The 57,671-nt window shown below is 67.9% G+C and carries 51 protein-coding genes (1 of these 51 running past the window's edge); 21 read left to right on the top strand and 30 right to left on the bottom strand.

The genetic code is table 11. The features are described from left to right. Both ACL9RL_RS16885 and ACL9RL_RS16880 read right to left on the bottom strand, forming a co-directional pair. Positions 1–987, bottom strand: partial view of a 3-isopropylmalate dehydrogenase gene (locus ACL9RL_RS16885; protein ID WP_422781450.1) — the 5' portion only. The gene continues 69 nt to the left of window position 1, outside the view; the window shows 987 of its 1,056 coding nt (coding positions 1–987); the start codon lies at positions 985–987; its stop codon lies beyond the left edge, outside the window. A gap of 51 nt (positions 988–1,038) precedes the next feature. Further along, complete coding sequence (locus ACL9RL_RS16880; RefSeq protein ID WP_422781549.1) at positions 1,039–2,568, bottom strand: MFS transporter; 1,530 nt, start codon at positions 2,566–2,568, stop codon at positions 1,039–1,041. 91 nt (positions 2,569–2,659) lie between these two features. Between ACL9RL_RS16880 and ACL9RL_RS16875 the strand changes: the two genes are divergently transcribed. After that, on the top strand, positions 2,660–3,211 hold the full coding sequence (locus ACL9RL_RS16875; RefSeq protein WP_422781449.1) for a TetR/AcrR family transcriptional regulator: 552 nt from the start codon (positions 2,660–2,662) through the stop codon (positions 3,209–3,211). Between the two features lie 202 nt (positions 3,212–3,413). On the opposite strand, the gene serA is transcribed toward ACL9RL_RS16875, so the two are convergent. From serA to ACL9RL_RS16860, 3 genes are all read right to left on the bottom strand, one after another. Further along, complete coding sequence (serA, locus tag ACL9RL_RS16870; RefSeq protein WP_422781448.1) at positions 3,414–5,003, bottom strand: phosphoglycerate dehydrogenase; 1,590 nt, start codon at positions 5,001–5,003, stop codon at positions 3,414–3,416. Positions 5,004–5,223: 220 nt separating this feature from the next. Further along, the gene (locus tag ACL9RL_RS16865; RefSeq protein WP_422781447.1) at positions 5,224–5,616 is read right to left on the bottom strand and encodes a hypothetical protein; all 393 of its coding nucleotides are present in this window, start codon (positions 5,614–5,616) and stop codon (positions 5,224–5,226) included. A 2-nt stretch (positions 5,617–5,618) separates the two neighbouring features. Then, positions 5,619–6,176 carry a hypothetical protein gene (locus ACL9RL_RS16860; protein WP_422781446.1) on the bottom strand — a complete coding sequence of 186 codons (558 nt, stop codon included), beginning with the start codon at positions 6,174–6,176 and terminating at the stop codon, positions 5,619–5,621. Positions 6,177–6,248: 72 nt separating this feature from the next. On the opposite strand from ACL9RL_RS16860, the gene ACL9RL_RS16855 reads away from it, so the two are divergent. Next, a complete protein-coding gene (locus ACL9RL_RS16855) occupies positions 6,249–6,635 on the top strand; it encodes a DoxX family protein (protein WP_422781445.1) in 387 nt (128 codons plus the stop codon). A 72-nt stretch (positions 6,636–6,707) separates the two neighbouring features. Here ACL9RL_RS16855 and ACL9RL_RS16850 read toward each other — a convergent pair whose 3' ends face one another. The 11 genes from ACL9RL_RS16850 to ACL9RL_RS16800 form a co-directional block, all read right to left on the bottom strand. Beyond that, the gene (locus tag ACL9RL_RS16850) at positions 6,708–7,079 is read right to left on the bottom strand and encodes an FHA domain-containing protein (protein WP_422781444.1); all 372 of its coding nucleotides are present in this window, start codon (positions 7,077–7,079) and stop codon (positions 6,708–6,710) included. After that, positions 7,076–9,412 (bottom strand): DUF3488 and transglutaminase-like domain-containing protein, encoded by a 2,337-nt coding sequence (locus ACL9RL_RS16845; protein WP_422781443.1) that lies wholly within the window; start codon positions 9,410–9,412, stop codon positions 7,076–7,078. Before ACL9RL_RS16845 ends, ACL9RL_RS16850 begins: the two co-directional genes overlap by 4 nt. Positions 9,413–9,519: 107 nt before the next feature. Then, a complete protein-coding gene (locus tag ACL9RL_RS16840) occupies positions 9,520–10,812 on the bottom strand; it encodes a DUF58 domain-containing protein (RefSeq protein ID WP_422781442.1) in 1,293 nt (430 codons plus the stop codon). Positions 10,813–10,892: 80 nt separating this feature from the next. After that, positions 10,893–11,903 carry an AAA family ATPase gene (locus ACL9RL_RS16835; protein ID WP_422781441.1) on the bottom strand — a complete coding sequence of 337 codons (1,011 nt, stop codon included), beginning with the start codon at positions 11,901–11,903 and terminating at the stop codon, positions 10,893–10,895. Positions 11,904–11,922: 19 nt separating this feature from the next. Then, a complete protein-coding gene (locus ACL9RL_RS16830) occupies positions 11,923–17,661 on the bottom strand; it encodes an Ig-like domain-containing protein (protein WP_422781440.1) in 5,739 nt (1,912 codons plus the stop codon). Positions 17,662–17,786: 125 nt separating this feature from the next. Beyond that, positions 17,787–18,527, bottom strand: a complete 741-nt coding sequence (locus ACL9RL_RS16825; protein WP_422781439.1) for a hypothetical protein — start codon at positions 18,525–18,527, stop codon at positions 17,787–17,789. 18 nt (positions 18,528–18,545) lie between these two features. After that, a complete protein-coding gene (locus tag ACL9RL_RS16820; RefSeq protein WP_422781438.1) occupies positions 18,546–19,193 on the bottom strand; it encodes a serine/threonine-protein kinase in 648 nt (215 codons plus the stop codon). After that, on the bottom strand, positions 19,183–20,010 hold the full coding sequence (locus tag ACL9RL_RS16815; protein WP_422781437.1) for a hypothetical protein: 828 nt from the start codon (positions 20,008–20,010) through the stop codon (positions 19,183–19,185). Before ACL9RL_RS16815 ends, ACL9RL_RS16820 begins: the two co-directional genes overlap by 11 nt. Positions 20,011–20,122: 112 nt before the next feature. Continuing rightward, positions 20,123–20,413: a WXG100 family type VII secretion target gene (locus tag ACL9RL_RS16810; RefSeq protein WP_422781436.1), complete on the bottom strand. Its 291-nt coding sequence runs from the start codon at positions 20,411–20,413 to the stop codon at positions 20,123–20,125. Between the two features lie 109 nt (positions 20,414–20,522). Then, complete coding sequence (locus ACL9RL_RS16805; protein WP_422781435.1) at positions 20,523–21,362, bottom strand: hypothetical protein; 840 nt, start codon at positions 21,360–21,362, stop codon at positions 20,523–20,525. Next, on the bottom strand, positions 21,359–22,201 hold the full coding sequence (locus tag ACL9RL_RS16800) for a hypothetical protein (RefSeq protein WP_422781434.1): 843 nt from the start codon (positions 22,199–22,201) through the stop codon (positions 21,359–21,361). The genes ACL9RL_RS16805 and ACL9RL_RS16800 overlap by 4 nt, the downstream gene beginning before the upstream one ends. 85 nt (positions 22,202–22,286) lie before the next feature. On the opposite strand from ACL9RL_RS16800, the gene ACL9RL_RS16795 reads away from it, so the two are divergent. The 8 genes from ACL9RL_RS16795 (at position 22,287) to ACL9RL_RS16760 (ending at position 31,394) form a co-directional block, all read left to right on the top strand. Continuing rightward, positions 22,287–23,375 carry an Ig-like domain-containing protein gene (locus ACL9RL_RS16795; protein ID WP_422781433.1) on the top strand — a complete coding sequence of 363 codons (1,089 nt, stop codon included), beginning with the start codon at positions 22,287–22,289 and terminating at the stop codon, positions 23,373–23,375. Between the two features lie 73 nt (positions 23,376–23,448). After that, entirely contained in the window at positions 23,449–26,736 is a 3,288-nt protein-coding gene (locus ACL9RL_RS16790; protein WP_422781432.1) for an FtsK/SpoIIIE domain-containing protein, read from the top strand. A gap of 33 nt (positions 26,737–26,769) precedes the next feature. Beyond that, positions 26,770–27,849, top strand: a complete 1,080-nt coding sequence (locus ACL9RL_RS16785; protein ID WP_422781431.1) for a hypothetical protein — start codon at positions 26,770–26,772, stop codon at positions 27,847–27,849. A gap of 82 nt (positions 27,850–27,931) precedes the next feature. Continuing rightward, the gene (locus tag ACL9RL_RS16780; protein ID WP_422781430.1) at positions 27,932–28,225 is read left to right on the top strand and encodes a hypothetical protein; all 294 of its coding nucleotides are present in this window, start codon (positions 27,932–27,934) and stop codon (positions 28,223–28,225) included. A gap of 30 nt (positions 28,226–28,255) precedes the next feature. Next, on the top strand, positions 28,256–29,356 hold the full coding sequence (locus ACL9RL_RS16775; protein WP_422781429.1) for a hypothetical protein: 1,101 nt from the start codon (positions 28,256–28,258) through the stop codon (positions 29,354–29,356). Between the two features lie 124 nt (positions 29,357–29,480). Further along, positions 29,481–30,545, top strand: a complete 1,065-nt coding sequence (locus tag ACL9RL_RS16770; RefSeq protein ID WP_422781428.1) for a hypothetical protein — start codon at positions 29,481–29,483, stop codon at positions 30,543–30,545. After that, positions 30,542–31,240, top strand: coding sequence for a hypothetical protein (locus ACL9RL_RS16765; protein WP_422781427.1), 699 nt, complete (start codon positions 30,542–30,544; stop codon positions 31,238–31,240). The genes ACL9RL_RS16770 and ACL9RL_RS16765 overlap by 4 nt, the downstream gene beginning before the upstream one ends. Beyond that, the gene (locus tag ACL9RL_RS16760; protein WP_422781426.1) at positions 31,230–31,394 is read left to right on the top strand and encodes a hypothetical protein; all 165 of its coding nucleotides are present in this window, start codon (positions 31,230–31,232) and stop codon (positions 31,392–31,394) included. Before ACL9RL_RS16765 ends, ACL9RL_RS16760 begins: the two co-directional genes overlap by 11 nt. Positions 31,395–31,703: 309 nt before the next feature. On the opposite strand, the gene ACL9RL_RS16755 is transcribed toward ACL9RL_RS16760, so the two are convergent. The 6 genes from ACL9RL_RS16755 to ACL9RL_RS16730 form a co-directional block, all read right to left on the bottom strand. Next, positions 31,704–32,468, bottom strand: coding sequence for a copper homeostasis protein CutC (locus tag ACL9RL_RS16755; protein ID WP_422781425.1), 765 nt, complete (start codon positions 32,466–32,468; stop codon positions 31,704–31,706). Positions 32,469–32,622: 154 nt separating this feature from the next. Beyond that, positions 32,623–33,534 (bottom strand): carbohydrate ABC transporter permease, encoded by a 912-nt coding sequence (locus tag ACL9RL_RS16750; protein ID WP_422781424.1) that lies wholly within the window; start codon positions 33,532–33,534, stop codon positions 32,623–32,625. After that, positions 33,531–34,532 carry a carbohydrate ABC transporter permease gene (locus ACL9RL_RS16745; protein WP_422781423.1) on the bottom strand — a complete coding sequence of 334 codons (1,002 nt, stop codon included), beginning with the start codon at positions 34,530–34,532 and terminating at the stop codon, positions 33,531–33,533. Before ACL9RL_RS16745 ends, ACL9RL_RS16750 begins: the two co-directional genes overlap by 4 nt. Continuing rightward, on the bottom strand, positions 34,529–35,935 hold the full coding sequence (gene ngcE / locus ACL9RL_RS16740; protein WP_422781422.1) for an N-acetylglucosamine/diacetylchitobiose ABC transporter substrate-binding protein: 1,407 nt from the start codon (positions 35,933–35,935) through the stop codon (positions 34,529–34,531). Before ngcE ends, ACL9RL_RS16745 begins: the two co-directional genes overlap by 4 nt. Positions 35,936–36,143: 208 nt before the next feature. After that, positions 36,144–36,917 (bottom strand): sugar isomerase domain-containing protein, encoded by a 774-nt coding sequence (locus ACL9RL_RS16735; protein ID WP_422781421.1) that lies wholly within the window; start codon positions 36,915–36,917, stop codon positions 36,144–36,146. 7 nt (positions 36,918–36,924) lie between these two features. Next, positions 36,925–37,887 carry a MurR/RpiR family transcriptional regulator gene (locus ACL9RL_RS16730; protein WP_422781420.1) on the bottom strand — a complete coding sequence of 321 codons (963 nt, stop codon included), beginning with the start codon at positions 37,885–37,887 and terminating at the stop codon, positions 36,925–36,927. A gap of 83 nt (positions 37,888–37,970) precedes the next feature. Between ACL9RL_RS16730 and ACL9RL_RS16725 the strand changes: the two genes are divergently transcribed. From ACL9RL_RS16725 to ACL9RL_RS16715, 3 genes are all read left to right on the top strand, one after another. Beyond that, on the top strand, positions 37,971–39,113 hold the full coding sequence (locus ACL9RL_RS16725; protein ID WP_422781419.1) for an N-acetylglucosamine kinase: 1,143 nt from the start codon (positions 37,971–37,973) through the stop codon (positions 39,111–39,113). Positions 39,114–39,180: 67 nt separating this feature from the next. Continuing rightward, on the top strand, positions 39,181–41,169 hold the full coding sequence (locus ACL9RL_RS16720) for a DUF5107 domain-containing protein (RefSeq protein ID WP_422781418.1): 1,989 nt from the start codon (positions 39,181–39,183) through the stop codon (positions 41,167–41,169). Beyond that, positions 41,166–42,191: a Gfo/Idh/MocA family protein gene (locus ACL9RL_RS16715; protein WP_422781417.1), complete on the top strand. Its 1,026-nt coding sequence runs from the start codon at positions 41,166–41,168 to the stop codon at positions 42,189–42,191. The genes ACL9RL_RS16720 and ACL9RL_RS16715 overlap by 4 nt, the downstream gene beginning before the upstream one ends. Positions 42,192–42,425: 234 nt before the next feature. On the opposite strand, the gene ilvC is transcribed toward ACL9RL_RS16715, so the two are convergent. The 6 genes from ilvC to ACL9RL_RS16685 form a co-directional block, all read right to left on the bottom strand. Further along, entirely contained in the window at positions 42,426–43,454 is a 1,029-nt protein-coding gene (gene ilvC, locus ACL9RL_RS16710; RefSeq protein ID WP_422781416.1) for a ketol-acid reductoisomerase, read from the bottom strand. A 91-nt stretch (positions 43,455–43,545) separates the two neighbouring features. Continuing rightward, positions 43,546–44,055, bottom strand: a complete 510-nt coding sequence (ilvN, locus tag ACL9RL_RS16705) for an acetolactate synthase small subunit (RefSeq protein WP_422781415.1) — start codon at positions 44,053–44,055, stop codon at positions 43,546–43,548. A 2-nt stretch (positions 44,056–44,057) separates the two neighbouring features. Continuing rightward, positions 44,058–45,866, bottom strand: a complete 1,809-nt coding sequence (locus ACL9RL_RS16700) for an acetolactate synthase large subunit (RefSeq protein WP_422781414.1) — start codon at positions 45,864–45,866, stop codon at positions 44,058–44,060. Between the two features lie 45 nt (positions 45,867–45,911). Then, positions 45,912–47,606 (bottom strand): dihydroxy-acid dehydratase, encoded by a 1,695-nt coding sequence (ilvD, locus tag ACL9RL_RS16695; protein ID WP_422781413.1) that lies wholly within the window; start codon positions 47,604–47,606, stop codon positions 45,912–45,914. Between the two features lie 2 nt (positions 47,607–47,608). Then, positions 47,609–48,430 (bottom strand): trehalose-phosphatase, encoded by an 822-nt coding sequence (otsB, locus tag ACL9RL_RS16690; protein WP_422781412.1) that lies wholly within the window; start codon positions 48,428–48,430, stop codon positions 47,609–47,611. After that, positions 48,427–49,968: an alpha,alpha-trehalose-phosphate synthase (UDP-forming) gene (locus tag ACL9RL_RS16685; RefSeq protein ID WP_422781411.1), complete on the bottom strand. Its 1,542-nt coding sequence runs from the start codon at positions 49,966–49,968 to the stop codon at positions 48,427–48,429. The genes otsB and ACL9RL_RS16685 overlap by 4 nt, the downstream gene beginning before the upstream one ends. Before the next feature lie 222 nt (positions 49,969–50,190). Between ACL9RL_RS16685 and ACL9RL_RS16680 the strand changes: the two genes are divergently transcribed. Beyond that, positions 50,191–50,379, top strand: coding sequence for a hypothetical protein (locus ACL9RL_RS16680; protein WP_422781410.1), 189 nt, complete (start codon positions 50,191–50,193; stop codon positions 50,377–50,379). Between the two features lie 86 nt (positions 50,380–50,465). Further along, positions 50,466–51,089: a hypothetical protein gene (locus ACL9RL_RS16675; protein WP_422781409.1), complete on the top strand. Its 624-nt coding sequence runs from the start codon at positions 50,466–50,468 to the stop codon at positions 51,087–51,089. Between the two features lie 289 nt (positions 51,090–51,378). Here the strand turns inward: ACL9RL_RS16675 and ACL9RL_RS16670 are convergent, their stop codons facing one another. Both ACL9RL_RS16670 and ACL9RL_RS16665 read right to left on the bottom strand, forming a co-directional pair. After that, complete coding sequence (locus tag ACL9RL_RS16670) at positions 51,379–51,621, bottom strand: hypothetical protein (protein ID WP_422781408.1); 243 nt, start codon at positions 51,619–51,621, stop codon at positions 51,379–51,381. 179 nt (positions 51,622–51,800) lie between these two features. Beyond that, the gene (locus ACL9RL_RS16665; protein WP_422781407.1) at positions 51,801–52,517 is read right to left on the bottom strand and encodes a TetR/AcrR family transcriptional regulator C-terminal domain-containing protein; all 717 of its coding nucleotides are present in this window, start codon (positions 52,515–52,517) and stop codon (positions 51,801–51,803) included. Between the two features lie 127 nt (positions 52,518–52,644). Here ACL9RL_RS16665 and ACL9RL_RS16660 point away from each other — a divergent pair, with 127 nt between their 5' ends. Genes ACL9RL_RS16660 through ACL9RL_RS16635 form a run of 6 tightly spaced genes read left to right on the top strand, consistent with a single transcriptional unit; the run spans position 52,645 to position 57,552 of the window. After that, on the top strand, positions 52,645–53,283 hold the full coding sequence (locus ACL9RL_RS16660; protein ID WP_422781548.1) for a biotin transporter BioY: 639 nt from the start codon (positions 52,645–52,647) through the stop codon (positions 53,281–53,283). Next, complete coding sequence (locus ACL9RL_RS16655; protein WP_422781406.1) at positions 53,280–54,608, top strand: AMP-binding protein; 1,329 nt, start codon at positions 53,280–53,282, stop codon at positions 54,606–54,608. The genes ACL9RL_RS16660 and ACL9RL_RS16655 overlap by 4 nt, the downstream gene beginning before the upstream one ends. A gap of 4 nt (positions 54,609–54,612) precedes the next feature. Next, positions 54,613–55,833: a thiolase family protein gene (locus tag ACL9RL_RS16650; protein WP_422781405.1), complete on the top strand. Its 1,221-nt coding sequence runs from the start codon at positions 54,613–54,615 to the stop codon at positions 55,831–55,833. Beyond that, positions 55,830–56,558, top strand: coding sequence for an energy-coupling factor ABC transporter ATP-binding protein (locus tag ACL9RL_RS16645; RefSeq protein ID WP_422781404.1), 729 nt, complete (start codon positions 55,830–55,832; stop codon positions 56,556–56,558). The genes ACL9RL_RS16650 and ACL9RL_RS16645 overlap by 4 nt, the downstream gene beginning before the upstream one ends. After that, on the top strand, positions 56,555–57,151 hold the full coding sequence (locus ACL9RL_RS16640; RefSeq protein ID WP_422781403.1) for an energy-coupling factor transporter transmembrane component T family protein: 597 nt from the start codon (positions 56,555–56,557) through the stop codon (positions 57,149–57,151). Before ACL9RL_RS16645 ends, ACL9RL_RS16640 begins: the two co-directional genes overlap by 4 nt. Further along, positions 57,148–57,552: a CHY zinc finger protein gene (locus ACL9RL_RS16635; protein ID WP_422781402.1), complete on the top strand. Its 405-nt coding sequence runs from the start codon at positions 57,148–57,150 to the stop codon at positions 57,550–57,552. The genes ACL9RL_RS16640 and ACL9RL_RS16635 overlap by 4 nt, the downstream gene beginning before the upstream one ends. Positions 57,553–57,671 lie beyond the last annotated feature (119 nt).

Genomic DNA, 57,671 nt, shown 5'->3' with positions numbered 1-57,671 from the left:
AGTCGCGATGTCCGTCGTCACCGCAGTCGCGATCCTGGTCGCCTCGTCCGTGAGTCCCAGGTGCGTCAGCAGGAGGGAGACGGAGAGGATGGCCGCCGTTGGATCGGCGATCTGCTTCCCGGCGATGTCGGGCGCCGATCCGTGGACGGGCTCGAACATGCTCGGGTACGTGCCGTCCGGGTTGATGTTGCCGGAGGCCGCGAGTCCGATGCCGCCGCTGATTGCGCCGGCCAGATCGGTGAGGATGTCGCCGAAGAGGTTGTCCGTGACGATGACGTCAAATCTAGCAGGATCCGTGACGAGGAAGATCGTTGCGGCGTCGACGTGCAGGTAATCCACTGCGACGTCCGGGAACTCGAGTGCGACCGTGTCGACGATGCGCTTCCAGAGCGAGCCGGCGAACACGAGCACGTTCGTCTTGTGCACGAGCGACAGCTTGCCGCGGCGCTCGCGCGCAGCCGCGAAGGCGTACCGGACCACACGCTCGACGCCGTACGCGGTGTTGATGGACACCTCGTTGGCGATCTCATGCGGCGTGCCCTGGCGGATGGAGCCGCCGTTCCCGACGTACGGCCCCTCCGTGCCCTCGCGCACAACGACGAAATCGACGTCGCCCGGGTTCCGGAGCGGGCTCTCGACGCCGTCGTAGACGAGCGTCGGACGCAGGTTGACGTAGTGGTCGAGTGTGAAGCGCAGCTTGAGCAGCAGACCGCGCTCGATGTTCGCATCCTTCAGGCGCGGGTCGCCAGGCACCCCGCCGACCGCACCGAGGAGGATCGCGTCATGCGCCTTGATGGCGTCGAGGTCCTCGTCGGTCAGGACGTCTCCCGTCGCCAGGAAGCGTCCTGCACCGAGCGAGAACTCCGTCTGCTCGATCGTCACCCCGCTTTCGGCCGTGACCGCATCGAGCACCTTGACGGCTTCTGCGATGACTTCCGGTCCGATCCCGTCACCGGGGATGACAGCGAGTTTGACGGTGCGCGACATGGGGCTCCTGATGCTGAACGACAGTGTGTCCTTCAGCTTATCGCCGCCGGATCAGCGCACGCGACGCAGGCCGACCGCAGCGATGACCATGGCACCGAGAATGAAGCCGACACCGATCCACGCAGCGACGCCCACACCGCTGTCGAAGGCGTGACGAGCCGATTCGAGGAGCTGGGTCCCGAGATCCGCCGGCAGCTGGCCTGCGACGTTGACGGCTCCGCCGAGCGTCTCCCCTGCGGCGTGCTGCTGCTCGGCCGTCAGACCGTCCGGCAGGACGACGCTCGACCGGTACGACGCGGTGAGGACCGTGCCGAGGATGGCAGTGCCGAGAACGGCGCCCAGTTCGTACGCGGTCTCGGAGACACCCGATGCCGCGCCGGCCTTCTCGGCTGGAGCGCTCGCGATGATGAGTTCATTGGAGATCGTCTCGGCAGAACCGATGCCGAGCCCGAGCGCGACGAACGCCAACCCGATGCCGAGCGCCGTGACATCGCCTCCCGTGACCGCGATTGCCGCGTAGCCACCCGCCGAGAAGACGAGGGCGATCGGAACGACGATGCCAGGGCGCACCCGCTTGGACACCGGCACGATCAGGAGTCCGGCCGCGATCATCACGATGAGGCCGGGCAGGAGCACCAGACCGGCGTCGAGCGGCTTGAGCCCGAGGACGAGCTGCAGGTGCTGCGACACGAAGAACAGGCCGCCGACGAGCGCGATCACGCTGAACAGGTTGATGAGCACCGCACCGCTGAATGCCGCCTTGCGGAAGAGCGAGAGGTCGAGCATCGGCGTGTCGAGGCGCAGCTGACGACGCACGAACAGCACACCGCTGACCACACCGATGACGAACGACACCACGGTCACCCAGTCGAACCCGAACTCGGCGACGTGCTTGATGCCGTAGACGAGCGGCGCCATCGTGAGCAGGAGCAGGAAGATGCTCCAGACGTCGATACGGCCGGGAGCGGGGTCCTTCGACTCCGGGATCAGGACGGGTGCGAGGACCACGAGCGGCAGGAGCACCGGCACGGCGATGAGGAAGACTGCGCCCCACGCGAAGTGCTCGAGGATGACACCGCCGACGATGGGGCCGAGCGCGCTTCCCGCTGCGAACCCGCTCGCCCAGACGGCGATCGCGAAGCGGCGCTGGTCGCGGTTGAGGAAGATGTTGCGCAGGAGCGACAGGGTGGACGGCATCAGCATCGCACCGAAGAAGCCGAGCGCAGCACGGGCGGCGATGAGCAACTCGGGGGTCGGCGCGAACGCCGCGGCGATGGAGACGAGACCGAAGCCGATCGAGCCGATAAGGAGCAGTCGACGGCGGCCGATGCGGTCGCCGAGGCTGCCCATGGACACCAGGAGGCCGGCGAGGACGAGCGGGTAGGCGTCCACGATCCAGAGCAGTTGTGTGCCCGTCGGGGTGAGCGCCTCGGAGATCGCAGGCAGGGCGAAGTTCAGGACGGTGTTGTCCACCGAGACGAGGAGCACGGGCAGCATAAGCACCGCGAGTGCCCACCAGGCGCGCGCACCTGCGCGGGGTGCCTCAGTGGTGATGGGTGCGGTTGCGGTTGACACAGTGATCCTCTTTCTCGGTGCAGAACTCGACTACTATACCGTCCAGTCGGTATAGTTATCAAGCAGCAGTTCGTCCCCTGCTGGTTACGATGGAGACATGTCCAGACCACCCGCAGCCCGTGAACGCATCCTCGACGCGTTCGCGGAGATGCTCATCGAGCACGGTGAACGCGCGGCGACGCTCGAAGCGGTCGCAGCCGCCGCCGGCGTGTCCAAGGGCGGCCTGCTCTACCACTTCGGATCGAAGGAAGCGCTGGCCGACGGCCTCATCGAACGGCTGACGACACTCGCAGAAGCAGACACGGAAGCGATGGTGAACGCTCCGGAGGGCGCGGTCGAGTACTTCGTGCGCACCTCCGTCGACTGCGGGACCCCGTTCGACCGCGCGATCATCGCCGTGAGCCACATCGCGCAGGGCCCGAACCCACGCGCGAGCGAAGCGATGTCGGCGATCCGGGACGGTTGGCTGCGCACCGTCGAGAACGCGGTCGGCGATGCGGACACCGCACGCGCCGTCGTCCTCATGTGCGACGGCCTCTACGCGAACACCGCCCAGCTGGGCATGGGCATCGCGGACCCCTCTCAGGGGTCGGAGGAGAGCATCGACCGGTTGCTCGCCGTCATCAAGCGGCTGATCCCCAACCGCTGAGAGCGCCCGGTCACCGAGCGACCCCCGGTCACTGAGCTTGTCGAAGTGCCCGGAACCGAGCGAGCCCCGGTCACCGAGCGAGCCCCGGAACCGAGCGACCCCGGTCACTGAGCTTGTCGAACTGGGCCCTTCGACAGGCTCAGGGACCGGGGCTCAACGCTCAGGGACCGGGGCTCAACGCTCAGCGACCGGGGATGCGGTACTACTCCGTGATGTCGATCTCGCGCAGGATCGTCGCGTCGATCGCAACGCGAACGGCCTCGAGGATCTCGTCCGAGACGGGCGAGTCGACCGTGAGCACGCTGAGGGCGGGGCCGCCGGCCTCGTGACGGGCGACCTGCATGCCGGCGATGTTGATCGACGCCTCGCCGAACTTCTGGCCGTACACCGCGACGATGCCGGGGCGGTCCGTGTAGAGCATCACGATGTGGTGCTCCGCGATCGGGACCTCGACGTCGTAACCGTTGATCTCGACGATCTTCTCGATCTGCTTCGTGCCAGTCAGCGTGCCGGAGACGGAGATCTGCGAACCGTCGCTCAGCGCACCGCGCAGGGTGATGATGTTGCGGTACTCCTCGCTCACCTCATCGGTCAGGAGACGGACCTCGACGCCGCGCTGCTCGGCGAGGAGCGGCGCGTTGACGTAGGAGACGGTCTCGCTCACGATGTTCGTGAAGATGCCCTTGAGGGCGGCGAGCTTGAGGACGCTGACGTCGTAGCCGGACAGTTCGCCGTGGACCTCGACGTCGACGCTCGTGAGCGGCGAGGTGGAGAGGGCCGAGAAGACCTGGCCGAGCTTCTCGACGAGCGGGATGCCCGGGCGCACGTACGGGTCGATGACGCCGCCGGCGACGTTGACCGCGTCCGGCACGAGCTCGCCGCCGAGCGCGAGGCGCACGGACTTCGCGACCGAGACGCCGGCCTTCTCCTGCGCCTCATCGGTCGAGGCGCCGAGGTGCGGCGTCACGATGACGTTCTCGAGGCCGAGGAGCTTCTGGTCGGTGGGCGGCTCGCTCACGAACACGTCGAGACCGGCACCGGCGATGACGTTGTTCGTGAGAGCCTCGTACAGGGCGTCCTCATCGATCAGACCGCCACGGGCGACGTTCACGATGTACGCGGTCGGCTTCATAAGCGCGAACTGCGGACCGGCGATCATGCCCGTCGTCTCCGGCGTCTTCGGCATGTGGATCGAGATGAAGTCCGCCTGCGCGAGGAGTTCGTCGAGCGTCACGAGCTGCACACCGAGCTGCTGCGCGCGAGCCGAGGTGACGTAGGGGTCGTACGCGATGACGTTGGTGCCGAACGCCTGCAGGCGAGCGGTGATGAGCGCGCCGATGCGACCGAGGCCGATGATGCCGATCGTCTTCTCGTACAGCTCGGTCCCGGTGTACTTGGAGCGCTTCCACTGGCCCTGGGCGAGCGCAGCGTGCGCCGCGGGGATGTGCCGGGCAAGGCTCAGGATGTGGCCGACCGTGAGCTCGGCGGCGGAGATGATGTTGGAGGTCGGCGCGTTGACGACCATCACGCCGGCGGTCGTGGCCGCCTTGATGTCGACATTGTCGAGACCGACGCCGGCGCGGGCGATGACCTTGAGCTGCGGAGCTGCAGCGATGGCCTCCTCGTCGACCTTCGTGGCAGAGCGGACGAGGATCGCGCTCGCGTCCGCGAGTGCTGCGAGCAGGGCCGGTCGATCGGTTCCATCCACGGAACGGATCTCGAAGTCGGGCCCGAGGGCGTCGACGGTGGCGGGTGAGAGTTCTTCGGCGATCAGCACGACCGGTTTCGACACGGAGCTATTCCTTTGAGCGCAGCGGAGCGGGGAACGGGCGAGACAGCACGTGGGCGCGCCCACCAGCACTCTAGCGGAGCACGCTCGCGTCTGGCCGACGTATGACGCTCAGCGAGCGTGATTTCCCGGGTCGGTCGCCCCGATAGTCGAGACGTCCGACGTTGCGGTTCCCCCGCCTGTCCAGGCCATCGTCATCGCGACATCGACCGCGTCGTCGAGGCTAGGCGGCCGGGATGTCGAAGAACGAATACGGTCCGAACAGTGCGAGGACCGACTGCCAGAGCGCGGCGACGACGCACAGGGCGACGAAGTAGCGGACGGCCTGCTCGCGGATCCGCTTGCCGCGGCCCGTCCAGTACGCGATCGCGAAGGCGGCCAACGGCAACAGGATCGTTGCCGGCAGGATGATCCAGGCGAGGGCGTTCATCGGGCCGAGCTGCGAGGACAGCGTCAGGATCCCGACGAGGTTCCCGATCGCTTCGAAGACGTCGTAGGCGAAGAAGAGCCCGAACACGACGGCGACGGTCCAGCTGAGCCAGGCCGGCCCTGCCTTCGGGCCGGACGTGCGGTCTCCGAGGACCGGTTCGGACGCTGCGGCTGCGGATGCACTCATCGTCAGACTCCCCTCAGGAACGGCCAGGGCAGGAGGACGACGACGCCGATGACGAGAATCGCGATGCGGAACCACGGCTTCGATCGGTCCGTGAGCCACAGGGTGGCAGCCATCCAGGCCGGCGCCGCGAGGATCGCGAGCACCTGGCCGAGCTGGAACATCGATGCGCCGACGATGTCGGCGGGCGGCGGGACGTCCGGTCGGAAGGCGGAGATCGTCCAGCCGACGGCGTAGAGGAGGAACACTCCCCCGAAGATGCCGAGGGTGACGAGCATGGGCGAGCTCATCTGTTCGGAGGACGGTTCGACTGCGGTCACGACGGCGGCCTCGGTTCCGGCCGCCCGTCGCGCTGCCGCGCTCCTCGGCGAGGAGACGACAGGAGCCTGCGCCTCGGCCGGCATCGCATCGACAGGTGGTGCGGTCTCGATCGGCTGTGCCGCATCGGCGGACTTCGCGGTCTGCACACGCTCGGCGACCTCGCGTCGCCCACCCTGCGGGTCGAGCGTCGGATCGTCGTCACCGGCCCAACTCAGCGCCTCGTCGTCACGGCCATCACTCATGTGGTCCAGCCTATCGCCGACCCCGCGGACAGCCGTGCAGCCGAATCGCCGAGGACCGCGCACACTGGACGGATGAGCGTCTTCGGTGTCATCCAGCTCGTCCTCACGATCGCCATCGCCTTCGTCTTCCTCGTGATGGGCGTCTTGCACTTCCTGCCGGCTCCGAAGCGGACGATGGCGGCGATGATCCCACCGACGATGCGTTGGGAACGCATCACCCCGGCTTTCCTCGTCGCATTCACGGGTGTGTGCGAGATCGCGGGAGGCGTCGGGCTCCTCCTGCCGCCGACCAGGGTTGCGGCCGTCGTGTGCCTCATCGTCTTCCTCATCGCGGTGTTCCCCGCGAACGCGTTCGCCGCTCGGCACCGTGATCGTTTCGGGGCGTTGGCGACGCCGCTCCTCCCCCGCTTGATCGGGCAGGTCATGCTCATCGCCACGCTCGTCTTCGTCGCGCTCTGAACCGTTCGAGACGGCGAGGACCCGGTTGGACGGGTCTGTTTGAGCCGGGCGGCCTGGACTGAACGGCCGGGACTAGTGCTCCGACGCGCCCTCGACGTATCTGAAGTTCCGCCCGCCGAACGTCACGAACGACCCGGCATCCACCTCGTATCGCTGGTGCGGATCGAGCCGATAGGAGTTGCCGTCCGGGTAGACGAGCGTCGTACCGTTCCCCGAGCCGGCGTCAGCGACCCAGAACACCTCGTCGAGCACCCCGAACACCAGGTGCGACCTGGACACTGACTTGCCCTCGTCGGTGAGCGAGACGAGGACCGCGTCAGAGGAGCCGTCGATGTCGTCGGCCACCCTCGCGGCGTCCGGGCGGCGTCCTACCACGCCGTAGCCGGCGACGTCGACCACCTGTCCATCGTCGAATTCCAAGCGCCGAGTCTGCTGCTGGGTCATACCGTTCCTCCATCCTGGTCGTCGTCAACTCTGCCAGGTCGCCGTCGGTCGGCGGCCAGCGCGTTCGTGAACCACCACACGAGCGCCCTCGGCACGCTCCGGCTGACGACTCGTTGCCACCGCGAACGATCCTGGTCGATCTCGGTGAACAACCGGGGCAGGGCGGCCCAAGCCGCGTCGACGTCGGCCGTCGTCGGGCCGTCGCCGTCCGCGAAGACGGAACGATCGACGTCAACGGCCAGAACGCGCACGGCTGCGGATCCGCTCGACTGCGCGAGTTCTGACCTGGTACCGGTCCGATGCGCCGAGAACCCGCGCGCGATCAGCCCGTCCCGCGCCTCGTCCCAGAGGCCGACGAGCCGGCCCTGGTCATGGTCTGCCCGTCGTCGACGCCGACGACGGATCGCCGCCGTCGTCATCGTGACGATCACGGGCGACAGGGCGATGCCCACAACGAGGACCACGATCCCGACGACGCGCAGCACGCCCAGGAGCACTGTGAGCCAGGACGACCGATCAGGCTCGTCCTTCGCCTCGTTCTCGTCCTGCTGCTCGTCGATGTGCTCGGCCCGCTCGGGCGGCTCTGGCGGCAGGACGGTTCGCGGGTGGGCGGCAGGATCCTCGACCGAGCGATCGATCTGCGGCACTGGACGAGGCTCCGGATTCGGGTCGAGGACCAGCCAGCGCCCGTCGGCGTCCTGCACCTCGGTCCACGCCGTCGTGTCCGCCCCGACCACCGCGATGCTCCCGGCGTCGCTCCCGGTGCTGCGCGCATCGTGCGGCAGGTAGCCGACGACGACCCTGGACGGGAACCCGATCTCCCTGGCGAGCAGTGCGAGTGCCGCTGCGTACTGCTCCGCGTCTCCGATCATCGGCTTCGCCGTCGCGAGGAGGTTCAACCGGTCGACGCTGTGTCCGGGTCGGCTGGGCGGCTCCCCCGGACCGCCGTGGCTGACGTACCCGGAACGCAACCAGCCGAGAACGGCCGCGAGCTGCTCGCCCGGAGCGGACGAGGGGTCTCGGACGGTCGCGGCAGCCGAGACGAGATCCTCCGGCAGGTTCACCACGTCTGGCTGGTGCGCTCTGCCCGGACTGAGGCGTGCAACGGCACCGAGATCCGGTTCCTGGCCGATCACGGCCTCGACACGATACGACGTCCGTTCCGGGAAGCCGCCGAGGAGCGCACCGACCGAGCGCGCGCGGTCGTAGACGAACCGATCGACGGGCGCTCCAGTGATCGGAGCTTCGAAGGTCAGTCTCGTGAGATCACCGACGCTCGGCAGCCAGATGTCCGCTGTCGGTTCGACGCGCAGGGTGACGTCGACCCGATGTTGATCCGAGCCTCCGGCACGCGCGATCTCGGACGGGACGCGCTGGAAACCACCATTCGAGGACGCGGCCGACGATGCATCCGAGGGCGCAGTCGGCCCTTCGGCGGCCGCCAAGCGGAAGACGAGTCCGGTGTAGTCGTCGAGGACTGCCAGCCTGATGCGTGCTCCATCGGGCAGCCCATCGGCGGAGAGTACCCGTTGCTCCGAATCGGGCAGGGTCACCGCAGCCCGGAAGCCGGTGAGCGGGCTGGTCTGCGCCGACAGGTCGATCGGCGGGATGAACGCCTGCCTGAGCACCTGCCGGTCGAGTGCCGGCGACGCGGCGACGACCGAACCGAGTCCGATGCCGCCGCACACGACGATCACCGCCGTCGCCGCTCCGAGCCTGCCCATGGCACCCCGCCGCACACCGCCCGCCAGCGCGATACGCCCCGTCACCAGCACGATGACGGCGACACCGGCGAGCGCCGCAGGGCCGACGTCGACCGCCGTCGGCCCGAACACGGTCGCGAAGACGAGCACGGCGAACGGCGCAGCGTATCCGCCCATCGGATGCCCGGAGCGGAGCAGGACCGATGCACCGACGAGGGAGCAGCAGAGGAGCACGATGAACGGGGGCAGCAGGAGCGTCTCGTAGTCCCCGAACGGCGGAACGGCCGTCAAGAGTTCCTTCCAGGACGTGATCGTCCCGGTGATGATCGTCCAGAAGGCCCCAGCCGTATCGGCCGTCACCGGGAACAGCTCCGCCCGGGCCGTCGGTGCGGCGAGCGCCATTCCCGCGACCGGATACAGCACGAGCGCCCAGACGCAGACGACCGTCGCGGATGCCCCGGTCCTTGCACCGACCATCCCGAGGACCGTCCCCGTGAGCGCCCCACCGGCGACCGCGACGATGATCGCCGGATGCAGGTATCCCCACCACAGCGGCGCCGCTGCCGCGCAGAGGGTGATCATCAGCCCCAGGACGTCTGCGAGGTTCCGGCGGCGGAGCGTCCGACCCACGCCTCGGCGTCGAGACCGTGACCGCAGCGACCTCCGTCGTTGTTCACTTCGATCCGGCGCCGGCAGCGGATCCGGTCCCGGCAGCGCCTCGCCTGCAGATCGCTCCGTCACGTCGCCCGTCCGTTCACGAGCGCCAGGCGCAGGTCGTCGAGGAACCCGATCGTCAGGACGCTCAACTCCTGCACGCGGAACAGTCGGGGGACGTGGCCCGTGATGCACACGACCGCCACGGTCTCGACACCCAGCGGGAACCGTCTGGACCAGGAGCGCAGCTCCCTCGCCGACGGCGTGGATCCGCAGACCAGATATACGAGCGACACTCCGGTGACGTCCCGAGCGGCGAGCGCCGCGAGCTGACCGAGCGAAACGTCGGAGCCGCCGAACCGGAGTGAGCTGACGTCGTCGAGCAACCGATCCGGGCTCTGCGTCCGGATGGCGCGAGCGCGTGGCGACGTCGTCCGGGACCCTGTGCCGTGGGCATCGTGCTCGCGCGCGGGACTCGTCAGTACGGTGATGCCTCCCCCGTCGCGGATGGCGCGCAGCGCGATCGACGCCGCGGTGGCGATCACGAGTTCGAATTCCTCGGCGTCGGCGCAGTCTTCCGCGGAGCCGCCGAACGCGACGGCCACATGGCTGCGCCGCGACTCCTCGAATTGACGCACCGTGAGCGCTCCGGTGCGCGCCGTGCTCTTCCAATGGATGTGTCGCAGGTCGTCGCCCGGACGGTATTCGCGGAGCGCGTGGAACGCGAGATCGTCCGCCGTCAGGTCACGTGTCGCCCCACCGTCGAGATCGCGGAGGAGTCCTGTGCTCGTGCGGGGAACGGCGACCGTCCGAGGGTGCACGTGCACCTGGACGACCGACGTCCACTCCACGCTTCTGCGGAAGAGCCCGAGGGGATCGCCGCGGACGGTGCGCACCGGCCCCACCGGCACAACGCCCCGCCGTTCGGCCGGGATCGGGAACGCCGCCGAACGTGCATCCGTGCGGAGGCCGCCCATCGTCACGTGGATGATCTCGTCCCCCAACCGGACCTCGATCCTGGGACTCCAGCCGATGCCTCGACGGCCTCCTGCGACGCGCACCTCCGCCTGGAGCGGGCGCCCGACCACCGTTCGCGGCTCGGACACCCGGAGTTCCACGTCCACGACGTTCCGTCCGATCAGGAACAGCGCGCACACGACCACGAGCGCACTCGCCGTCAACCCGAGCGCAGCGACCTCCACCCAGCCGAATCGGAAGCCGAAGACATCGGCGATCACCGCGATCAGCACGACCGCCCAACCGGCGGGGGTCGTCACAGCGCCGATGACGCCTGCCGCTCTCCCAACGCGGTCGCGACCGATGCGCCAGACCCGTCTCCCCCACTGGAGGAACACGTCCGATCGGCTCCGGAGCATCGGACGGGTGGTACCGAACGCCGTCAGGACGGTCCGCGACAGCCGCTCGCTCCTGGTCGAGGTGTGTTCGCCCGCCCTGATCACACGGCCGACCGCTCGGCCGGCGGCACCACGTCGAGCAGGATGCGTCCGACCACCGCCGAGGCAGTCACCCCGTCGAACTCCGCCTCCGCATCGAGGATCAGACGATGGGCGAGGATCGGCTCCGCAAGCGTCTTCACGTCGTCAGGCAGCACGTAGCCCCTCCCCTGCGAGGCGGCCCACGTCATCGATGCGCGCAGCAGCGCGAGCGCACCCCGGATGCTCGCGCCGAGGGTGATCTCCTCCGCGGCACGCGTCGCCTCCACGAGTCGCGCGACATAGTCGAGCACCGACGGATCGGTGTGCACGAGCTTCGCGACGCCGATCATCGACCGCAGGTTCGTGACGGTCAGGACGCTCGGCACGACGCGATCGTGCGCCGTGATGCGGACGCCTTCGAGGATGCGCCTCGTGGACACCTGATCCGGATAGCCGAGACTCGTCTTCACCATAAACCGGTCGAGTTGCGCTTCTGGGAGCCGGTAGGTCCCGGCCTGCTCGACGGGGTTCTGCGTGGCGATCGTCAGGAACGGGGACGGAACGGCGTGGGTCACACCGTCGACCGTCACCCTGGCCTCCTCCATCACCTCCAGCAGCGCCGACTGCGTCTTCGGGCTCGCCCGGTTGATCTCGTCCGCGAGCAGGACGTTGGAGAACACCGGACCGGGGTGGAAGGTGAACGTGCCCTGGCGCTGGTCGTACATGCTCATGCCCGTGACGTCGCCTGGGAGGAGGTCCGGAGTGAACTGGATCCGGTTGCTCGTGCCGTCGACCGTCTGTGCAATGGCCCGCGCGAGCGAGGTCTTCCCGGTCCCCGGAGCGTCTTCCAGCAGCAGATGCCCCTGGCTCAGCAGTGTGGTGAAGGCGAGCCGGACGACGTGCGATTTGCCGAGCAGCACCTCCTCGACGTTGCCCACGAGGCGGTCGAACACACCGGCGAACCACGCCGCCTGCTCGTCGGTCATCGAGGCGGTCGTGTTCGTCGGTGTCATTGCGCGTGTGGCCGTCATCGTCTGTTCCTTCGTGTGTTCACCGGCAGGTGGTCGCCGTGTCGAGCGGTGGCGCGTACCAGATCCCGGCGAGCTGGACCCGGGTCAGGACCGTCGTCGTCCGCCCGCCAGGTGGCGCAGGCGCGGCGGACGGCGGCCCCCATGGAGTTCGGGCCTCGACCGCCCCGGTGGCTGAGAGCGTGAGATAGGAGACCTCGACGACCCCGCTCAGTCCGTTGTTGTCCGGGGCGTTCACGATCGTCTGTCGACCGTCGACCGGGCACGACAGGACGCTCGCGCGCACCCGCAGCGGCACAAGCGCCTGACCGATCCTGACCGGGGCGCCGCACGATTGGGACGACGCGAGTCCGCACGCCCTCGCCCAGACATCGAGCACACGTCCGTAGTCGGCACCGCCACCGATGCTCGCCCCTGAGTTCACCGTCACCCAGCCGGACGGCCCCGCACCGGAGGCGACGACGGCCGCTTCGTAGTGGTGCAGGTCCGACGCCGCGGAGCTCAAGCTCTCGACGACGAGGTCCACCGTCCCGCTCGTCCCATCGCTCAGCGTCGCCCGCCCGCCGCTCAGAACGGGTTGCAGCTGGACCGGTCCGCTCACCACCTGCCGACAGAACAGCCCGTTGCTCGCCGCGACGAGGTAGGCCCCGCCGTCCGCAGGCCGCGTGTCCCGCCAGCTGGTGCCGGACGGGACGTTCGATCGGAACGTCGCCGGATCGCACATCGCACCAGGATCCCCGCCGCTCGCCTGCGAGACAGCGAAGCGGAGGGACGACCCGCCACCGGCTGATGCGCCGTCCCAGTCGACGTCGACCCAGACCGCTCCCGCGGTGCCGCTGACGAGCGACGCCTTGACGTTGCCGACCGTCGGTGGGCCGACCGCGACACCGGACCCGGCGGCGGCCTGACCCTGGTTGGTCCGGTTCTTCGCGACGACCGCCGCCGTGTACTGCTGCCCGGGTGCGATCGAGGGGTTCTGGAAGGTCGTCGAGGTGTTCGGTGTGGGAACGGTTGTGCCCAGTTCGACGCCGCCCGGACCGGTGAGCGCCACTTCGTAGGCCGCAACGGGTGTCCCGGTCTTGGAGGCCACCGCATCCCACTCGACGGTGACGGCGTGTCCGTCCTGGTCCTGGTTCGATCCGGTGACCCTGACCGATGCCGACGCTCCCGGCGTTGTGTCGACGACGACCGGGGCGCTCTGCGGGCTCGGTGCGCCCTCACCGACACCGTTCGTCGCCGTCGCCGAGAAGCTGTAGGGCTGGCCGAAGACGAGTCCGCTGATCGCACATCGGTCCGGATCCGTGCACACCGTCGAGACCGAACCGTCTGCAGACGAGACCCGATACCCGGTGATCTCGGAGGCGTTCGGGAACGCATGCGGCACCGCGAGCACCACACTCGCCGCCTCGTTGTCCTGGGAGACGACCCGCGGAGCACCGCCAGGGGCGTCCGGCACGTCCTGCACCCGGATGACGACGGTGCCGATGGCGTTCCTGGCCGCATCACCCGTGACATCGGCGACCTCGTACGGCACCGTGAAGTCGCCCGTCGGGCCGGTGCGGTCCACCGTGACCGACAGGCGGCTCCGATCCGCACCTGAGGCGACGGATACTCCGACGGGGAGACCTCTCGTATCGATGGCGGCGACGGTCAGCGGGTGGCCGGGGAACGGATTGGTCGCCTCGTCGTTCGCGAGCACGTCGACGGGCACGGTCGATCCCCGCGTCACGACCACCCGATCGGGCTGCGGGGACACGATGGGCCGGGTGGATCGTACGACGTCGATCGAGATCACTCCCGATGTGCTCGTGGTACCGCCGTCCGCGGCCTGGACGACGACCTTGGCCGAGGACCCGACCGCTGCACCGTCGACCGCTCGGATCGTCAGCACCGAGCCGGACACGGTGGCGCCGACGATCGCCTTCGACCCGGACTCGGCGGTGAACGTGAGCTTCGAGCGTCGTTTCGGGTACGGATACTCGGTGAGCGACAGCAGGTCGATCGTCGTCGACGCCCCGGACTCGAGCGAAACAGCGACCCCTCGGACCACGGGTGGCTGCGTTTCACTCGGCGTGACGGTGATCGGCAGGGTGATCGTCGACCGGTTCCCGCGTCCATCGCTCGCGTCGGTCACCCCGACCGTCACGGATGCCGGCCCCCAGAACCCTGCAGCTGATGTGAAGGCCAACGTCGTCTCGTCCGCCACGAGCGGGGATCCGTCCCCGCCGGTCGCCGACGCCGTGTCAGTGATCAGCACCGGACGGCCACCGGCGGCGACCATCTGCTGGCCGATCGGGATCGTGAGGGTGTCGCCGCTCGCGACCGTCAGCCCTGGCGCAGCCTGACGCCGCTCCGGCGCAGCATCGGCTGTTCCCGGCATCCAGATGAAGGCGGTCGATTCGACGTCGGGTGCATCTGCGCGTGCGACGGTGAACGGGATGATCCGCGACCGCTCGACGATCGGCACACGGACCTTGCCGTCAGCGTCCACGTCGACGCCCAGTGCATCGCCGGGGACCGAGACGACGAGGTCGCGCTTGCCGCCCTCGATGCTCCGGGCGGACGCGAGGACGTCGACGTCGATCGACTCGCGGTCGCCGAAGTCCTGGAACGACAGCACGACGTCGTGCGCCGTCGGCCTCGCGGGCGGGGCGTCGGGGTCGACGTCGATGTACAACCAGGCCTGGCTGGTACCGCCCCGTGGATTCTGGATCGTGTAGAGCACGCCGTACCCGCCTCTGGCGTCCGGGGCGTCGAGCGTCACGGCGTCAGCGGTGAACCTGACCTCGATCGTGTCGTCCGTCGGCTCGACGGCCGTGATGGTGAGACGCCCGCCGTCCGGGTCCGAATCGTTCTCGAGCACCGGCACGGTGAGCGTCGCGCCGGGCCTCGTCACAACGAGGTCGTCCACGGCCACCGGCTGTGCAACCTGCTCAGCTGGCGGGCTGACGCCGATCCGCACGGTCCCTGTGCCCACTGCGCCGAGTGCGTCGACGACTGCGTACTGGAAGGTGTCAGTCCCCGTCGAATAGGGTCCGGCCTCGTATTCGAGCATGCTGCGCCCAGTTCCGGTGATCGCGCCGAGGCGTGGCGAGTCGGTCGCGCCGAGCAGCGTCACGGTGTCTCCGTCGTCATCGATCCCACCGAGTGGCACCGGGATCGACACAGTCCCGCCCGACGTCACCCTCGCAGTGATCGTCAGCGGATCCGGGGCGGTGTTGTCAGCGGCTTCGAGGTCTCGGACCGTGATCGTGACCGGGGCGGTCGCCCATTGACCGTCTGCGGTCGAGATCCGATAGACGGCTCGATACGTCCCCGGCTTCGACGGTGCCAGGTACCGCAACCGGTCGGTGGCGCTCACCAGGACACCGCCGCCGTCCGGGACGTCTTCGACGAGGTCTGGGTCGAGCAGGAACGGCTTGCCGTCCGGTTGCGAATCGTTCTCGAGCACCGGCACGTCGACGACGGCGCCCACACGCACGGAGATCGTGTCCGCGAGTGCGACCGGCGGCTGCAACTTGCTGGGATCCGGAACCATCACGATCGTCAGCTGCCCGTCCGCGGTCGTCTGGCCGTTCGTGACGGTGAACGGCACCGTGACGGGTCCATCGTCCAACTGTCGTTTGAGGGTGACACGGACGTCGCGTTGGTCGATCGATTCGAGGAGGACTCCCGAGGCCTCCGGCGCCGCGCCGACACCGACGAGGTCCAACACCCCGCCGGCCGGATCGAAGGCCGTGTCGAGGACACGTGCCGTCACGGTGCCGTGCAGCGGGAGGAACACCGTGACCGGGCGGACCACGGGAGTCGACACACCGCCGGGCGGAGCAGTGGTCTCGAACCGGATCCGAGCGCTCGTCGTCTGCGAGCCGTCGGTCACCGCGTATTCGAGCAGATGTGTACCTGCGGTGTCCGCGCGGATGACGGCCGTGCCGCGCGAGTAGTCCGCATCGATGCGAACCTCGTCGTCCTGCACGGCCGACACGCCACTCACCGTGATCGGGCCGGTGCCGCCGCGCGCGTTCGACGTCGGGGCGACGGAAACCTCCTGCCCGGTGTACCCCGTGATCGCAAAGGACTCGGCGATGAGCGGGACCGCTCCCGGCTCCCCGATCGTCACCTGCACGGTTCCGTCACCCGCCGCCGTCCCGTCGGACACCACGATCGACGCAGTGGCGACACCGCCGGCGCCGCCCGAGCTGCGCAGTTCGAGCGCGCCGTCCGCTGTGAACGTCGTCCGAGCCGGTTCCTGCACCGAAGCGTCCTGCAGGAAGATCGGGTCGCCGTCGGGGTCGACCCAGTCGACGAGCGTCTGGATCGACGCAGAACCGGCCACGGCCACCGATCCGCGCGTCGGACGGACCTGCGCCGGCGGCGAGTTCTCGTTCGGACCGCGGATGGCCAGGGTGACGGTCGCCTGGTCGTGCAGACCGTGCCCGTCGTCGATGGTGTAGCCGAAGACGATGGAGCCGGACGCCTCCGGTCTCGTCGTGACGAGCAGCTGCTGCGCATTGTTGACGATGTCGACGCGACCGAGGGTCGCCGGGATCTCCTCGACGCCGCTGATCACGAGCGGATCACCGTTCGGATCGCTGTCGTTCACGAGCACGGGAAGCACGGTCGGCCGACCCGGACGCGCGCCGAGTTCGTCGTCTGCGGCGACGGGAGGCAGTTGCTCCTGCTCCACGTCTGGCGGGACGTCGCGCTCGTCCTGTTCGACGTCGACGACGTCGGCGTCGACATCGAAATCCCCCCAATTGTCGATGACGGCGCCGTCCGCCCGCAGGTCCCAGGTACGACCGCTGCTCGGATCGTTCGCGACGATGGTCCGCGTGTTCACAACGATGTCGAGGATGCCGCCGGGGACGACACCGTCGAGGGCGTAGCTCCGAGGACGCCCGCCGTCACATGCGACCACCGCCGTCCCGTCGGACCAGGCCGCGTACGTGCACCCGTCGACGGTGACCGGCGCGGCGGCGGTGCCCGTGCCGCCTGCGCTGATGCGTGCTGGACTGCCGCCGTCGACCGGGAGCGCGAAGAGCCCCTCGTCACCCGAGACGAGCACACGTGTCGACTGGGTGTCGGACGCGCCGATGCGGAGGGATTCGGGCTCATCGGCCTGACCGACGAGATCAACGGTGGTGCCGTCGATCCACACTTCGGACGATGCGGGGTTCAACACGACCGGGTGGCCGTTGACGACGGACACCGCCGGATGATCGACATCGCCGCTGAAGGAGACCGATACCGTATGACCGTCCTCCCCGGACAACACGGACCCCGTGGTCACTCGGCCGCTGCGTCGGCTGAAACCGGCGTATCCGCCGTCCTGGTCGAGCGCGAACACGGCATCAGCGCCGACATTGAGCGTTGCGGGCGAGGCTGCATCGAAGGTCGCGATGTCGGCGAGGTCCACGACCCAGACGTCACCGGTCTCCGGCATGGTCACGGCGACACGATTTCCCGCCGACTCGACGACGGGCACCCCGACCGGCAACGGCACGGTATCGGTCACCGTCGCCCCGGCCGGGTCGATGACCTCGATCGTGTTGGCCGCCCGGTCATGGGCGAGCAACCGGTCGCCGGTCTGCAGGAGTTCGACGTCGCCGCCTGCGATGTCCACAACGGTGCTCAGCTGTTCAAGCCGGGTGTTGGCATGTCCGACGAGCCGTTTCGAACCGTTGACCACCCACGCGGATGCATCGTCGAGATCCACCCGCTGCTCGGTGTAGCCGTCGGTGACGAACACGACTGCGGCCACGAGGCCCGCCGCCACGACGACGCCGACGGCCGCGGGCGCGCGCCGTGGGAGCCCACGCGTGCGCCGCCTGCCACCGCTGCCACCGAGACGCCGACCACGAGGTCGCAGCTGCTCACGGAGCACCATCAGTTGCGCACGCAGACCGGGTCGGATGCGGGCCCCGGCCGACCGTTGCGGACGACCGCGACCGTGACGCACACGCGGGAACCGGCTTCGGCGCGGTCGATGACGAGGCTCGTCCCTCGCTGCCCGCGCCCCGCTGCGCCGTCGACACGGACCAGGTATCCGTCATCGGCCGTCCCGTCCGGAGCCGACCAGGCGAATTCGATGCTCTTCGCTCCCGATGTCGCGTGCAGATCCGCGACGGTCGGGATCTGACGCCCACGCAGACCGGTCGTGACGACGAGCACGATCGCCGCCGCGACTGCAACCCCGACGAGCACGGACACTCCGGCCACGAGCCAGCGGTGACGGCCCCGGCGCGGCGCCCATGCCCGCGCATCGAGCACGGTGGCGCTCGCGTCCTCCGACACCGTTCCGGTCCGCGAGTCGGCGGAGTCGGTCCGTGCTCCGGGCTGGCGACGGAATCGACTGCGTGCCGTGGCCGCCCGTGCAGTTCCCTGGACGTCGGTGGTGCGCAGCGCGTCGACGTCGATCACGCGTTCGTCCGGCACGTCCAGCGCGCTCGGGCGCAACCCGAGCTCGGCCTCGGCGAGTTGCACGCGGCGGAGCAGGTCCAGGATCGACGCCGGTCGCCGCGCCGGATCCTTCTCGAGCGCCTGTGCGAGCGCAGCCTCGAGCGAGGCCGGGATGTCCGATCTGCCGGTGGGGCGCACACGTTCCCTGCCGAGGATGCGCCGGGACACGCTGTCCCGAGAGTTGTCCTAGTCAGGCGCTTCGAACGGCGAACGGCCGGCGAGAAGCGTGTAGAGCGTCGCAGCGAACGACCACACCTCGCTGCGCACGTCGCCGCGCGACGCACCGCTCAAGACCTCGGGTGCCGCCCACGGCACGGACAGTCCCGTCGCCCGGTCCAGATCGGCCGCCACGAGCGTCGCCGCGATGCCGAAGTCGGCGAGCAGCGGCCTCCCATACGCGGTGATGAGGATGTTCGCCGGCTTGACATCGCGATGCAGCAGCCCTGACCGGTGCGAAGTCTCCAGCACGCTGCCGACTGCGACCGCGGTCTCCAGCACTTCGGACAGCGGAAGACGCTCACGGCGATACCTGGCGCCGAAGGACTCCGGGCAATACTCCATCACGAGGTACGGTCTGCCGTCCGGAGCGATGCTGGCCTCGTAGACGGTCAGCACGGACGGATGAGACGAGAGCTGCGCGAGTACGGCCGACTCCGCGAGGAACATGGAGCGCACCTGGGCGCTGGTCGCATCCAGCAGGACCTTGACCGCGACGTTTCTGCGGGGCATCGCCTGCTCGTAGAGATGGACGTCGGCGAACCCACCGGAGCCGAGTGGTCGCAGGACGGTGTACCCGGGCAGGATCGGCGCCGGCGCCGGGAGCCTACGCGCCATGAAGCACCCCCTGGATCAGGATGGTGACGTCGTCGCCGAGGTCGAGGATGCTCCCGGGCAGCAGCGGGCAGTCCTCTCCGCCCCTCAGCCGATAGGCGTCGCCATACGGAGGATTCACCCGGGTGCCGTTCGTGGACCAGAGGTCCCTGGCGAGCGCGATGCCTGCTTCGTTGCGTACGAGGAGATGACTGCCGGACACACGGTCGCCGTGGGCGCCGACGATGACCAGTGCAGTCGTGCCAGAGGTCTGCTCCGCCGGTACGCGAGGGGATCGTCCGACGACGAGACCGGCCTGGACCCGCATCGGCCGTTCGAGCGAGGCGTCCCGGATGACGACGGCGATCGACGACGGATCGGTCGGTGGCGTCCCGACCAGGATCGTCTCATCGACGTCGTGGACGGGGACGCCGAGTGACGAAGGCGTCCGGACGACGGTCTGGACGACGATGGTGTCGTCGGATTCAGGAGCCGATCGGAGCATCGGCGGCCCCGTGGTCGTCGCATCGACTTCGGGAGGGAGCCCCTCCTGCGGCGGACCGGCGAGCGAGACGGTGGCTCGGATCACGTTCTCGAGCACCAGCTCCGCCCCTGCGGCATGGTCGGAGGCGTATCGGACGGTTGAACCATCGTCGGTCACGAATGATGCGTCGACCTGACGCCCGACGATGATCTGGACGACGTCGCCGAACCGGTCATGCAGACCGAAGCCGCGCTCGTCGATCCGGTCCACCACGACCGACACGGCGCGGGGAGCGTCCCATTCGAGCGTCGTCAGGGCGCAGGTGGACGGTCGTGCGGCGGCGATCGGCTTCATCATCCATCTCCGAGGGCGTGAGTGAGGTTCAGGGTCGCCGTTGATCGGCGGTGCGCGTACAGCAACAGGGTGCGGGTGCTGACGATCACGACCGTCGGCACCCGCACCATGTGGATCAGACGCGGAACGCGCTGGCGACGTTCGACTCGGACTCCGCGTAGTAGTTGGCCGCCTTGCCAAGCATCTGCGAGATCCCGACGAGCGATTCGTTCAGCTGCGCGGCGGCCGTGTTGAACTCCACGTAGAGCTCGTTGAACGCCGTCGAACCGGCGCCCTCCCACTCGCTGCCCATGCCGTCGACGAGGCTGCGCAACTGCGCGAGGGTCGACTGGAGGTCGCCGGCGCCGCTGGACAACTGACCGGAGACGGCGACGAGGTTCTCGGATGAGACTTTGATGTTTGCCATGGTGTTCCTCAATTCGGTGAAGGGGCGCGCAAACGAGTGTCAGCACAGACCATAGATCTTGTCATATTCCACAGTGGTGTCGATGCATTGATGCACAGCGGGCCATGAATCACTCCACGGGAAGGGCCGCGTCGACGAACTCCGGACGCTCCGGATCGGCCCCCTCGCCCCACCCGTCGAACGCGAACACACCGCGCCCTGTCGCATCGGTGACGGCCAACGCGATCGGCAACGGTGGACCGACCGTCGTGATCGTGGCGGTCCCGGTCAGCACCCCATCCGAGCTCATCTCGAGTTGCAGCGACTGCGCATCCCGGTCGACGCCCTGGGCCCCGAGCCGGATCGAGGCTCCGGATCCCTCTGTTTCAAGAACGCCCGCGAGCGGCCCGAACGGGTCGAGCAATCGCAGCCACGGCGCAATCCGCTCGTCACCGGCCCGGAACCGGACGAAGGCGGCCTCCGCCGCTTCCTGCCCGATCAGGGCCGCGAACGATGCGCTGCCGCGGACGAACACCTCGTCACCGATCCGCCGCCACTCCGAGCGCACCCGATCCGAGCCGCCACCGTCCATCTCGACCGTTCCGAGACACGTCGTCGAAGACCCCCGCACGTCGATGGACACAACGCGATTGCCGGCGTCGACACCCTCTCCGGCCACGTCCTCAGCCGCACGTCCACCCGTGGCTTCGGGAGGCGGGGGCGAGTACGTGCCGACCACGTGTGCGCTGCGCGCATCCCGGACGGCGTCGCCGACCACGGCGAGGAGCTTCGGCGCCGGCAACGATTCGATGCCGTTCAACACGTTCTCGGAGGCCGCGGGCGACCCGATCGACGCGATGGTCGGCACAGCGGCGGATTGCGGGCCTGAGCACCCGGCGCACAGCGCCGCCCCAACGCCGATGCACACGGCGAGCGCCGCCAGCCGCCGTCGGCCGATGCGCGCCGTCACCGGGCGACCGCGTCGAGAACGCACACCCGCGCGCCGCCCTGATCGTCGATGACCACCGGGTCGTCGGAGAACGCTTCCGACGCGGCGACCTCGGCGCTCCGCACGGTGAAACAGCTGTCCGAGGTGACGCCGAGTCCCCGCTTCGGCACCCACACCTCCCGCCCCTTGAGCATCGCACTCAGGTCGGCGGGGGCATCGAGCGCCTCATCGGTCATGACCACCGAATACGGCACGTCGGGCCCGCTCCACTCGATCACGTAGTTGTCGCCGCCGTCCTGGATGACCAGATCCGATACCCGATCAGGCTCCCGGAAGATGTTCCCGAGGACGAACATCGCCCCGACGCCGACGAGCGTCACTCCAGCCACTGCTATCGACACGATGAATGCGGGTTGCCTCCGCAACGGCTTCGGCGGCGGCGGCTCCTCCAGCTCCGGGAGCACCTCGCGATCGCGGGCGAGTCGCGCCTTCGACTCGACGAGGCGATCCCAGCCGAGTTCGAGCAGCGGAATCCGGCCGTCGGCTTGCGCGCCCAATCCGAACACACGCTGCACCGGTGCGGCCGATGTCAGGTGCAGCGGCATCTCCGGGACGAACGCCTCGCGCTTCGCCCTCGCTGCGACCTGGGGCGCAACTGCGACCGGCGGTGGAGCTGGAACAAGAGCCGGGCGTGCAACCGGAGGCGCGAGCGGGGGCACGGGAGTGAGCCCGGGTGCAGCGGCGACGGCAGGCGCAGCCTCCGGCATCCGAGGAGCCTTGGGCTGCAGCCGGATCGGTCGCTTGAGACGCTGCTCGTCCCGCCGTTCGTCTCGTTGCCCGAAATGATCGCGGTCGACCACAAGAACTCCTCACCGTAAGATATGCCATGCTAGCCGAGATCAGTCGGCTCGCTGAGCACGGATATCGAGCACTGGCAGGGGGAACATGCGCTCATCCCGCATGCGGACGATCGCGGTCATCACGGCCGCGCTGTGCTCCGTTGCGTCCGTCGCGGACCCGAGCCCCGCCGTCGCCTCGCGAAGCACCCTCCTGGTCGACGACACCACCGGTCTCGACGTCGCTGTCCCGTATCTCGGTGCAGCGAACGCACAGCTACCGAAGGGGTGGACCGCGACCGCCTGTCCCCTGGGCGCCACCCCGGATCTCGTGTCGATCGGATGCGAGGGAAATCGGATCACCTTCACCGCCGCCGACTACGCCGCTGACCTCGGCACCCAGACCGTCACGATCGGCGCATCCGTCGGCGGCGTCGAGCAGTCGATCAGCTACACCGTCTCACTCGCGCCTCCACGGCTCGCCGCGTCGCGGTCGTTCGAGTACGGCTATCCGGTCGCGCAGGGCGCGACGGCATTGATCGCCTATTCGGACCTGCGGACCGACTGCGGCTCGTGCACCGATACCGGTCCGGCGTTCACGAGCGGCTCGGTCTCGCCTCGCGCGGCCGGCGCCGTCGCGTTCTCCGGCACAGGCATCATCTTCCGTCCGGCGCCCGACTTCTCCGGGACCGTTGAGATCTCCTATGAGATTCGCGACCGCTACGGACAGACGAGCGAACCGTCGATGATCGAACTCACCGTGGTCCCCGGCCGCAGCCGCGCGCCTGCGGTCGTCGACGACACGGTCTCCGTCGATGTCGGACAACGCGCGTATGGCAACGCCCTCACCGACGATGTGCAGCAAACGGGCGTGGAAACGATCGTGATCGCGTGCGGCAAACCGGGCAACGGCGCGGTCAGGTGCGAAGAGGACGGCTCCTACGTGTACACGCCGGATCCCGGGTTCGTGGGCATCGACTCGTTCAGCTATCACCTCTTCACGCGTGGCACGGGCGATCAGGTGGCCGGCGTTGTGCTCGTCGGCGTCGGCGCGGATCCGATTGCCGCGAAGGACGTCGGCACCGGAGACGAGGTGATCCCAAACATCCATCCACCCCGCCCCGATTCCCGCCGCACCATCGGCATGTTCGGTGGCCTCCGTGAGGCGGTCGAGGAGATCTGGGGGCCTGCGGCATGACCGGTGGCACCGACTGCAACACGACCGACGGTATCGACCACACCGACCGCCATTCCCCTCCAGAGGAGCACACATGCGTCTCAGCCTGACCGCCCCGAACCCCGCCGCGAACACCGGCGACGAATCGCACGAGGTCGTGCTCGACGTGGAGGAGACGGCGACGATCGCGGAGCTCGCGACCGCGCTGCGCGTCCCGCCCGGCTTGATCGTGCCCGGCATCGATCACGAGACGGAGCTCGGCGACGCCGGCATCGTGAGCGGCATCGTGCTCCCCCGTGCCGCAGCCGTCAGACTCGCGCCTGGCACGGCGCGTCTCGAGTTCGTCGGCGGCCCGTTCTCCGGCGAAGTCGTGCCGCTGACCCCCGGTGCGACCATCACGGTCGGGCAGGATCCGTCCATGCTGTTGCGCCTGTTGGACCCTGCGGTCGAGGCGCACCACGCGACGATCGTGGTCTCGCGTCCTGGCCCGTCGACCGCGTCGCCGTCGGCCGGGCCGTCGCATCGCACTGGGCCATCGACCATTGCCATGACGATCAGCCCGGCAGGCGACATCGCGCCCGTACTCCTCAACGGCGTGCGCGTCACGGATCCGGTCGAGGTGAAGCCTGACGAATACGTGCAGTTGGGCGCAAGCCTCGTGCGGATCGGGGTGACTCCGACGCCCGACGCCGACGTGCAGCGGGACGGGCTCGGCATCGCATTCAACCGCTCGTCGAGAATCCGACCCCCGCAGGCGACACCGGTCGTGAAACTCCCCGGCGACAAGCCGACGGCGTCCGAACGCGCGCCGATGCCGTGGCTGTCGGCGCTCATCCCGGTGGTGATGGGCGTCACGCTCGCGATCATGTTCCATCGTCCCTACATGCTGATGATGGCCGCAGCATCACCGCTGATGGTGATCGGCTCCTATCTGACCAGTCGTCAACTCGCGAAGCGGACGGGCAAACGGACCGTCGACACCTGGCGGAACGAGGTCACCAACGCCAGGTCCACGATCGACGGTCTCATCGAGAACCAGCGGAACCGTGCGTGGCGGACGAGTCTCGACCCGGTGTCGGTCGCAGATCTGGCACTCGCGCCGCTCGGGCGGTTGTGGGAGCGGCGAGTGGGCGACGACGACGCGCTCCGGGTTCGCGTCGGTGTCGGCGAGGTGGATCTCGATGTGCGATTCGAGGGGGCGCGTCCGAGGCACGCCGGCGAGGAGATCCGGCTCGGGGTATCGCCAACTCCCGTCTCAGTCGACCTGGCGACCGGTGTCGTCGGCATCGCCGGGGTCAGGGTCGCAGCTCTCAGCGTCGCCCGTTCGATGGTCATGAGCCTGGCTGCGACCAGATCGCCGCGGGATCTCGACCTCGTGCTGTTGTGCGAGGAGCACACCGCACCGGACTGGTCGTGGTGGCGGTGGCTGCCGCATGCCGACGGGGCCGCGTCGGCGCTCTCACTCGTCGGCAACACGCCTGACGCGCGACTCGCCAGATTGCGGGAGTTGACCTCGTTGCTCGAAGCTCGCCAGGCGGCGCGCGGCACGAGCAGCCGAATGGCCTTCGACCAACACACGGTTGTGCTGCTGGACGGGGCGAGGTCGCTGCGGACGCTGCCCGGAATGGTGGCACTCCTGGAGCACGGGCCGGCGCACGGCATCTTCCTCGTCGCGATCGAGGACGACCGGGCGAGGCTCCCCCAGGAGTGCGCGACCGAGGTGCTCATCGACGCTTCCGATGTGTCGATGGGCGTGATCGAATCATCGGTCGACCCGTGTGCGCGGGTGCTGCTCGACGGCACGACCGTCGCGGCGGCGACCGAGATCGCGCGGGCGCTCGCACCCATCGTGCACGTCGGCGGTGCGGGCGACGACACGGCGCTTCCCCGGTCGGTGCGTTTTGTGGAACTGGCCGGGCTCGATCTCGACGATCCGGCGCCGCTCGTGTCCAGATGGCTGTTCCGTCCCAGGGAGACCCGGGCGGTCGTCGGGGCTGGACCGGACGGGGAGTTCGCGATCGACCTGGCGATGGACGGCCCGCACGGGCTCGTCGCCGGGACGACCGGTGCGGGGAAGTCGGAGTTCCTGCAGACGCTCGTCGTGTCGCTCGCGCTCGCGAATCGGCCCGACGCCTTGACCTTCGTCCTGGTCGACTACAAGGGCGGTTCGGCGTTCGCGGACTGCGAGCGTCTGCCGCATACGATCGGGCTCGTCACCAATCTCGACGGCCGGGAGACCGAGCGCGCGTTGGAGTCACTGGATGCCGAGCTGAAGCGTCGAGAGCGCGTTCTCAAGGACCTCGGCGCGAAGGACGCGGACACCGCATGGGAGAAGGCGCCTGAGCAGGCCGCGGCGCGCGGTCTGGCGCGTCTGGTCCTCGTGATCGACGAGTTCGCCGAGCTCAAGGCCGAGTTGCCCGAATTCATCACCGGGCTCGTGCGCATCGCGCGGGTCGGCAGGTCGCTCGGGGTGCACCTGATCCTCGCGACGCAGCGCCCCTCCGGCTCGATCACACCGGAGATGCAGTCGAACACGAACCTCCGGGTGGCCCTTCGGGTGACGGACAAAGGCGACTCCACCGACATCCTCGGGAGTCCGGAGGCGGCCGCGATCAGCACCACAACACCGGGTCGCGGGTTCGTCAGGCGCGGCCCGGGCGCACAGCCATCCGCATTTCAGACGGCACGCGTCGCCGGCCGAAGACCGGGGGTTCAACACGCGCACCGGACGCTCCCACGCACGATCTCACGGCCGTGGCGAGACATCGGCGCTCCCGTGATGTTCCCCAAAGCCGCGGCATCCGGCGCGCCGGTCGATCACGACGACACCGATCTGCGCGCCATCGTGAACGTCATCACCGACGCCAGCACACAACTCGGCGTCGTGAAGAACCCGTCGCCCTGGTTGCCGCCGCTGCCAACACTCGTCACACTCGACGACCTCGCGGCTCCCTCCGCGCCGGAAGCAATCGTCCTCGGCCTCGAAGACGTCCCGGGCGAGCAGGCTCAGCGCCCGCTGGAGTGGAACGTGGTGACGCAGTCGCACCTGCTGATCGCTGGCGGCGCGCGGTCAGGAGCAACAACGATGCTCCGCACCATCGCGACACAACTCGTCGAGCGATTCAGTCCCGACGACCTCCACATGTACGCGATCGACTACGGCACCTCTGCACTGCTCCCCCTCGCAGACGTGCCACACTGCGGCGCGGTCATCACCGCTTCAGAGGGCACCCGGTTGCAACGATTCATCACGCTCATCCACGAGGAGATCACTCGACGTCAACGGATCCTCGCCGAGGGCAGATTCGGGTCGATCCAGGAGCAGCGTGCCGCAACCGCCGCCGACCGAATGGCCTACGCCGTGATTTTCGTTGACGGGTAGGACCGACTGATCGCGGACCATGCAGACATCCAGATGGCATTCAAGGAACGGTTCGTCAAGATCCTCCGCGAGGGCCCAGCCGTCGGTCTTCGAATGATCATCAGTGGCGACCGAGGACTCGTCGCCGACAAGATCGGCAGCTTCATCGCCGCGAAGTATGCGCTGCCCCTGGCAAGCCGAGAGGACTACTCGTTCGTTGGCGCCATCGCGCGGCAACTCCCCAACTCGTCGCCTCCCGGTCGGGTCTTCTTCGACGGACCGCACTTGCGCGAAGCGCAACTCGCCGTCCTCCCGGGCGGAGCCTCTGGTGAGCAGCAGGCGATGGAGTTCAGCAGACGCCTGCAGCACGTTGCCCGGTCGAGCCCCGCCGCTGCCCGTGCGGGCGCACGGCGGCCACTGCGCGTCGATGTGCTCCCCGCGTTCGTCACGCTCGACGATGCTCGTACCTTCCGTGCGGAACTCGATGAACCAGACAACCCGGTGACCGTGGCCGTCGGCGGTGACGACCTTTCCCGAATCGCGGTGGACGGTCGATCGCTTCCAGCGTTCCTCGTGACCGGCGAGCGTCGAACCGGGCGTTCGACGACGCTCGCCACCATCACAAGACAACTGGCCGTACTGACCGACACGATCATCGTTGTCAGTCTCACCGAGTCCCCCCTGCGCAGCGTCGCTCGCGAACTCGGGTTGATCACGTTCACGGAACCCGATGTCGAACCCGCGCGCTTCCTGGAGGTCGTGCGCCCGATCCGCAGTCGGGCTGCGGCCGCGGGCCGCCGGTACATCAGCATCGTCATCGACGACGCCGAACAGGTACGCAACACCGTCCTCAGCTCCGCGATCCTGCAGAACGAAGACCTGTTCGCGTTCTGGGTCGCCACGCACCCGGAGGAGCTGATCGGCCCGCACAATCCGATCGCCACAGCAGGTCGACAGGGGCGAACGGGTCTCGTCCTGTCGGCGCGATCCGCGGCGGTCGGGGGAAACGCGTTCAACACGAGCTTGCCGGTATCGATGCTCGGTCGATCGATTCCAGGACGCGCCGCATTCTTCGCCGAGGGCGAATACCGCGAAGTGCAGATCCCCACGTCCGCGCTCCAAATCAACACATGACGAAAAGAACCCATCACATCATGAGGTACTTTAGGTGGGCGCCCGCCTATGCGGGATTCGAACACGTTGGGGGTGTAACGGCATGACCGATTTCAGGATGGACACCTCCGTGGTCATGGATACCGCAGACCGCATCTCCGGACTCGCAGAAGAGTTGGACGCGGGCGATGGAATCAACACCGACGATTCTTGCCGATCGGCGTCCGTGGCCCAGGGAGCTCTTGACGCCGTCGGGTGGTTCCGCATGTCGGCCACCCGTTCGCATGGCGATGTCGATGCGATCAACCTCGCCGCCCGCTCAGCTGCCCAAACACAACAGATCGTCGATGCGAACGTCGCACGAGGATCAGCCCCACGCGGCTCCTGGCTGCCGTAACGCGTTGCAACAACAGCAAGGAGGAGCCTGATGGAGCATTGGACTGAGGAGGACCCGTCCGCTGGCGACATGGACGCCCTACGGACCATGGCCGAGAAACTCCGGACCCGCGGAAACCTGGAACTCATGCACGCGTCCACGATGCGCGCCCACGTCACCGGAACCCTGGACTTCTGGACAGGCGAGAGCGCTGACGCGTGGTCCGAGAAGTCCGACCGCGCCACCACCCACATGGAAACCTTCGGCAACGCCTGCCTCCAAGGCTCTACCGCGATCGACGCCTACACCGGGGCCATCGACGAACTCCACACCCTCTACCGATCCAAACGCGGCATGTTCGACCGGGCCGTCGCCGATGCCCGCCGCCTCGGGATCATCTGCACCCCCACCCGGCTCGAGGGCACGTTGAACACGATGACCTGCGAGCTCGGCACCCCGGACGCCACCGGCCGCCCGACCCCTAACGACGTGCACAACGCACAGACCGACATCGACAACGCCGCCGGGCAGATCCGCAACCTGATCGCACAACGCCACGACCTCGACACCGCCCTCGCCGCCGCATTCCAGACGATGACCGGCGATTGGCCCGCCCAAGCAGCAGCATTCCGGGCAATCGGCATCACCGACCCAGCCCTCATGCAGCCCGAGAACCTCGCAGGACCCCTCGCGGAGTACGCAGCGAGCATCGCCGCCCAGGACGGTCCCATCACCCCGGACCAGGCCCGCACACTGAACGAGTTCTTCACCCGCTACGGCACCGATCCCCGCATCATGGGAAGTGTGTTCACAAGGCTCGGCGGCGAACACACCGCCGACCTGATCAACGCGCTGAACCGGACTGTGACAGACCCGAACCGGGACACGAAAGCACTCTCACCCGAAACGATCGCTGGGCTCGCCGGAGCAGTACGGGCAGGGCTGGCTGTCGGGTCGCAGAACTGGACCGGGCTCGTCGGCGACCGCTTCGCCGACGGCCTGATCGGCTCCCCACCCAGGCTCGATGTCACCGGGTTCCTGTTCGACGGGCCACCCTACCTCGGCGAAACGCTCACCGTCCGCGCGGCGGAGATCATCGATACCCACGAACGCGTCACCGGGGAACGCCCCGCACCACCTCCTTCACCCTAACCAGCCTCTACGACCAGTACTTCCGCACCCCACCACCACACACCCCGGAAACGACGCCGCCGGCCGCATCTTCCAAACCCTCGGCCAATACCCCGAACGCGCAGCCGACTTCCTCGGCAACGACGTGCAGACGGCGAACCGGTCCACCGTCGGCGCCGATCGGATCGCGTACTGGTACGGGTCACGAGACTGGTCGATATCCGACCACTTCGCCGGCCCCGGCGCACTCCTGGAAGGCGCACAACACGCCACCGGCGGACCAAACGACCCAACCGTGACCGCGGAGGCCTATAACCGGGCATCAACAATCATCGCCCAAGCCATCGACGCCCTCTCAAGAAACGGCTCCTACACGGCCGAGACCCTCAGCGACCCCGCAGCACGCTCCTTCGTTCGCGCCATCACCCCCTACCTCGACGACTTCGCCAAACACCCCCTTTCAGAACGCAGCAACAGCAGCGACAAGTGGTTGATCGGGCGAGACCCGAACGTGCCCCAACCGCCGAAGTCCGCGGAGGATGCGCTGGCGAAAGTGTTCGGCGGGCTGATGGGGAGGGAAGCCTCAGCGTCGATGATCCGTGAAGCCACCGCACGCGTGATCACGCAGGAATACGAGCGATCACTTGCCAGCGGCGACCCGGAAGCCCTCCAGCAAGCACTCGACCGCATTGCCGGTCTCTCCGCACTCGTCAGCGGCAGCGGACTCGGGGCACCGATCGCCGCCGCGGAACAAAGCGCGGCAGACGCACAAGCCGACCGCGACGCCTGGGCCGGACTCCTCGGCCACATCCCCGTCCCAGGAGGCGCTGCCGCCGGCATCGCCGCGTCACTCCTGCTCGACGGAGCTTTAGGATTCGCCGACCACCTCTCCGCTCAGGACCTCGAAGCGCTACTGCGCTCCGCCGAAGACAACCAAAACGCCCTCGCAAACGTATTCCACACCCAAATGACCGCGAGCATCCTTACCGCGCACGACACCCCGTTCACACCACCACCCAGCTGGGACGACGCCCTCACACAATCGGGAGGCGACACGAACCAAGCCGCCGACACGTTCGGTCGCGCGGCCGGAGACTGGCTCTACCAATACGAGGTTTCAATCCCAGCCAACCTCCGCACAGCGATCTCCGGCGCAGCGAACCACTACGGCTCCCACCTCTTCGGAGCCTACGAATGGTCACGCAAATGACCCGCCACACCGTCGCCAAAATGGCCATCATGAGCCTGGTCGCCGGGCTCCTCCTGACCGGGTGCGCGCCGCCGCGACCCAACGAGGTCACCCTGCCACGCGTGTTCTGGGACGACGACATCGAACCCACCTCACCACTGGAGAACGACCCACTCGTCACATTCGCCAGAACTGCAACCGCCGCCGAAGCGTACGCCATGAACACCGGCAACTTCGCGTTCCCCCAACTCATCGACTCCTACGGCGAGGACTGGGTGAACTCCCTCTACGAACAGTACCTCGACCAAAGAACCGAAGACGCCACCTGGGTCTACCCAGGACCATCACCCTGGCAACCACTGCGCATCGAACGTGACCCCACTCCCGAAAACGTCAACGCCCGCATCCTCGTCGTGTGCGGCAACGTCCTGAACTGGCTCATCAACGCCGAAGACCCCACCAACACCGGCACCTTCGACCGCACCAAGACCACCACCGGATACATCCACATCAACCACTACCCCGAAGAAGGCCCCGATAGCTACGCCGTTGTCGACCGAAACTACGGCGGCAGCGGCTTCGGTAATTTCGGTACCGGCGAACCCTGCGACGGATCACAAGTCCCCGTCGGTCGCTACCAAACCACCCCACCATTCCCACGCGTCCCCGTCACCGAAGCACCGTACCCACCACTCCCAACCAGCGATGACCAGTAGGAGTCCGATACTGGGCACCAGACCGATCGTCATCACAACGATTCTGACCATCCTCGGCGGCACCTGGGACGAACACGACGGCCCCATCGCCAACAGTTGCGACGTCACCAACGGCCTCTACACATCGGCGAAATCGACGACGGCCTCATCGTGATGGTCGCAGAAGGCCCCTGCATCCCAGGAGACTTCGGCCAAGTCAGCGACGACGACGTCCGAAAACTCCACGAACAAGACTCCTCCGGAGGCCCCCAACGGTGAACACCGCTGAGCTGCTCAGCGTCCTATGTCCGGACCTTGCCACCGCTCAACCGGGCCCAACGACCACGCGAGGAGCGGCATATTGCCGCTCGAAACGCGGCGGGAGGACAATGCGCCGCCCCTCGGTGGGAGGAGGAAACGGACTTAGCTCACGAGCGACAAGGCTAGCCGCAGCGCGCTGCCGCTGGAGAGGCGACGGGCGACGTCAGCGGCCGACAGCGCGCCTCACGGTGGCGATGGCACGCGCGACGGTCGTCGCGTCGGTGACGTCGAATGCAGCGGACCCGCCTCCGGGCCCGGTCTCGCTCAAGCGCCCGGACGGACGCTTCGCCGACAGGTGGACCGCGTCGACACCGGCGCCGATGAGCGCGGGGATCGCATCGACCGTCACCCCACCGCCCGCCATGATCTCGATCCGACCGGCCGAGCGCTCGACGAGCTTCGACAGCATCGCAACACCATCGATGCTCGCGCGTGCCTGGCCGGACGTCAGCACACGACGCACACCGGCGTCGGCCAACGCATCGATGCCGCCGAGCGCCTCGGTGGACGCGTCGATCGCCCGGTGGAATGTGACGTGGAGCCCACCGGCGGCCTGCACGAACTGCGCGGTCGCTTCGAGATCGATCGACCGGTCGCCCTGCAGCGCACCGACGACGACACCGGCTGCACCGGCGGCTTCGAGCGCGAGGATGTCCCCGGTCATGACCTCGATTTCGGCCGGGGTATAAACGAACCCGCCCTCACGCGGACGCACGAGGACGTGCACAAAATCATCGAGTCCGGCCTCATCGGCTGCCCGGACCGCAGCCATCACCAGCCCGATCGATGGCGTCAGCCCACCGACCGCGAGCGCCTGACACAGTTCGATGCGCTCTGCGCCCTCGCGAATGGCGACGCGGACGCCGTCCAGGTCTTGGACGGCGATCTCCACCGCTACGTGTCGTTCAAGGGTGCTCACGGAACTCATACGTCCAGTCTCGCGCATGTGCGGGGTGTCCCCGTGACGCCCCACCGGCTCACGACGACACCCCGCACACACTCACAGCGCTCCCCCAGCGCACTCGGTTCCACAGCGCTCCCCACACAGCTCTCCCCCACGGACACCACGAACGAGCGACCGATTACTTGTTCGTGCCCTGTGAGACCGAACCCTGCAACTGACGTTGGAAGATCAGGTAGACGATGAGCACCGGGACGACGGTGATGACCGATGCGGCGAACAACGCCCCGAAGTCCACCGAATACCCGGCTTGAGACGCGAACGACGCCATCCCCTGCGTCAACACGTAGTTCTGCGGGTTGCTGTTGAGAGCCACCGGCAGGAGGAACTGGTTCCACAGTCCGACGAAGTTGAGGATCGCGACGGTCGCGAGCCCCGGCCTGGCCATCGGCAGCATCACCTGGAAGAACGTCCGCCACTCTCCCGCCCCGTCGAGTGCGGCCGCTTCCGCGATCGACGTCGACAACGACTTGAAGAAGGAGAACAGGAAGAACACTGTGAACGGGAACGCGAACGCCGCATAGGTGAGGATGAGGCCCGGGAGCGTGTTGAGCAGCCCGAGACTGCGCAGGACGAAGAACAACGGCACGATCGCGAGGAACACCGGGAAGGTGAGCCCGGCGAGCATGAGGTAGTAGATCGCCCTGCTGCCGAAGAACTGGAACCTCGCCAGCACGTACGCGCACATCGATCCGAACAGCATCGTCACGATGAGCGCCCCGAACACGACGATCACGGAGTTGATGAAGAAGCTCCCGATCCCGGCGGTCGTCCACGCGTTGACGTAGTTGTTGAAGTTCCACTGCGACGGCAGCGCGAACGGTGAGGAGAAGATCTCCGAGCTCGTCTTGAACGAGGACATGACCGTCCACAGCAGGGGGACGACGACGACGATCGACCAGATGATGAGGACCGTGTGCGATGCGGTCCCCACCACCTTGTCGCCGGTCGTCGACTTCCTGGTCGACGGCACCTTCTTCGAGGTGCCGACGACGGCGGGATGGTTCGTTGTGGCGGTGGTGACCGTGCTCATTCTGCAACCTCATTCGTTCCGCCGGTGAGCCGGCTCACCAGGAAGACGATCCCCGCGAACAGCAGGGTGATGAGCGCCAGCACAACACCCATCGCACAGGCGTAACCGAACTGGCCCTTGGTGAACGCCGTTGTGAACAGCTGCTGCGACATCACGAGCGTGGTGTTGCTCGGTCCGCCTCCCGGGTTCAAAGCCGCCATGTACACGAACGCGTCGAGCGCGAGGATGCCCATGTAGATGTATGCCGTCTGGATGTTGTCCCTGATGAGCGGGATCGTGATCGTGAGCGCCGTGCGGAACCGTCCGGCCCCGTCGATTCGGGCCGCTTCGTAGATCTCCGCCGGAACCCCCTTGATCGCTGCGATGAACAGGACCGTGTAGAAGCCGATGAGCCCCCACACGATGACGAACATCGTCGCGATCATCGCCGTGTCCGGGTTGCCGAGCCAGGCGAAGGACTTGAACTGGTCGAGACCGAGTCCCGTCAGCACACCGTTCAACAGACCGGACGACGGGTCGTAGATCTGCTTCCAGATGAGGCCGATCACGATGGCGGGGATCACGTACGGGAAGAACGTGATCACCCGGTAGACACTCGAATTCCGCAAGCCCCGCATCGGCCCGTTGCTCGGCCCGCCGATCGTGATGAGCGACGCGAACAGCAGCGCGATCCCGAGCGTCACGATGGGCAGCACGATGGCGAGCGTCACGCTGTTCCCCATCGCCTGCAGGAACGTGGCGTCCTGGAAGAGCTTCGTGTAGTTGGAGATGCCGACGAAGTCCATCGCCGGTGAGAAGCCCGACCAGTTGGTGAGCGAGTAGTACGCGGCCTGGGCGAACGGCGAGACCACGAACACCACGTACCCTACGACGGGCACGATGAGGAAGACGAGGAAGAACGTGATCCGGTCGAACGTGAAATCGCGCCGGCGCCACCGGCGGGCGGCGGGAGGTTTCCCGCCACCCACACGCCCGACCGGTGTGCCGATCGCTGTCATTTGACGGTGACCTTCTTCACCGAATCGTCGGTCCGGACCTTGTCGCTGATGTCCTGCAGACCCTTGGTGAGGGTCGCGACGTCCGAGCCGCCCTGGAGGAACGTGTTCCAGAGGACGAGCTGGTCGGTGTTGAGGCCGTACAGGTCGACGAAGTTCCAAGAGAACACGTCGGACCCTGCGCCCTCGAGCATCTTGACCTGCGACACGAGCGCCGTCGAGCCGAAGCCGTCGGCGGGGATCGTGTCCTTCACGATGGTCGACGAGAACGTCGTCTTCGCGAAGTTGACCGCAGCGTCGTTGGAGAGCATCGCGCGCATGAACTCCTTGCCGCCGGGCACGTTCTTGCCCTGCGACGGAACGACGAAGCCTTCACCCGCGGTGCTGTGCAGCGCCGTGTACGGCATCTTCGGGCTCGCGGAGACGGTGGGCTCCGGAGCGCCCGTCATCTTGAAGCCCTCCTTCGTCTGCGTCTTCATCTCGTTCTCGATCCAGCCGCCGGAGGGGTAGAGGATGAAGTCCTCCGCGTTGCTCCACTGCGCCTGCGCTGCCGTGAACTGGGTTCCGGCGCCACCGGGCTTGACGTAGCCGGCGTCGATGATCTTCTTGAGCGCGTTGAAGACATCCTGCACGGGCTGGAGCGACCAACAGCCCTCCTCGAGGTTGTCGAGCGCGAGACGGACTTCGTCGCCGCCCTCCTTGATGGCCGAGGCGATCGCCATGGTCTGGTAGTAGGTCGCGGCCTCAGTGCCCCACCCGAACAGGTACTTCCCCTGCTCCTTCGCCTTGGCGCCGAGTTCGAGCGCCTCGTCCCAGGTCTTCGGCACGGTCCAGCCGTTGGCCTCGAACAGTGAGGCCGAGTACCACACGGCGTAGACCGTGAGCACGTAATTGAGCTGGACGAACTTGCCGTCGAACGTTCCTGGCTCGACCACACCGGGGTACAGCGTGTCCTTGATGACCTTGCCCTCGTAGTTCTTCGCCTCGATGACGGAAGTGAGGTCCTCGAGCTGGTCGCGGATCGTATTGATGCCGATGAGGCCGGCGCCACTGTTGTCGATCACGTCCGGCGGGTTGCCGGCGACGAAACGCGGCTGGAGGGTCTGCGCGATGTTCGTCGCCGCGGTGACCTTGACGGTCGACCCCTTCTGCAGTTTCTCGACGAGCTTGCCGGCGAACTCGGTGTACTCGATGCCGTAGCCGCCCTTGAAGATGACTGCGTCGACGGTCGAACTGGCGGCCATGCCGAAGGGGTTCGTTGCGGAGACCGCTCCCCCGGTCGCCGCTGGCGATCCGCCTCCTCCGACACACGAGACGAGCGTCCCGCCGAGTGGGAGGAGGACTGCCGTGACGAGAGCTCCCCGGAGGAAGTCTCGGCGTTGGAGTGGTGCATGCTGCTGTTCCATCGTTTTACCTTTCAGTGATCCTCGCGACCTGGGTGCTGTCGCGATGTGAGTACTGCTGATGTGGGTACTTCTGATGAGGGCGTGCTGCGTGAGTCGACGTCTTCGGTTGCGTATCGCCTGGGTTCTGTATGGGTTTCGGTTCGGTTCTCTGCGGTTTCGGTTGGATTGGCGTGTTGGTGGTGCGGTGGGGGTCTTGAGCTCCCTGGGCTCAGGCGTCTCGCCTGATGCGGCCCAGGTAGCGGTCCTCGAGGACGGAGTTGTGTTCATCCCCGCCCGGGATGTTCGCTGAGATGTACAGCGGGGGCGTCTCACCGGATTCGGCGAGCCGATCGGCGATGCCGATCGTGAGCAGTTGCGCGATGTACGCGGCGGTGATGGAGGAGACCGCCCCGACCGGGACGCCCTCGCGAACCTCGATGGTCGCGTCTCCGAACGGCGCACGGTTGTCGATCACGACGTCCGCGACCTCCGACAGCCGCAACCCGCTGGAGTGCTTCGGCTCGACGCGGTTCGTGTGTTCGATCGACGTCACGGCGACGACGGGGTGCCCGTGCTCCTTCGCAAGCAGTGCGAGTCCGACGATCGAACCGTTGACACCGGAGTTGGACGCGATGATGAACACATCGCCAGGGCCGACCGGCGAGATCGCGAAGAGTTCGGCTGCGATGTCCCCGCTGCGTTCCAGCGCGGCACCGCCCAGGTCGGAGACGCTCCGACCGCCCCGCAACACGACGTCGCGCAGTGCGATCTTGTTCGTGGGGATGAGCCCACCGGCACGGCCGGCGATCTCCATCGCGAACGCCTCCGAGTGTCCGGTGCCGAACGCCTGGATGACGCCGCCGTCGATGATCCCCTGTGCGAGGACGTCGATCGCGCGGTCGAGACCGCCCTGTTCCGCGTCAGCAGCGATCGCGGCCAGGCGGGAGGTGACCTCGCTCGTGTACCGGCGGTTCAGATCGTTCCGGTTCGCAACATCGACCATGGAGGATTCAGCCTTTCAGTGCACCGGCGCCGGATTCGGAGCCGGGAGTCGGGGTGGCGCCGAGACGCCTCGGGCGCCGGTGCGAGGACACGGCGAGCGCCGAAGCCGCGAGGCGTTGAGTGGTCCGCTCGAAGTTCTCTTGAGCGACGAGGAGGTAGAGCAGGTCGAGGACGAAGAGTTGGCCGTGCTTGGCGGAGAGGTCGTCCGGCTGCAGGAAGTGCTCGTGGGCAGCCGTGATGATGCGGAGGTCGGCTTCGAGCGCGAGCGGCGAGACGGGGTCGTTGGTGATCGCGATGGTGAGTGCACCTGATCGTCCGGCCTCGCGGAGCATCTGGATGGTCTCGTCGGTGCGGCCGGTGTTCGAGATGCCGATGGCGACGGATTCCGGACCCTGGATCGCCGCGCTCGTCAGGCCGGCGTGCACCTCGGACCAGGCGTGTGTGCTGACGCCGATCCGGTAGAGCCTCGCCTGCATCTCCCCGGCGAGCATCGCGCTGCCCCCGACACCGTAGATGTCGACGTTGCGGCTCGCCGCGATGCGCTTGGAGATCCGCTGCACGACCGGCATGTCGATCGCCGAGGCCGTCTCGCGGAGCGTCCTCGTGTGCGCGTTGAGGAGGGTGCTGAGGACGTCGCCGGCCGGGTCGTCGGGGCTGAACGCGCGGCCGATGTCGATCTGCCACGACTCGCGTGCCGTGCTCCGACCGAAGTCCTTCGCGAGGTCCACCCGGAACGGTGCGTACCCGGAGTATCCGATGAGCCGGCAGAACCGGGTGATCGTCGCGGCGGAGACGCCGGATTCCGTGGCGAGTTCGCCGATCGTGAGCGTGAGCGGGGCGGCCGGCTCCGCGAGCAGGTACGTCGCGATGCGGGTCATCACGTCGGACATTTCCGGCAGCCGCGACCGAATCCGGTTCGTCACGCCTGTGGCGTGCTCACCGGTGATCACCGTTTGCGACGTAGTCGTCATGGAAATGCGTTTCTCCCTCGTTGGAGTGACGTAAAACTGATTCTTACAGTACGGTGTGGTCCACGGCAAGATGTTTCGAAGTGATGACGATGCAAATAATTCTGGCGCTCGATGCTGGTGGCACTTCCACGAGAGCAGCGGTCCTCGATGACGAGGGACGCTGCCTCGGTTCCGGGCGCGCCCGCGGGGGCAATCCGACCTCCTCAGGTGTCGACGCCGCTTCGACGCACATCCTGGCTGCGGCAGCCGATGCGCTCGCCGCGGCGGCTGGTGCGGTCAGCGCGGCTGGTGCGGCCAGTGACGCGGTCGTCGGCCCGGATTCGCTCGTGGTCATCACACAGGCCGGCCAAGTCGTTCCCGAGTACCGCCGACGGCTCGTCGACGGTTTCGCCGCGTTGGGCATCCCCCGCGTCATCATCGAGTCCGATCTCCTCGGCATGTACGGCTCAGGCACCCCCGGGCCATCAGGCTCGGTGCTCGTCGGCGGGACAGGCAGTGTCGCCGGACGCATCGAGGACGGCCGTCTCGTCCACGGCGTCGGGGGTGCCGGATGGCTGCTCGGCGACGACGGGTCCGGTTTCTGGATCGCCAGACGGATCGTGCGCGCCGTGGCCGCGGAACTCGACGGGCTCGGGCCGTCGACCGCACTGACGCCGCTGCTGTCCGAGACGCTCGGCCTACCCGCCGAACCATCGGGAGCGGCCGCCCTGCCCACGACTCCCCGAACGTCCTCCCACGCGCTGCGGCCCGCGGCGCTCACCGCGCTCATTGACCAGGTCTACGGCGCCCCGCCCATCGCGATTGCCAGGTTCGCCCCGCTCGCCTTCGCTGCGAGAGGCGACCAGGTCGCAGAACAGATCGTGGCCGATGCGGTCGGGAAGATCGCTGAACTGCTGGTGGCCGTGCATCGCGGCGGAGCGGACAGCCCGGTGATCCTCGGCGGCAGCGTGCTCGTCGGCGGCCTCCTGCAGCACTCCGCAGAGACACGCACCAGGCTTGCGGAAGCCAGCGGCGGCGCTGAACTCGTCCCGGTGGCCGACGGCCTCGTGGGAGCGGCGATCATGGGACTGCGCGCCGCCGGCATCCACGTCGACCGCGCACGCTTCGAGCTCGTCCACACCACCGTGGCGACGGCTCCCGGTGCATCGGCTCCCGCCGTTCAGACGCCAACCGTCGACGCACAGGCGACCCGGCCCGCAGCATCCGTTCTCCCCCGCACCAGCTGACGATCCGCCCACACCCGCACGACGCCGTGCCAGAAGGAGCAGCGCACCGATGCCAACCAAGCCCTCCATGACCATCACACCAGGAATCAGGCGGATCTCGATGTCCGAGCTCGGGCCGGAGAATCCGTTGCCGATGATCGGGCCGCTGCTCGAGAGCCCGTACCGGATCGAGGGCGCCATCCCACCGGAGATCATCGATGGGGCCAAGTACGGAGCGATCCCGAACCTCTATCCGCACCGTGAGCAGGATGGCTACAGCCGCGAACGGTCCCCGCGGGACGTACCGACGATCGTCCTCGAGAACCGGCACCTCCGGGCCGTCTTCCTCCCGGAGCTCGGCGGTCGCCTGTGGGAACTCGTGGATCTGCGGACGGGGAAATCACTTCTCCACACCCCGGACACGCTCCAGTTCGCGAATCTCGCCCTCCGCAACGCCTGGTTCGCCGGCGGGGTCGAGTGGAACACGACCACCAGGGGTCACTCCCCCTCGACGTGCAGTCCCGTGCACGCTGGCATCGTCGAGACGCCGGACGGTCGGGAAGTGCTCCGGATGTGGGAGTTCGACCGGGTGCGCGGGACGGTCTTCCAGCTCGACGCCTGGTTGCCGGACGATCAGCCGATCCTGCTCGTCGCCGCGCGCCTGCGCAACCCGGCCGATGTGGACGTCCCCGTCTACTGGTGGGCGAATGCGGCGGTGCCGCAGCATCCGGCGAATCGGGTCGTCGCGCCGGCAGACACCGCATTCGCAAGTGACGAGATCGGCGGCATCACCCGCGTCTTCCCGACCTCCGACGGCGGCGTCGACTGCACCTGGCCGACCCAGAACCGGCACGCGCGGGACTTCTTCTTCGACCTCGCCCCCGGACAACGGCGCTGGATCCTGCAGAGCGACGTCGACGGCGACGGACTCGCGATCGTCTCGACCGATCGTTTGCGCGGACGCAAGCTGTTCATCTGGGGTCAGGAGCCGGGCGGACGGCGCTGGCAGCGATGGCTGAGTCCGGAGGGCGGTGAGTACAGCGAGATCCAGGCGGGCCTCGCACAGACCCAGTTCGAGCACCTCAGACTCCCCGCCGGCGCCGAGTGGACCTGGGTCGAGGCGTACGGCAACGCCGCCGTGGACGCGGCGGTCGCCACGAGTGACGACTGGGACATCGCGGTCTCTCACGGTGAGGAGCGTGTCGAACTATTGATCGGCGCCGATGCGCTCGAGCGCGCCGCCCAGGACGCCGCGTCCTGGCAGGACCTCCCTCCCACGACATTCCTCGCGGACGGCACCGGGTGGGGCGCGCTCGAAGCAGCGCTCCGCCGGGATACCGGGCTGCCCTGGATCGACGAATCCGGAACCCCGTTCAGACAGGAGACGCTCGGTGCGGAGCAGCATCCCTGGATCGATCTGCTAGCGGGCGGCGATTTCACGGGCGCCACGTCGTTCGTGAGCGGCGATCACTGGCGCGCGCTGCTCGACGCGCATCGGCACACTCCCGAGAGCCTTGCGCATCTCGGGACGATCGAGCACGCGGCAGGCGATCCGCACGGCGCGCGCGGTCGGTACGAGGCGGCGATCACAGCAGCGGACAGAGGCGCAGAGGGATCTGCGGAAGCGGAGCGAGCCACAAGATCGTCCGTGGAATCGCATGCGGATGCGCTCGCCATCGCTCACCGCGGACTCGCGCTCCTCGACCGGGCCGACGGATCGATCGACGACACCCTCCACCACTACGCGGCGGCGTGTGCTGCGAGACCCACTTGGCGCTCGCTCCTCGTCGAAGCGGCGACGGCGGCAGTGGAATCCGGCCGCGCGGACACCGCATTGAGCCTGATCGAACGCTACCGGGACAGCGCGAATGCGACGGACGGCCGCGTCGCGCTGCTCCTCGCCCGGGCACTGGCGGACGCCGGGCGAGGAGCAGAAGCAATTGAACGGCTCCGCAACGGCATCGAGATCGCGGACCTCGGTGAGGGCGACAACGCGCTCGCAGACCTCTGGCGTCGGCTGCTCCCGGGCGAACCCGTGCCGGCCGACGCGCAATTCAGCATGACGGGAGAACAATGACCGACGCAGCAGCATCCGCCGGAAACCCAGGTACGATCGCGATCATCGGGGCGGGGTCGATGGGCCGCGCCCACGCACGCGCCTGGGCAGGTGCCGGACTCGGCGACCAGGTCGCGTACGTCTGCACAACGCGAGGGACGACCTCCCTCGACGACGCACCTCTCGCAGCATCGGTGTCCGACCTCGACGCGGTCCTCGCCGATCCGGCGGTCGGAATCGTCTCCGTGTGCACACCAACGGACACGCACGCCGACATCGCGATCCGTGCGCTCCAGGCGGGCAAACACGTACTGCTCGAAAAGCCGATCGCGCTGACGGTCGACGATGCGCACCTCATCCGTGCGCAGGCCGCCATCAGTCCCGGTGTGCTGATGGTGGCGCACGTCGTCCGATTCTTCGGCGGGTACCGCGCCGTGAGGGAGGCGGCGGAGGCCGGAACCCTCGGTGCGCCGCTGTCCGTCCACGCCGAACGGCTGAGCGGGCCCCCGAAGCCCTCGCCCTGGTGGCACGACGAGACCAGATCGGGTGGTGTCCTCGTCGATTTCGCGATCCACGACTTCGATCAGCTCAACCTGTTCCTCGGTGAACCGGTCACGGCATTCTCACGACGGGGACGGCCGGGAGGTCCGATCGAGACGACCGTCGACTACGCTAACGGCGGCCTCGGCCACGTCGTCACCTCGATGGGGATGCCGCCCGGATTCTCGTTCTCCTCGTCCGTCGAGGTCCTCGGGGCGACGGGTCTGGCGTCGCATCGCTTCGTCGGCAGCCTCGACGGGTCGCCGTCTCCGCAGCGGTTGGAGGCAGTCGGCGCCGGAACGGAGTCCCTCGCGACGACGATCGACGCCGGAGACCCGTATGTGCGCCAGGCCGAGTACTTCCTCGACTGCATCGCGACCGGTTCGGCGCCCGTCTGGTGTCCGACCGACGCCGCCGTGACCGCCCTGGCGGTCGCCCTCGCTGCACAGGAGTCGCTCGCGACCGGTCGCCCCGTCCCCGTGACGCGCACCCCCACGGCGTGACCGTCGAGCACAACTCCTTCAATTTCGAACGTCGCAGCACGGCCGCCCCCGGAATTCCGGGGATCTGGCTGGACGACCGCGCAGATCGAAGGAGTTGTGCTCGAAGGAGTTGTGCTCGAACGGACGACGAAGCGGGGACGACGAAGCGCCCGCCCCGGAGACCGGGACGGGCGCTTCGTTGTGCTGGATCAGGCCGGATCGGACGAACCGATCAGACCCTGGATCGCAGGGTGACTAGCGTGCGACGCTGCCGTCGACGTAGTCGTCGTCGTTCGACGCGTTCCATGCGAACAGCTTGCGCAGCTCACGACCGGTCGCCTCGATGGGGTGGTCCTCACCCTTCTTGCGCAGTGCGAGGAACTCCGGAGCTCCAGCGTCCTGGTCGGCGATGAAGCGACGAGCGAACGTGCCGTCCTGGATGTCCTTGAGGACAGCCTGCATGTTCTCCTTGACGCTCGGGTCGATGACGCGAGGACCGGAGACGTAGTCGCCGTACTCAGCCGTGTCGGAGACGCTCCAACGCTGCTTGGCGATGCCGCCCTCCCAGATGAGGTCAACGATGAGCTTGAGCTCGTGCAGCACCTCGAAGTAGGCGATCTCCGGCTGGTAGCCGGCCTCGGTCAGGGTCTCGAAACCGTACTGGATGAGCTGCGAGACGCCACCGCACAGGACGGCCTGCTCACCGAACAGGTCGGTCTCGGTCTCTTCCGTGAACGTGGTCTTGATGCCGCCGGCACGCAGGCCGCCGATCGCCTTGGCGTACGACCAGGCGAGCGCCCAGGCGCTGCCGGAGTCGTCCTTCTCGACGGCGACGATAACGGGGACGCCACGGCCGGCCTCGTACTCGCGACGGACGGTGTGACCCGGTCCCTTCGGAGCGACCATAAACACGTCGACGCCCTCAGGAGCCTCGATGTAGCCGAAACGGATGTTGAAGCCGTGGCCGAAGACGAGCGCCTTACCGGGAGCAAGCTGGTCCTTGATGGACTCGGCGAAGATGCCGCGCTGGTGCTGGTCGGGAGCGAGGATGACGATGACGTCAGCCCAAGCGGAAGCGTCGGCGACGTTCTTGACCGTGAAGCCCTGCTCCTCGGCCTTGGCGATCGACTTGGAGCCGTCCTTCAGGCCCACGACGACCTCGACACCCGAGTCGCGGAGGTTGAGCGCGTGCGCGTGGCCCTGCGAGCCGTAGCCGATAACGGCAACCTTCTTGCCCTGGATGAGCGACAGGTCTGCGTCCTGGTCGTAGAAAATCTCAGTCACTGGTGGTTCTCTCCTTGGTTGTGGTGATTCGAATCCATGCATTCGCTCCCCGTGGCATATTACGTGTCCACGGAGTGCGACGAAAGGGTTGCTAGTTCTTGAAGACGCGTTCCGTGATCGACTTGGAACCGCGGCCGATGGCGAGGAGCCCGGACTGGGCGATCTCCTTGATGCCGTAGGGCTCCAGGACCTTGAGCAGCGCGCTCGTCTTCCCGGAGTCGCCCGTGACCTCGATCACGAGGGCGTCCTGCGCCACGTCGACGACGCGTGCACGGAACAGGTTGACCGCTTCGAGGACCTGCGAACGCGTCGCGTTGTCGACCCGCACCTTGATGAGCAGGTGTTCCCGCTGCACCGACTGGTTGGGGTCGAGCTCCACGATCTTGATGACGTTGATGAGCTTGTTGAGCTGCTTCGTCACCTGTTCGAGCGGGAGTTCCTCCACATCGACCACGACCGTGATGCGAGAGAGGCCCTCGATCTCACTGTGGCCGACCGCGAGGCTCTCGATGTTGAACCCGCGACGGGCGAAGAGCCCCGCGACACGGGTGAGCAGACCGGGCTTGTCCTCGACGAGGAGACTCAGGACGTGCGTGCTCATGATCAGGCCTCCTCATCGAATGCAGGGCTGTGGTCCCTGGCGTACTGGACGTAGCTGTTGCTGACTCCCTGCGGGACCATCGGCCACACCATCGCGTCTGCGCTCACCACGAAGTCGATGACGACCGGGCGGTCGTTCGTCTCGAGTGCGAGCTTGATCGCGGCGTCCACTTCTTCCGGCTTCGTGACGCGGATCGCGAGGGCGCCGTAGGCGTCCGCGAGCTTCACGAAGTCGGGGATGCGGATGGTGTCGTGACCCGTGTTGAGGTCGGTGTTGGAGTAGCGGCCGTCGTAGAACAGCGTCTGCCACTGCCGCACCATGCCGAGTGAGGAGTTGTTGATGATCGCGACCTTGATCGGGATCTTGTTGATCGTGCAGGTGGCGAGTTCCTGATTGGTCATCTGGAAGCAGCCGTCGCCGTCGATCGCCCACACGTGGCGGTCCGGCTGTGCGACCTTGGCACCCATGGCGGCGGGGACCGCGTAGCCCATGGTGCCGGCCCCACCGGAGTTGAGCCAGGCGTTCGGACGCTCGTACTTGATGAACTGCGCCGCCCACATCTGGTGCTGGCCGACACCGGAGGCGTAGATGCCCTCCGGACCGGTCAGCTCGCCGATGCGGGAGATCACGTACTGCGGCGCCAGCAGACCGTCGGTCGGCTCCGTGTACCCGAGGGGGTACTCGTCGCGCAGACCGTCGAGGTAGGCCCACCACTCGCTGATGTCCGGCGTCGTCTCCTGCTTGGCTGCTTCGAAAGCCGCCTGCAGGTCGACGATGACGTCCTTCGCGTCGCCCACGATGGGCACGTCGGCGATGCGGATCTTCGAGATCTCCGCAGGGTCGACGTCCACGTGGACGACCTTGGCGTTGGGCGCAAACAGTGAGGCCTTGCCCGTCACGCGGTCGTCGAAGCGGGCTCCGAGCGAGATGAGCAGGTCGGCTTCCTGCAGCGCGAGCACTGCGGGGACCGTCCCGTGCATGCCGGGCATGCCCAGGTGCTGCTCGTGGGAGTCGGGGAACGCGCCGCGAGCCATCAGCGTGGTCACGACGGGAGCACCCGTCGCCTCCGCGAGGGCGAGCAGTTCCTCCGACGCCTTCGCGCGGATGACACCGCCACCCACGTAAAGGACGGGCTTCTTGGCGTTCACGAACAGCTGCGCCGCGGCCTGGATCTGCTTGCCGTGCGCCTTGGTCACCGGACGGTAGCCCGGCAGGTCGATCTTCGGCGGCCAGATGAACGGCGCCTCGGCCTGCTGGGCGTCCTTCGTGATGTCCACGAGCACGGGGCCCGGACGACCTGTCCCTGCGATCTCGTAGGCGGCAGCGATCGCGCCCGGGATGTCCTCGGGGACCTTCACGAGGATGGAGTGCTTCGTGATGGGCATGGTGATGCCCACGATGTCGGCCTCCTGGAAGGCGTCCGTCCCCATGAGGGTCGAGAACACCTGTCCGGTGATGGCCACCATCGGCACCGAGTCCATGTAGGCGTCGGCGATCGCGGTGACGAGGTTCGTCGCGCCAGGGCCGCTCGTCGCGATGCAGACGCCGACGTTGCCGCTCGCCGAGGCGTAGCCCTCGGCGGCGTGGCCGGCGCCCTGCTCGTGACGCACGAGGATGTGACGCAGTTTGGTCGAATCCATGAGCGGGTCGTAGACCGGGAGGATCGCGCCGCCCGGGAGCCCGAAGACGTCTTTCACGCCGAGGAGCTCGAGGGAGCGGACGACCGCCTGGGCACCCGTCAGGATTTCAGGGGTGGTGCCGGCCGGGGCCGGCGTTCTGGGTTGAGGCACGGGTTGTGGATCCGTGGACATGTAGGTATTCCTTCACCGATGGAGATGCACGAACGAGAAGCTCGGTCAGCCCGTGATCGCACCCTCTGCAGCAGAGTGGACGAGACGGGCGTACTTTGCGAGAACGCCACGGGTATAGCGCGGAGGAAGCGGTGCCCAGCCTTCACGGCGGGCTTCCAGCTCTGCGTCGTCGACCAGTAGATCGAGGGAGCGAGCTGCGATATCGACCCGTATCAGATCACCATCGCGCACGAATGCAATGGGACCAGCGTCCACTGCTTCGGGTGCTATGTGGCCGATGCACAGTCCGGTTGTGCCGCCTGAGAATCGACCGTCCGTCAAGAGTAGTACATCTTTGCCGAGTCCAGCGCCCTTGATGGCAGCGGTGATGGCGAGCATCTCGCGCATCCCCGGTCCGCCCTTCGGACCCTCGTAGCGGATGATGACGACATCGCCCTTGTTGATCTTGCCCTCGGTGAGCGCGTCCATGGCGCCTCGTTCGCGTTCGAACACGCGTGCGGGACCCTCGAACACCTCTGCGTCGAAGCCGGCCGTCTTCACCACGGCGCCCTCCGGCGCGAACGAGCCCTTGAGGATCGTGATGCCGCCGGTGGCGTGGATCGGGTTGTCGAGGGTGCGGATGACCGTTCCGTCGATGGGGTCCGGGTTCAGGTCGGCGAGGTTCTCCGCGACGGTCTTGCCCGTGACGGTGAGCGCGTCGCCGTGGATCAGGCCTGCGTCGAGGAGCGCCTTCATCACGACGGGCACGCCGCCGTGACGGTCGACGTCGTTCATCACGAACTGGCCGAACGGCTTGAGGTCGCCGATGTGCGGCACCTTGTCGCCGATGCGGTTGAAGTCCTCGAGCGTGAGGTCGACCTCGGCCTCGCGCGCGATGGCGAGGAGGTGGAGGACGACGTTCGTGGATCCGCCGAACGCCATGGCGACGGCGATCGCGTTCTCGAACGCCTTCTTCGTCAGGATGTCGCGAGCGGTGATGCCGAGGCGCAGCATGTTGACGACGGCCTCGCCCGAGCGGTGTGCGAAGTAGTCGCGGCGGCGGTCTGCGGAGGGCGGCGATGCCGAGCCGGGGAGGCTCATGCCGAGCGCTTCGGCGACCGACGCCATCGTGTTGGCGGTGTACATGCCGCCACACGCGCCTTCACCTGGGGCGATGGCGCACTCGATGCGCTTGAGGTCTTCCTCGCTCATGTTGCCGGCCTTGCACGCGCCGACGGCTTCGAAGGAGTCGATGATCGTGACTTCCTTCTCCGTGCCGTCCGACAGCTTGACCCAGCCCGGGGCGATCGATCCCGCGTACAGGAAGACCGAGGAGAGGTCGAGGCGCGCGGCCGCCATGAGCATGCCGGGGAGCGACTTGTCGCAACCGGCGAGCAGGACGGTGCCGTCGAGGCGCTCCGCCATAACGACGGTCTCGACGCTGTCGGCGATGACCTCACGCGAGACGAGCGAGAAGTGCATGCCTTCGTGGCCCATCGAGATGCCGTCGGAGACGGAGATGGTGCCGAACTGCAGCGGGTACCCGCCGCCGGAGTGCACACCCTCCTTCGCGCCCTGGGCGAGGCGATCGAGGGAGAGGTTGCACGGGGTGATCTCGTTCCACGAGCTGGCGATGCCGATCTGGGGTTTGTCCCAGTCCTCATCGCCCATCCCGACGGCGCGAAGCATGCCTCGGGAGGTGGTCGCTTCGATACCGTCCGTGACGGCGCGACTGCGGGGTTTGATGTCGATTTCGGGCATGTTTACGAGTCTACGGCTTCCTGATTGCTTCGATATTCGGCCAGCATCCTGAGCACGCGGGCGATCTCGGACGGTCCTTCGACCCGGAAGTCGGCGGCCGTGACGCCCGGCCCGCTCTTCACTCCGAGGTCCACCGGTCCGAGGGCGCGGAACGCGTCCTCGTCGGTGACGTCATCGCCCGCGTAGAACACGGCATCGGCCTTGGTATACCGCCGGAGGTGTTCGACGGCTTCGCCCTTGGTGGCGGTCCTGACCGAGAACTCGAGGACATTCTTGCCCTCTCGTACGGTCAGCCCGCTGATCTCGTCCTTCGTGTGGGCGAGCGCTTCGAGGTGGGCGATCCTGGAGTCTTCTTCACTGGCCAGACGGGTGTGCAGGGCGAACCCGGCAGGCTTCCGTTCGATCCAGACGTTGTCGAAATTCTGTGCAACGCCGTGGAGGATGACGGAGAGGGCTTCGCGTTGCGCCTCCTCCTCCTCGTTCAGGGCGATGGTGTCCCCCGCGTGGTCGAGACGGATCTCGACGCCGTGCGACCCGGCGAGCAGCACGGAGTCCGGGAGCTGAGCAACGCGGACGAGGCTGTCGACGGCGCGTCCGGACACGAGGGCGACCCTGGTCCCAGGCACGTCGATGAGCTTGAGCACGGCGTCCCGGGCTGCCGGGAGGGCTCTCGCCTGCTCCGGGTCGTCGACCTCCGGCGCGAGCGTGCCGTCGAAGTCGAGCGCGACGAGGAGGTTCGGGATCTCTGCCAGTCTGCGGAGGTCGGCGCGCAGACCGAGCGGCAGACCACCGAGCGTGTCGGTGGGTTCGTCGGTGCTGCTCATCGTCCGCTCGGCTCCCCTGTGCTGGTGGTGTTGTGGACGGCGTCCACTGCGTGCGCTTCCGCGGTGACCTCAGCGGTGACCGGGAGGTCCCGGGCGACGGCGTCCGCGCTGCGGACCTTGTCCAGTTCGTTGAGGAAGGACGCCGACCATCTGGCGACGTCGTACTCGAGCACCCGCTTGCGCAGGGCTCGCATCCGCCTGGATCGTTCGGCGCGCGTCATGTGGACGGCCTGCAGGATGGCGGACTTCAAGCCCTCGATGTCGTGCGGATTGATCTTGAGCGCCTGCTTGAGCTCGTCCGATGCGCCGGCGAACTCGCTCAGCACGAGGACGCCGTCGTTGTCGAACCTGGCGGCGACGTACTCCTTGGCGACGAGGTTCATGCCGTCGCGGAGCGCGGTGACGAGCATCACGTCCGCTGCGAGGTACAGCGCAGCCATCTCCTCCCGCGGGTAGCCGTGGTGCAGGTACTGGATGGCGGTGTGCCCGATCGTGCCGAAGTCGCCGTTGATGCGGCCGACCGTCAGCTCGATCTCGTCGCGCAACTGCTTGTACGTCTCGACGCGCTCACGGCTGGGGCTCGCGACCTGGACGAGCGTGACGTCCTCGACCGAGAGCTTGCCCTGGGCCAGGAGCTCGCCGAACGCCTTGAGGCGGTGGCCGATCCCCTTGGTGTAGTCGAGCCGGTCGACGCCGAGCATCACCGTCTTGGGGTTGCCGAGCTCCTCACGGATCTGCTTGGCCCGCGCGATGACGTCGGGACGGGAGGCGAGCTCCTGGTACCCCTTGCTGTCGATCGAGATCGGGAAGTGACGGGCGATGACCGTTCGGTACGGTGCGCCACGACGCGACGCACGCGGTGCCGCATCGGTCGCAGTGGGCACGCCGTGGGCGTCGAGCGGCACCTGGATGAGCGCACCGCGCGTCTCGTAGCCGAACAGGCGCCTGACCGCGCGGGAGAAGTTGCCGGCGTCCGCCGTGCGCTGGAAGCCGATGACATCCGCACCGAGGAGCCCCTCGATGATCTGCCGCCGCCAGGGCAACTGCGAGTAGATGCCGTATGCCGGGAACGGAATGTGATTGAAGAACCCGATCGTGAGGTCGGGGCGGAGCTCACGCAGCATCTTCGGGACGAGCTGGAGCTGGTAGTCCTGCACCCACACGGTCGCCCCGTGCGCCGCGGACTCCGCCGCCTTCTCCGCGAATCTGCGGTTCACGACGACGTAGGACTCCCACCACTCCCGGTGGTAGCTCGGCGGTGCGATGACGTCGTGGTACAGCGGCCAGATGGTGTCGTTCGAGAAGCCCTCGTAGTAGCGGGCGATCTCCTCCTCGGAGAGCGGCACCGGCACGATCCACATGTCGTCGTTCGAGAAGGGCTCGAGTTCGAGGTCTGCGGAACCGGCCCAGCCGATCCACGCGCCGTCGGCGCCGCGCATGACCGGTTCGAGCGCCGTGACGAGACCGCCGGGCGATGTGCGCCAGCTCTCGTTGCCCTCGGCATCCGTGACCCGGTCAACGGGCAGACGGTTGGACACGACGATGAAGTCGAACGTTGGCTGCGATGAGCCTGCGACGGTTTCGTGCCTGGTGATGATGACCCTCCCGGTCTCGTCCGGTCCGATCCTCAGGCTAGCAGCGTTCTGCGGCCCGGCTTCCGGTTCCCCTCACGGGTATACCGTCGCAGCTCCGACCGGGCAACCCGTGTGCGGCAGACGCGCGTACCGACTAGCGTAGACGCGAACGGAGGATCACCCCCTATGCGCAAGTTCATCTTCAACGGCAGTGTCATCAGCACGGTGTTCGGCGGCATCTCGGCGATCCAGGCGACACGCCAGGGACCACGTGACTGGCGGCTCGTGCTGCTGTGGGCGAGCTGGGGCATCTCACTGGCGCTCGCGATCGGTTCGGTCATCGAAGAGAGCAAGAACGCCGAGATCGAGCGGTAGATCCGCTGTTTTCCCGCGTGTCTGCGGCGATTTTTGCCTGATTCCACGCAGAATGGGTCCAGTCCATCGCGAGGGAAGGCCCAGTCATGTTCGGTCGTCGACGACACGCCGCTCCAGCATCCGCGTCTCAACTGACGGAGAAACAGCTCTTCGAGCTCGTTCACGCCAGACTTGCGGATGAACTCGGCGCCTCTGGCGCCTGGGTGCTCTCGAGGCGACTCCCCGACTCGGGTGACGAGATCTTCCACGAGGTCTTCGCGCAGCAGCTCGCGCACGAGATCGCGACCGACATCGACCTCGAGCAGGCCGCTGTGACGGTTCGCGCCGAGGCCAGGAACGCAGACACCGCTCGCGGATGGCGACTGTGGGGCCGTCAGGACGCCACGACCGACGAGGGCGTCGAAGACGCCGCCGTCGCCGCAGCCGATGTGCCCGCAGTCGAATCAGCCGAGGTCGTTCCGGACGCTGCTGGCGCCGACATCGTCACGGTCGAAGCGGTTGCAGCGGCTGTGACGTCGGAACAGGAACTCGAACCGGTCGCCTCCGCCCCGTCCGCGGTCGAGAGCGTCGACACCGCCGGCCTGCCGACACTCGTCGAACGCACGCTGCTCGAACCGCAGCACTACCCCATCGCCGTCTGGGCAGAGCCCGAACTCATCGACGCGAGCCTGGTCAACCCGGTTCCTGCGAAGCGCCGCTCCATCGCCTGAACCGAAGCGCGTCACCGCGGCAGACCGCGGTAATGCGTGGCGCCCCATCGAACCCGAATCGATGAGGCACCACGGCGTTGGCGGACGAAACGCCCAGCCGACGCTGTGCTCCACACGGCCTTGCGGCCACGCGGAGTCTTCGCCTGCACACGACCAGAACCCGATCCGGTCGACGTGCCGACATCTCTACAGTCTCATACTCGCGGGCCCGGTCCCGACCACACGCGCGCGACACGCGACGTACGACGTTGTGATGGATGAGGCGGCGATGCGTCACTGAGGGGTCTCCTCACTGACGCGCGAGCGAACCCAACCGTTCGACGGCACGATCGAAGTCGAGCGTCTGCAGAACTTCTTCCGCGGTCGCGTACCGCACGCCGCTCAAGACGACATAGACGTTTCCGACGCGTTCGACGAAGCCGCAGCGGCGACCCTCGACGCTGACCGAATACACCTGTTCCGAGTGCTTCTCGACGAGCACCTCGGTCGATCCGGCGGAATACACGGCGGTGGCCATGGCGGTCATGTTCATGTGCTGCACCTTTCCCTCGGAGAGGGTGCCGCATCGCCGTCACGTTCGTTCGCCGACGAATCGGCACCTCGTGATTGCACGCTACGCCCCGAGGAAACGCATCGCTACGCCTTGCCAGCACCACATCGACGTGATACCCGCGCGATGGTTCAGTGAGCGGCCGGGCAGACCGTCTGTCGTCAGATCCTCGCGCGCGCCTGGAGCCCGTCGAGCAGGAGCGTGACACCGAAGTCGAACGCGCCGGCATCGCCCATGGAGAGCACACCGAAGGGCTCCTCGGGCGAATCGCCCGCGTCCCCGGACGCCGGCCTCGCGACCACACCGACGCTGTCCGCCTGCATACGCTGCTGTTCGTGTGAGACGTGCCCGAGGACGAAATGGAGCAGCACGGCGGCTGCAGCGGCACTCGTCTCGGGGTCGAATCCCCCGGCGGCGATGGCTGCGGCGAGCCGCTCCTGCGGCGCACGGGCTCCCAGGCCGAGCGCGAGCGTGCTCGCGACGACCTCTGCGCCGTCCCGATACGCCAGCAGGCCGTCGCGGAGGGAGCGGGCCTCTGCTCGGGTGAGCGCGGCCCAGTCGTCACCCAGGGAGTCGGAAGCCCTGTGGGTGGCCGCACCGGGGTGAGCGGCGCTGCCTGCGCTGCCGGTGCTGCCGGTGCTGTTGCCGGCCCCACCGTCGCGCACCGCGACGATCCGATCGGCGAGGGTGGCGAGGAGTGCCTGCTTGTTCTCGAAATGCCAGTAGAGGGCGCTCGCCTGGACGTCGAGCGTCGACGCGAGCCGGCGCATCGTGAGGTCGGCGAGGCCGTGCTCGTCGAGGATCGCGAGGGCGGCGTCCGTGACGTCCTCGCGGCTGTGCCTGGTGCTTCCGAAGCGGGAGTTGGATGGCGGGACCATGTGGATACTATACTCGAACATCGTTCAGGTGAACGGTGTTCAGGTTGGTGTTCCCGCCGGACGTGATCCTGGACCGACCCCACTTCGACAACACATTCGCCCCGCATCACCACATCCAGATTCGAGGATTCCTGTGACCAGTTCTGCACGACTCGACACGAGCGACATCGCCCGCATCGCCGTCTTCGCCGCCCTTCTCGCCGTGCTCGGCCTCCCCGGCGCCATTCCGGCGTTCGGCGGAGCGGTGCCGATCACGGCCCAGACCCTTGGCGTGATGCTCGCGGGAGCGCTGCTCGGGCCGCTGCGCGGTGCGCTGTCGATCATCGTGTTCGAGGTGCTCGTCGCCGTCGGACTCCCCCTGCTCTCCGGTGGACGCGGCGGGTTCGGCGTCTTCGTCGGCCCGTCTGCCGGCTACCTGATCGGCTGGATCGCCGGCGCGGCCGTGATCGGCTTCATCGTGCACGCGGGCGGTCGCCGTCCGACCTGGTGGCGCACGGCGCTCGGCTCGTTCGTGGGCGGCATCCTCGTCATCTACGCGGTCGGCATCCCCGTGCAGGCGGCCGTCACCCAGCTGCCGCTCGCGCAGACGGCGCTCACGAGCCTCGTCTTCCTGCCGGGCGACATCATCAAGGTCGTCATCGCCACCGTCATCACGATGGCGCTGTGGCGCGCCTACCCGCGCGCGTTCCGTCGCACCACTGCCGCTGTTGCACCGACGGCCACACCGGTCGCCGATGACACGAACGCGGACGCCATCGGTCGATGACCCGGTTCGAGGATGCGTCAGGCGGCGAACGGATCGCGCTGCGCCAGGGCGGGCGGGTGTGGACGGAGTCCGCGTTCCGCGCGCTCGTCGCGGACGCTGGGGTCGGCGCCGGGGTCGGCACTGACGACGGCGCCGGCGCCGGCTCGGCAGCTTCGGCTCCGGCATCGGGTGCTGCGCAGATCACGCTCATCACCGACGCCGACCCGGTCGCGGCCGTCGTGCGCTCCCTGGCCGTCCGGGATGCCGGTGGCGTCCCGGTCATCGGAGACGACCGATGGGACGATGCGTACCGTGCGACCGTGACGGCGAGCGTCGAGGCGCTCGGATCCCAACCGGGTGCCGCCTGGGCGACGCTCAGTTCCGGGAGCACGGGCGCTCCGCGCGTCATCGTGCGTTCGGAGGCGTCCTGGGCCGATTCGTTCGACGCCGTCGGTGGACTGGTCGATCTCAGCGCTGACGACACCGTCTATGTCCCGGCATCGCTCGTGTCCTCGATGAGCGTGTTCTCCATCGTCCACGCGCGGGCCGTCGGTGCGACGGTCCTGCTGCCGTCCGGACGCGGGGTCTCGGGCGGCGACCTCGCACACGCGACCGTCCTGCACGGCACACCGCAGGCCCTGCGGTCACTCGTGGAACTGGCAGAGGCCGGTGTCCCCCACCGGGTGCGCGCAGCACTCATCGGCGGCGCGCACCTCGATGCGCCCCTCCGCTCCCGCGCGGAAGCGCTCGGCATCAGCGTCGTCGCCTATTACGGCGCGGCAGAGCTGTCGTTCGTCGCGGTCGATCGGTCAGGCGACGGGCTCGTCGCATTCCCGGGCGTCGAGCTTCGCGTCCTCGACCGCGTCCTGCACGTGCGGTCGCCGTACTTCGCCTTCGGGTACCCTGGCGCAGTGCACGGAGCCTTCGAACGCGATGACGACGGTTGGGGAACCGTGGGCGATCTCGTGGACGGCGACGGCATCACAACACCGCTGCGGCTGCTCGGCCGCCGCGACGGCGCGATCCTGACCGCGGCCGCGACCGTCATCCCCGAGGACGTCGAGGCTGCCTTGCGCGGCATCGACGGCATCGACGAGGTCGTCGTCATCGGCATCCCGCAGGCGAGGATCGGTGCGCTCGTCGGCGCAGTCCTCGAAATCCCCGCCGACCGAGCGGTTCCGCGCCTCGAACAGCTCGTGAGCGACGCCAAACTGCGCCTCACCTCATCACATCTCCCCCGCCGTTGGTACTGGACGCACGAGCTCCCCCGCACCGGCTCCGGGAAGGTCGCTCGTGCAGAGATCAGCCGCGCGGTCCTGGACGGAGAGGTGGCCCGGCTTGAGTGAGGTCATGGATTCGCCTGCTGCACCCGACGGCCACCGTGTCGATGGCTCCACGCCCGTGATCATCGCGGCGCGACGCACCCCCATCGCGACGAAGGGCGGCAGGCTCTCGAACACTCCCGTCGACGTGCTCGCCGCCGCCGTCCTCCGAGCGGTGGTGACCGACGTCGAAACCGTCTTCGCGGAAACGCGCGCTGACGACGGTGCCGACGATGGACCCGCCACGATCGACGTCGCCGACGTTGTGCTCGGCAACTGCATGGGGCCGGGCGGCAACACCGCGCGCGTCGCGAGCCTCGCCGCCGGCCTCGGCATCCGGGTGCCGGGGATCACGATCGACCGCCAGTGCGGCAGCGGGCTGGCGGCCGTCACGGTCGCAGCCGACGCACTCGTGGCAGCTGCCGCACGGGGTGACGACCGTGTGCGCATCGCAGGCGGTGCGGAGAGCGCATCGACGGCCCCGGCACGGATCACGGGCGGCGCGAGCTATGCGCGCGCCGCGTTCGCGCCGACCGGATTCCCTGACCCCGAGATGGAGCCGGCCGCAGAGGCCCTCGCGACGTCCCACGGCATCGCACGCGACCGTCAGGACGCCTACGCGGCGCGAAGCCACGACCTGGCCGTCTCGGCCGTGGAGCGGGGCGCATTCGACGCCGAACTGGTGACGATCGACGGTTTCGACGCCGACGACGGTCCGCGACGCTCGATCTCGACGATGCTCCACCGCTTCCCGCCCCTGCACGGCGGCACGGTGACCGCTGGGAACTCCTGCCGGATCAGCGATGGCGCGGCAGCCGTCGCCATCGTCCCGGAACGTGCACGAGGCGGAGCTCCCGGACTCGCGATCCTGCAGACGGCGACGATCGGTTGTGACCCGGCGACCCCGGGCATCGGCCCCGTCGACGCAGTCCGGAGCGTGCTGGCCGCCGGTGGTGTCGGACTCGACGACATCGCCGCGTTCGAAATCGTCGAGGCGTTCGCCGCCCAGACCCTCGCCGTGCTCGACGAACTGGGGCTCGCGAGTGCTGAGCACGTCGATGACCGGGTGTGCGCCGACGGTGGCGCGCTCGCGCTCGGACACCCGTGGGGTGCGAGCGGCGCCGTCGGACTGGTCCGGCTCTTCTCACGGCTCGTGCGCGCCGGTGCGCCCGCGGGGACCCTCGGGATCGCAACCGTCGCCGTCGGCGGCGGCATGGGCATCGCAGCACTCGTGGAGGTGGTCCGATGACGGACACGAAGATCAACGACCAGCACCGCCCGCAGCCGGCCGGGAGGGACATCGTCTTCACCGACGTCCACGTGGCCTTCGGCGACCGCGCGGCGCTCCGCGGAGTATCCGTCTCCCTGGATCAGCAGCGGATCGGTGTCATCGGCGCGAACGGGTCGGGCAAATCGACGTTCGCGAGGATGCTCAACGGCCTCGTCACCCCGACCTCCGGTTCGGTCCTCGTGCACGGCCTGGACCCGAAACGCGATGCGAAGCAGTTGCGACGCACCGCCGGATTCGTCTTCAGCAATCCCGATGCGCAGATCATCATGCCGACCGTGCGCGAGGACGTCGCGTTCTCGTTGCGTGGACGCGGACTGTCGAACGCGGAGATCGCCGAGCGGGTGGATGCATCGCTCGCTCACTTCCAGCTCACGCCCCACGCCGATGCGCCGGCGCACGACCTGTCCGGCGGGCAGAAACAACTCCTCGCACTGAGCGCCGTCCTCATCGGCGGGCCGTCGGTGGTCATCGCCGATGAACCGACGGCGCTCCTCGACGCACGGAACCGCCGCATCGTCGCCGACCATCTGCTGGAGGAGATGTCACAGCAGCTGGTCCTCATCACGCACGACATGCGCCTCGCCGCGCGATGCGACGTTGTCCTGCGATTCGAGGGCGGGCTCCTGCACACCATCGGAACCCCTGCCGAGGTCATCGCGGCGTATGAGGACGAGCACGCGTGATCGCCCTCTACCGCCCTGGAACGAGCGTTCTGCACCGGATGCCGGCCGGACCGAAGGTGCTCGCGGTCATGCTCGTCGTCTTCCTGGTGTCCGTGCTGCCGCAGGCCGGGTGGGCACTCGCCGGGGCGGCGACGCTCGCGGTCGTCGGCTATCTGATCGCGGGGCTCGGGTTCGGCGAGCTCTGGCGGCAGGTGCTCGTGGTCCGGTGGGTGATCGTGATCATGCTCGCCGGGCAAGTGATCTTCCTGCCGTTCACGCTCGCGTTGACGAACACGGGTCGGGTGGTCGCCGTTGTGCTCATCGCCGCACTCATCACGCTCACGACCAGGACGGTGGATCTGCTCGATGCGGTGGAACGAGGGCTCGGGCCGTTGCGTCGGTTCGGCGTCGATCCGGCGCGCATCGGGCTGGTGCTGGCGATCACGATCACCGCGATCCCGGTCATCGCCGGATTCGCGTCGACGATCCGAGAGGCGCAGCGTGCACGAGGGGTGCCGTTGCGGCCGCACACCTTCGTGGTGCCGGTGATGGTCATGTCGATGAAGCACGCCGACGATCTCGGTGATGCGCTCGTCGCACGGGGGTTCGAATGACGGACGGGGCGGGCCGCACCGCGGCGGATGGGCCGAATGTGGACGGACCAAATGCCAACGGGCCGACCGTCTACGGGCCGACGATCGACGCGCAGACGCGGTGCATCCACTACGGAACCGTGCTCGACGTCGTCGCGATGCGGTTCCATTGCTGCGACCGCTACTATCCGTGCCATCTGTGCCACGAAGAGACGGCCGGCCACCCTGCGGAGCTGTGGCCTGTTGCCGAGCGTTCATCGCCGGCCGTGTTGTGCGGGGTCTGCGCGCATGAGCTGAGCGTCGACGAGTACCTGGCGTTGCACGACGTCGAGTCGCCCTGCTGCCCCGCGTGCGGTGCCGGATTCAACGCCGGTTGTCGTCTGCACGCCCACCTCTACTTCGAGGGCGCCCATCCCGGGTAGCGAAGCGTCTCGTGTGCCGGGCGCCTGTGCCTTCCCCACCCCGCCCCGCCAAACCCCCCGCCCCCCACCCCCCCCCCAAACAACCCCCCAAACAAAACCAAAAAACCAGCTGAGCCTTT

Source organism: Plantibacter sp. Mn2098 (assembly GCF_049319745.1).
GTDB lineage: Bacteria > Actinomycetota > Actinomycetes > Actinomycetales > Microbacteriaceae > Plantibacter.
Note: the sequence above shows the minus strand (reverse complement) of the source record. Positions and strands in the feature narration are given on the sequence as shown.

Bases quoted from the DNA above. Each gene is read 5' to 3' on its own strand.
- otsB (WP_422781412.1), bottom strand. From the start codon at position 48,430: ATGAGCAGCACCGACGAACCCACCGACACGCTCGGTGGTCTGCCGCTC.
- ACL9RL_RS16655 (WP_422781406.1), top strand. From the start codon at position 53,280: ATGACCCGGTTCGAGGATGCGTCAGGCGGCGAACGGATCGCGCTGCGC.
- ACL9RL_RS16645 (WP_422781404.1), top strand. From the start codon at position 55,830: ATGACGGACACGAAGATCAACGACCAGCACCGCCCGCAGCCGGCCGGG.
- ACL9RL_RS16765 (WP_422781427.1), top strand. From the start codon at position 30,542: ATGACCCGCCACACCGTCGCCAAAATGGCCATCATGAGCCTGGTCGCC.
- ACL9RL_RS16820 (WP_422781438.1), bottom strand. From the start codon at position 19,193: ATGGCGCGTAGGCTCCCGGCGCCGGCGCCGATCCTGCCCGGGTACACC.
- ACL9RL_RS16850 (WP_422781444.1), bottom strand. From the start codon at position 7,079: ATGACCCAGCAGCAGACTCGGCGCTTGGAATTCGACGATGGACAGGTG.
- ACL9RL_RS16790 (WP_422781432.1), top strand. From the start codon at position 23,449: ATGCGTCTCAGCCTGACCGCCCCGAACCCCGCCGCGAACACCGGCGAC.
- ACL9RL_RS16650 (WP_422781405.1), top strand. From the start codon at position 54,613: ATGGATTCGCCTGCTGCACCCGACGGCCACCGTGTCGATGGCTCCACG.
- ACL9RL_RS16855 (WP_422781445.1), top strand. From the start codon at position 6,249: ATGAGCGTCTTCGGTGTCATCCAGCTCGTCCTCACGATCGCCATCGCC.
- ACL9RL_RS16755 (WP_422781425.1), bottom strand. From the start codon at position 32,468: ATGAGTTCCGTGAGCACCCTTGAACGACACGTAGCGGTGGAGATCGCC.
- ACL9RL_RS16810 (WP_422781436.1), bottom strand. From the start codon at position 20,413: ATGGCAAACATCAAAGTCTCATCCGAGAACCTCGTCGCCGTCTCCGGT.
- ACL9RL_RS16835 (WP_422781441.1), bottom strand. From the start codon at position 11,903: ATGACGGCCACACGCGCAATGACACCGACGAACACGACCGCCTCGATG.
- ACL9RL_RS16860 (WP_422781446.1), bottom strand. From the start codon at position 6,176: ATGAGTGATGGCCGTGACGACGAGGCGCTGAGTTGGGCCGGTGACGAC.
- ACL9RL_RS16750 (WP_422781424.1), bottom strand. From the start codon at position 33,534: ATGAGCACGGTCACCACCGCCACAACGAACCATCCCGCCGTCGTCGGC.
- ACL9RL_RS16680 (WP_422781410.1), top strand. From the start codon at position 50,191: ATGCGCAAGTTCATCTTCAACGGCAGTGTCATCAGCACGGTGTTCGGC.
- ACL9RL_RS16675 (WP_422781409.1), top strand. From the start codon at position 50,466: ATGTTCGGTCGTCGACGACACGCCGCTCCAGCATCCGCGTCTCAACTG.
- ACL9RL_RS16725 (WP_422781419.1), top strand. From the start codon at position 37,971: ATGACGATGCAAATAATTCTGGCGCTCGATGCTGGTGGCACTTCCACG.
- ngcE (WP_422781422.1), bottom strand. From the start codon at position 35,935: ATGGAACAGCAGCATGCACCACTCCAACGCCGAGACTTCCTCCGGGGA.
- ACL9RL_RS16715 (WP_422781417.1), top strand. From the start codon at position 41,166: ATGACCGACGCAGCAGCATCCGCCGGAAACCCAGGTACGATCGCGATC.
- ACL9RL_RS16875 (WP_422781449.1), top strand. From the start codon at position 2,660: ATGTCCAGACCACCCGCAGCCCGTGAACGCATCCTCGACGCGTTCGCG.
- ACL9RL_RS16730 (WP_422781420.1), bottom strand. From the start codon at position 37,887: ATGACGACTACGTCGCAAACGGTGATCACCGGTGAGCACGCCACAGGC.
- ACL9RL_RS16745 (WP_422781423.1), bottom strand. From the start codon at position 34,532: ATGACAGCGATCGGCACACCGGTCGGGCGTGTGGGTGGCGGGAAACCT.
- ACL9RL_RS16735 (WP_422781421.1), bottom strand. From the start codon at position 36,917: ATGGTCGATGTTGCGAACCGGAACGATCTGAACCGCCGGTACACGAGC.
- ACL9RL_RS16720 (WP_422781418.1), top strand. From the start codon at position 39,181: ATGACCATCACACCAGGAATCAGGCGGATCTCGATGTCCGAGCTCGGG.
- ACL9RL_RS16635 (WP_422781402.1), top strand. From the start codon at position 57,148: ATGACGGACGGGGCGGGCCGCACCGCGGCGGATGGGCCGAATGTGGAC.
- ACL9RL_RS16795 (WP_422781433.1), top strand. From the start codon at position 22,287: ATGCGCTCATCCCGCATGCGGACGATCGCGGTCATCACGGCCGCGCTG.
- ACL9RL_RS16700 (WP_422781414.1), bottom strand. From the start codon at position 45,866: ATGTCCACGGATCCACAACCCGTGCCTCAACCCAGAACGCCGGCCCCG.
- ilvD (WP_422781413.1), bottom strand. From the start codon at position 47,606: ATGCCCGAAATCGACATCAAACCCCGCAGTCGCGCCGTCACGGACGGT.
- ACL9RL_RS16865 (WP_422781447.1), bottom strand. From the start codon at position 5,616: ATGAGTGCATCCGCAGCCGCAGCGTCCGAACCGGTCCTCGGAGACCGC.
- ACL9RL_RS16670 (WP_422781408.1), bottom strand. From the start codon at position 51,621: ATGAACATGACCGCCATGGCCACCGCCGTGTATTCCGCCGGATCGACC.
- ACL9RL_RS16775 (WP_422781429.1), top strand. From the start codon at position 28,256: ATGGAGCATTGGACTGAGGAGGACCCGTCCGCTGGCGACATGGACGCC.
- ilvN (WP_422781415.1), bottom strand. From the start codon at position 44,055: ATGAGCACGCACGTCCTGAGTCTCCTCGTCGAGGACAAGCCCGGTCTG.
- ACL9RL_RS16780 (WP_422781430.1), top strand. From the start codon at position 27,932: ATGACCGATTTCAGGATGGACACCTCCGTGGTCATGGATACCGCAGAC.
- ACL9RL_RS16665 (WP_422781407.1), bottom strand. From the start codon at position 52,517: ATGGTCCCGCCATCCAACTCCCGCTTCGGAAGCACCAGGCACAGCCGC.
- ACL9RL_RS16840 (WP_422781442.1), bottom strand. From the start codon at position 10,812: ATGCTCCGGAGCCGATCGGACGTGTTCCTCCAGTGGGGGAGACGGGTC.
- ACL9RL_RS16815 (WP_422781437.1), bottom strand. From the start codon at position 20,010: ATGATGAAGCCGATCGCCGCCGCACGACCGTCCACCTGCGCCCTGACG.
- ACL9RL_RS16785 (WP_422781431.1), top strand. From the start codon at position 26,770: ATGGCATTCAAGGAACGGTTCGTCAAGATCCTCCGCGAGGGCCCAGCC.
- ACL9RL_RS16760 (WP_422781426.1), top strand. From the start codon at position 31,230: ATGACCAGTAGGAGTCCGATACTGGGCACCAGACCGATCGTCATCACA.